Origin of the sequence: uncultured Cedecea sp., assembly GCF_947498825.1 — a bacterium.
In the GTDB taxonomy this organism is placed as follows: Bacteria; Pseudomonadota; Gammaproteobacteria; order Enterobacterales; family Enterobacteriaceae; genus JGM124.
Window position 1 is genome coordinate 1 of record NZ_CANMLV010000028.1, and the last position, 55,680, is coordinate 55,680.

49 protein-coding genes and 1 pseudogene are annotated in these 55,680 nt (G+C 48.0%); 35 read left to right on the forward strand and 15 right to left on the reverse strand.

Going from position 1 to position 55,680, the window contains the following annotated elements:
- Window positions 1–769 precede the first annotated feature (769 nt).
- From hemY to hemC, 4 genes are read right to left on the reverse strand one after another with little or no spacing between them, the layout of a single operon-like run.
- Window positions 770–1,969, reverse strand: coding sequence for a protoheme IX biogenesis protein HemY (gene hemY / locus Q1A40_RS20455; RefSeq protein ID WP_300004660.1), 1,200 nt, complete (start codon window positions 1,967–1,969; stop codon window positions 770–772).
- A gap of 2 nt (window positions 1,970–1,971) precedes the next feature.
- Complete coding sequence (gene hemX, locus Q1A40_RS20460; protein ID WP_300004662.1) at window positions 1,972–3,210, reverse strand: uroporphyrinogen-III C-methyltransferase; 1,239 nt, start codon at window positions 3,208–3,210, stop codon at window positions 1,972–1,974.
- A gap of 17 nt (window positions 3,211–3,227) precedes the next feature.
- The gene (gene hemD / locus Q1A40_RS20465) at window positions 3,228–3,974 is read right to left on the reverse strand and encodes a uroporphyrinogen-III synthase (RefSeq protein WP_300004665.1); all 747 of its coding nucleotides are present in this window, start codon (window positions 3,972–3,974) and stop codon (window positions 3,228–3,230) included.
- Entirely contained in the window at window positions 3,971–4,912 is a 942-nt protein-coding gene (gene hemC, locus Q1A40_RS20470; RefSeq protein WP_300004668.1) for a hydroxymethylbilane synthase, read from the reverse strand. Before hemC ends, hemD begins: the two co-directional genes overlap by 4 nt.
- 286 nt (window positions 4,913–5,198) lie before the next feature.
- Here hemC and cyaA point away from each other — a divergent pair, with 286 nt between their 5' ends.
- Window positions 5,199–7,760 (forward strand): class I adenylate cyclase, encoded by a 2,562-nt coding sequence (gene cyaA, locus Q1A40_RS20475; protein WP_300004671.1) that lies wholly within the window; start codon window positions 5,199–5,201, stop codon window positions 7,758–7,760.
- On the opposite strand, the gene cyaY is transcribed toward cyaA, so the two are convergent.
- Window positions 7,757–8,080 (reverse strand): iron donor protein CyaY, encoded by a 324-nt coding sequence (gene cyaY / locus Q1A40_RS20480; RefSeq protein WP_300004674.1) that lies wholly within the window; start codon window positions 8,078–8,080, stop codon window positions 7,757–7,759. The two genes, cyaA and cyaY, sit on opposite strands and share 4 nt — an antisense overlap.
- Window positions 8,081–8,337: 257 nt before the next feature.
- Here cyaY and Q1A40_RS20485 point away from each other — a divergent pair, with 257 nt between their 5' ends.
- From Q1A40_RS20485 to Q1A40_RS20520, 9 genes and pseudogenes are all read left to right on the forward strand, one after another.
- Window positions 8,338–8,544, forward strand: coding sequence for a lipoprotein (locus Q1A40_RS20485; protein ID WP_300004677.1), 207 nt, complete (start codon window positions 8,338–8,340; stop codon window positions 8,542–8,544).
- A gap of 144 nt (window positions 8,545–8,688) precedes the next feature.
- A complete protein-coding gene (gene dapF / locus Q1A40_RS20490; RefSeq protein WP_300004680.1) occupies window positions 8,689–9,513 on the forward strand; it encodes a diaminopimelate epimerase in 825 nt (274 codons plus the stop codon).
- Window positions 9,510–10,205, forward strand: a complete 696-nt coding sequence (locus Q1A40_RS20495) for a DUF484 domain-containing protein (RefSeq protein ID WP_300004683.1) — start codon at window positions 9,510–9,512, stop codon at window positions 10,203–10,205. Before dapF ends, Q1A40_RS20495 begins: the two co-directional genes overlap by 4 nt.
- A complete protein-coding gene (gene xerC, locus Q1A40_RS20500) occupies window positions 10,202–11,110 on the forward strand; it encodes a tyrosine recombinase XerC (RefSeq protein WP_300004686.1) in 909 nt (302 codons plus the stop codon). Before Q1A40_RS20495 ends, xerC begins: the two co-directional genes overlap by 4 nt.
- Window positions 11,110–11,826, forward strand: a complete 717-nt coding sequence (yigB, locus tag Q1A40_RS20505; protein ID WP_300004690.1) for a 5-amino-6-(5-phospho-D-ribitylamino)uracil phosphatase YigB — start codon at window positions 11,110–11,112, stop codon at window positions 11,824–11,826. The genes xerC and yigB overlap by 1 nt, the downstream gene beginning before the upstream one ends.
- A gap of 126 nt (window positions 11,827–11,952) precedes the next feature.
- Window positions 11,953–14,115: a DNA helicase II gene (gene uvrD / locus Q1A40_RS20510; RefSeq protein ID WP_300004692.1), complete on the forward strand. Its 2,163-nt coding sequence runs from the start codon at window positions 11,953–11,955 to the stop codon at window positions 14,113–14,115.
- 148 nt (window positions 14,116–14,263) lie between these two features.
- Window positions 14,264–14,320, forward strand: a complete 57-nt coding sequence (ysgD, locus tag Q1A40_RS23230) for a YsgD/CorL family protein (RefSeq protein ID WP_367275773.1) — start codon at window positions 14,264–14,266, stop codon at window positions 14,318–14,320.
- Window positions 14,321–14,469: 149 nt separating this feature from the next.
- Window positions 14,470–15,420, forward strand: a complete 951-nt coding sequence (gene corA, locus Q1A40_RS20515; RefSeq protein WP_300004695.1) for a magnesium/cobalt transporter CorA — start codon at window positions 14,470–14,472, stop codon at window positions 15,418–15,420.
- A gap of 91 nt (window positions 15,421–15,511) precedes the next feature.
- Window positions 15,512–15,616, forward strand: a pseudogene (locus Q1A40_RS20520) (Rpn family recombination-promoting nuclease/putative transposase); the annotation flags it as partial.
- Between the two features lie 65 nt (window positions 15,617–15,681).
- Here Q1A40_RS20520 and rarD read toward each other — a convergent pair.
- Both rarD and yigI read right to left on the reverse strand, forming a co-directional pair.
- Window positions 15,682–16,593 carry an EamA family transporter RarD gene (gene rarD / locus Q1A40_RS20525; RefSeq protein ID WP_300004697.1) on the reverse strand — a complete coding sequence of 304 codons (912 nt, stop codon included), beginning with the start codon at window positions 16,591–16,593 and terminating at the stop codon, window positions 15,682–15,684.
- 91 nt (window positions 16,594–16,684) lie between these two features.
- Window positions 16,685–17,155 carry an acyl-CoA thioesterase YigI gene (yigI, locus tag Q1A40_RS20530; RefSeq protein ID WP_300004699.1) on the reverse strand — a complete coding sequence of 157 codons (471 nt, stop codon included), beginning with the start codon at window positions 17,153–17,155 and terminating at the stop codon, window positions 16,685–16,687.
- 288 nt (window positions 17,156–17,443) lie between these two features.
- On the opposite strand from yigI, the gene recQ reads away from it, so the two are divergent.
- On the forward strand, window positions 17,444–19,273 hold the full coding sequence (gene recQ / locus Q1A40_RS20535) for an ATP-dependent DNA helicase RecQ (protein WP_300004701.1): 1,830 nt from the start codon (window positions 17,444–17,446) through the stop codon (window positions 19,271–19,273).
- A 57-nt stretch (window positions 19,274–19,330) separates the two neighbouring features.
- Here recQ and rhtB read toward each other — a convergent pair whose 3' ends face one another.
- The gene (gene rhtB / locus Q1A40_RS20540; protein WP_300004704.1) at window positions 19,331–19,951 is read right to left on the reverse strand and encodes a homoserine/homoserine lactone efflux protein; all 621 of its coding nucleotides are present in this window, start codon (window positions 19,949–19,951) and stop codon (window positions 19,331–19,333) included.
- 99 nt (window positions 19,952–20,050) lie between these two features.
- Between rhtB and pldB the strand changes: the two genes are divergently transcribed.
- The 3 genes from pldB (at window position 20,051) to Q1A40_RS20555 (ending at window position 22,879) form a co-directional block, all read left to right on the forward strand.
- Window positions 20,051–21,043 carry a lysophospholipase L2 gene (pldB, locus tag Q1A40_RS20545; RefSeq protein WP_300004706.1) on the forward strand — a complete coding sequence of 331 codons (993 nt, stop codon included), beginning with the start codon at window positions 20,051–20,053 and terminating at the stop codon, window positions 21,041–21,043.
- Window positions 21,044–21,075: 32 nt separating this feature from the next.
- Window positions 21,076–21,885, forward strand: coding sequence for a sugar/pyridoxal phosphate phosphatase YigL (gene yigL / locus Q1A40_RS20550; RefSeq protein ID WP_300004709.1), 810 nt, complete (start codon window positions 21,076–21,078; stop codon window positions 21,883–21,885).
- Between the two features lie 94 nt (window positions 21,886–21,979).
- The gene (locus Q1A40_RS20555) at window positions 21,980–22,879 is read left to right on the forward strand and encodes a carboxylate/amino acid/amine transporter (RefSeq protein WP_300004712.1); all 900 of its coding nucleotides are present in this window, start codon (window positions 21,980–21,982) and stop codon (window positions 22,877–22,879) included.
- Here the strand turns inward: Q1A40_RS20555 and metR are convergent.
- A complete protein-coding gene (metR, locus tag Q1A40_RS20560; RefSeq protein WP_300004717.1) occupies window positions 22,767–23,720 on the reverse strand; it encodes an HTH-type transcriptional regulator MetR in 954 nt (317 codons plus the stop codon). The two genes, Q1A40_RS20555 and metR, sit on opposite strands and share 113 nt — an antisense overlap.
- 227 nt (window positions 23,721–23,947) lie before the next feature.
- On the opposite strand from metR, the gene metE reads away from it, so the two are divergent.
- The 5 genes from metE to Q1A40_RS20585 all read left to right on the forward strand — a co-directional run bounded on the left by metE (window position 23,948) and on the right by Q1A40_RS20585 (window position 33,438).
- Window positions 23,948–26,212 (forward strand): 5-methyltetrahydropteroyltriglutamate--homocysteine S-methyltransferase, encoded by a 2,265-nt coding sequence (gene metE, locus Q1A40_RS20565; RefSeq protein ID WP_300004720.1) that lies wholly within the window; start codon window positions 23,948–23,950, stop codon window positions 26,210–26,212.
- Window positions 26,213–26,659: 447 nt separating this feature from the next.
- Complete coding sequence (locus tag Q1A40_RS20570) at window positions 26,660–27,295, forward strand: response regulator transcription factor (protein WP_300004723.1); 636 nt, start codon at window positions 26,660–26,662, stop codon at window positions 27,293–27,295.
- Window positions 27,282–30,731: a transporter substrate-binding domain-containing protein gene (locus Q1A40_RS20575; RefSeq protein WP_300004726.1), complete on the forward strand. Its 3,450-nt coding sequence runs from the start codon at window positions 27,282–27,284 to the stop codon at window positions 30,729–30,731. The genes Q1A40_RS20570 and Q1A40_RS20575 overlap by 14 nt, the downstream gene beginning before the upstream one ends.
- Window positions 30,732–30,821: 90 nt before the next feature.
- On the forward strand, window positions 30,822–31,253 hold the full coding sequence (locus tag Q1A40_RS20580; RefSeq protein WP_300004729.1) for a DUF1090 domain-containing protein: 432 nt from the start codon (window positions 30,822–30,824) through the stop codon (window positions 31,251–31,253).
- A gap of 64 nt (window positions 31,254–31,317) precedes the next feature.
- Complete coding sequence (locus Q1A40_RS20585) at window positions 31,318–33,438, forward strand: fimbria/pilus outer membrane usher protein (RefSeq protein ID WP_300004732.1); 2,121 nt, start codon at window positions 31,318–31,320, stop codon at window positions 33,436–33,438.
- Between the two features lie 109 nt (window positions 33,439–33,547).
- Here Q1A40_RS20585 and Q1A40_RS20590 read toward each other — a convergent pair whose 3' ends face one another.
- On the reverse strand, window positions 33,548–34,375 hold the full coding sequence (locus tag Q1A40_RS20590; protein WP_300004734.1) for a dienelactone hydrolase family protein: 828 nt from the start codon (window positions 34,373–34,375) through the stop codon (window positions 33,548–33,550).
- A 251-nt stretch (window positions 34,376–34,626) separates the two neighbouring features.
- Between Q1A40_RS20590 and udp the strand changes: the two genes are divergently transcribed.
- On the forward strand, window positions 34,627–35,388 hold the full coding sequence (gene udp / locus Q1A40_RS20595) for a uridine phosphorylase (RefSeq protein WP_300004737.1): 762 nt from the start codon (window positions 34,627–34,629) through the stop codon (window positions 35,386–35,388).
- A 47-nt stretch (window positions 35,389–35,435) separates the two neighbouring features.
- Here the strand turns inward: udp and Q1A40_RS20600 are convergent, their stop codons facing one another.
- Window positions 35,436–35,960, reverse strand: coding sequence for a GNAT family N-acetyltransferase (locus Q1A40_RS20600; protein ID WP_300004740.1), 525 nt, complete (start codon window positions 35,958–35,960; stop codon window positions 35,436–35,438).
- An 11-nt stretch (window positions 35,961–35,971) separates the two neighbouring features.
- Window positions 35,972–36,520: a helix-turn-helix domain-containing protein gene (locus Q1A40_RS20605; protein WP_300004743.1), complete on the reverse strand. Its 549-nt coding sequence runs from the start codon at window positions 36,518–36,520 to the stop codon at window positions 35,972–35,974.
- 116 nt (window positions 36,521–36,636) lie between these two features.
- Between Q1A40_RS20605 and rmuC the strand changes: the two genes are divergently transcribed.
- The 9 genes from rmuC to hemB all read left to right on the forward strand — a co-directional run bounded on the left by rmuC (window position 36,637) and on the right by hemB (window position 44,810).
- Window positions 36,637–38,028, forward strand: a complete 1,392-nt coding sequence (gene rmuC / locus Q1A40_RS20610) for a DNA recombination protein RmuC (RefSeq protein ID WP_367275772.1) — start codon at window positions 36,637–36,639, stop codon at window positions 38,026–38,028.
- 132 nt (window positions 38,029–38,160) lie between these two features.
- Window positions 38,161–38,916: a bifunctional demethylmenaquinone methyltransferase/2-methoxy-6-polyprenyl-1,4-benzoquinol methylase UbiE gene (gene ubiE / locus Q1A40_RS20615; protein WP_300004746.1), complete on the forward strand. Its 756-nt coding sequence runs from the start codon at window positions 38,161–38,163 to the stop codon at window positions 38,914–38,916.
- A gap of 14 nt (window positions 38,917–38,930) precedes the next feature.
- The gene (locus tag Q1A40_RS20620; RefSeq protein WP_300004749.1) at window positions 38,931–39,536 is read left to right on the forward strand and encodes an SCP2 domain-containing protein; all 606 of its coding nucleotides are present in this window, start codon (window positions 38,931–38,933) and stop codon (window positions 39,534–39,536) included.
- A complete protein-coding gene (gene ubiB, locus Q1A40_RS20625) occupies window positions 39,533–41,173 on the forward strand; it encodes a ubiquinone biosynthesis regulatory protein kinase UbiB (RefSeq protein WP_300004752.1) in 1,641 nt (546 codons plus the stop codon). The genes Q1A40_RS20620 and ubiB overlap by 4 nt, the downstream gene beginning before the upstream one ends.
- Window positions 41,174–41,253: 80 nt before the next feature.
- Entirely contained in the window at window positions 41,254–41,517 is a 264-nt protein-coding gene (gene tatA, locus Q1A40_RS20630; protein WP_300004756.1) for a Sec-independent protein translocase subunit TatA, read from the forward strand.
- 3 nt (window positions 41,518–41,520) lie between these two features.
- Window positions 41,521–42,063, forward strand: coding sequence for a Sec-independent protein translocase protein TatB (gene tatB / locus Q1A40_RS20635; protein WP_300004759.1), 543 nt, complete (start codon window positions 41,521–41,523; stop codon window positions 42,061–42,063).
- 2 nt (window positions 42,064–42,065) lie between these two features.
- On the forward strand, window positions 42,066–42,839 hold the full coding sequence (tatC, locus tag Q1A40_RS20640) for a Sec-independent protein translocase subunit TatC (RefSeq protein WP_300004762.1): 774 nt from the start codon (window positions 42,066–42,068) through the stop codon (window positions 42,837–42,839).
- A gap of 152 nt (window positions 42,840–42,991) precedes the next feature.
- A complete protein-coding gene (gene tatD, locus Q1A40_RS20645) occupies window positions 42,992–43,774 on the forward strand; it encodes a 3'-5' ssDNA/RNA exonuclease TatD (protein ID WP_300004765.1) in 783 nt (260 codons plus the stop codon).
- A gap of 13 nt (window positions 43,775–43,787) precedes the next feature.
- Window positions 43,788–44,810, forward strand: coding sequence for a porphobilinogen synthase (gene hemB, locus Q1A40_RS20650; protein WP_300004767.1), 1,023 nt, complete (start codon window positions 43,788–43,790; stop codon window positions 44,808–44,810).
- Window positions 44,811–44,933: 123 nt separating this feature from the next.
- On the opposite strand, the gene rfaH is transcribed toward hemB, so the two are convergent.
- Window positions 44,934–45,422 (reverse strand): transcription/translation regulatory transformer protein RfaH, encoded by a 489-nt coding sequence (gene rfaH / locus Q1A40_RS20655; RefSeq protein ID WP_300004790.1) that lies wholly within the window; start codon window positions 45,420–45,422, stop codon window positions 44,934–44,936.
- A 275-nt stretch (window positions 45,423–45,697) separates the two neighbouring features.
- On the opposite strand from rfaH, the gene ubiD reads away from it, so the two are divergent.
- A complete protein-coding gene (gene ubiD, locus Q1A40_RS20660; protein WP_300004792.1) occupies window positions 45,698–47,191 on the forward strand; it encodes a 4-hydroxy-3-polyprenylbenzoate decarboxylase in 1,494 nt (497 codons plus the stop codon).
- 45 nt (window positions 47,192–47,236) lie between these two features.
- Window positions 47,237–47,938 carry an NAD(P)H-flavin reductase gene (gene fre, locus Q1A40_RS20665; protein ID WP_300004770.1) on the forward strand — a complete coding sequence of 234 codons (702 nt, stop codon included), beginning with the start codon at window positions 47,237–47,239 and terminating at the stop codon, window positions 47,936–47,938.
- Between the two features lie 64 nt (window positions 47,939–48,002).
- Here fre and fadA read toward each other — a convergent pair whose 3' ends face one another.
- The gene (gene fadA / locus Q1A40_RS20670) at window positions 48,003–49,166 is read right to left on the reverse strand and encodes an acetyl-CoA C-acyltransferase FadA (protein WP_300004773.1); all 1,164 of its coding nucleotides are present in this window, start codon (window positions 49,164–49,166) and stop codon (window positions 48,003–48,005) included.
- 2 nt (window positions 49,167–49,168) lie between these two features.
- Window positions 49,169–51,364, reverse strand: coding sequence for a fatty acid oxidation complex subunit alpha FadB (gene fadB / locus Q1A40_RS20675; protein ID WP_300004776.1), 2,196 nt, complete (start codon window positions 51,362–51,364; stop codon window positions 49,169–49,171).
- Window positions 51,365–51,576: 212 nt separating this feature from the next.
- Between fadB and pepQ the strand changes: the two genes are divergently transcribed.
- Genes pepQ through hemG form a run of 4 tightly spaced genes read left to right on the forward strand, consistent with a single transcriptional unit; the run spans window position 51,577 to window position 55,571 of the window.
- Window positions 51,577–52,908, forward strand: a complete 1,332-nt coding sequence (gene pepQ, locus Q1A40_RS20680) for a Xaa-Pro dipeptidase (protein WP_300004779.1) — start codon at window positions 51,577–51,579, stop codon at window positions 52,906–52,908.
- The gene (locus Q1A40_RS20685; RefSeq protein WP_300004782.1) at window positions 52,908–53,513 is read left to right on the forward strand and encodes an IMPACT family protein; all 606 of its coding nucleotides are present in this window, start codon (window positions 52,908–52,910) and stop codon (window positions 53,511–53,513) included. Before pepQ ends, Q1A40_RS20685 begins: the two co-directional genes overlap by 1 nt.
- A 52-nt stretch (window positions 53,514–53,565) precedes the next feature.
- The gene (trkH, locus tag Q1A40_RS20690) at window positions 53,566–55,017 is read left to right on the forward strand and encodes a Trk system potassium transporter TrkH (RefSeq protein ID WP_300004785.1); all 1,452 of its coding nucleotides are present in this window, start codon (window positions 53,566–53,568) and stop codon (window positions 55,015–55,017) included.
- 11 nt (window positions 55,018–55,028) lie between these two features.
- On the forward strand, window positions 55,029–55,571 hold the full coding sequence (hemG, locus tag Q1A40_RS20695; RefSeq protein WP_300004788.1) for a menaquinone-dependent protoporphyrinogen IX dehydrogenase: 543 nt from the start codon (window positions 55,029–55,031) through the stop codon (window positions 55,569–55,571).
- The last annotated feature ends 109 nt before the right edge of the window (window positions 55,572–55,680 follow it).

Below are 55,680 nucleotides of genomic sequence, written 5' to 3' on the forward strand. Positions count from 1 at the left end.
CGAGTAGCGCAGCTTGGTAGCGCAACTGGTTTGGGACCAGTGGGTCGGAGGTTCGAATCCTCTCTCGCCGACCACATCCTGGAAAACCCCGCTTTGGCGGGGTTTTTGCTTTTTATTTCCCCTGAAAAATCTTCCTGCCATTATCTGCCTGACTGACCTGTATTTCTCGGACGTATTCATTATCAGCCGCTGACTCAGATCCCGCTGATATTCAAGGTTTATTGTATCTGTATCCAGAATGCGACAAGCAGCAGTGCAGGGTGTCTCTATATGGAGACTTTTAATCTACTGATAAATATTGATTTTTAATATTTATCATTTTTTTGTCTCTACTGAGCGACAGTTTTTGATTATTCAAAAGGGAAAGGAGTGAAAGAGAGGCGTTTAAAATCTCATTTAACATCTTGATCAGTGTTTGGTTATCAATAAATACAAGCAAAGAGAAATTCTGGCATGTATTGTGCAATACTATCTGTGTAGATGCTCATTCCACTTGTTATGTTCGCTTCGGCCTCATAAACCCAGGAATGACGCAGAGCCAAAATTATGATGCTTATTGTCCACCGGTAGATGTCGCCCTCAGGGTCTCATCCAACATCATGGGCACAACGTTGAGTGAAGCATCAATCAGTTGTCAAATCGACCTGTTTTAGCACCTGCCCTTTTGGGCAGGTGTTTTTTTTTATACCGAGCAGGGTGAGGTCGAATTCTGAAAGCCAGCAGACAGAAAAAAGGCGACATAGTAGTCGCCTTTTAGAGAGTTCCGGAATCAGATACCGGGATTATTTTTCAGTGTCAGCAATAATCCTTCACGTCGCATCAATGCGGCCTCTTCAGGCTGGTGCAACCTGTCGAGTGAGTCGGCAAGCCAGGCATAATCGAAAGCATCAGGGCGTTGCTTCAGCGCTTCACGGAAGGCATCAGATGCCTGTTGCCATTCACCCCGTTGCATCAGTAGCTGACCCAGAGTGCTATGAATAAGGGGTCTGTTGCCGTTTGCTTTCAACAGTTGGCGTAATGTTTTTTCCAGCTTTTCAGGTTCGCCTGATTTGAGGCGAGGCATCAGTATCACCAAACTATCGTCATACTGACGTTTAAGCCCTTCAAGAACGATATCCTGGGCGGCATCACTGTCATCACATTCAATCAAATGTTCAGCCATAGCGACTTGCAGTACCGTTTGCTGGCGAGTTTTACGGCTCTGGCTACGCCACCACGCTTTTAAACCATCATTACCCTGGTCTGCCATCGCCTGATCCATCAGACCTATCCAGGCCTGCTGCTGGAGTGCAGTGATATGGGCCTCGTCAGCAATTCTGACTTTCTCCATCGCGGGCAGAATATCCAGTAAAGAGCCCCAGGCGTTGGTACGCAGGTAGGCCTGTTCTGCCAGGCGCAATACTTCAGGATGGCGTGGCGCTATCTCAAGCAGTTTGTCGATGCCATGGCGTGCAGCATGATTTTCGTTACGTGCAAGTTGTAAACGAACACGAGTGATTTCAACGGGTAACTGATCATCGCTTTCCGCGAGTTCTGCAGCTCGCTCCAGATGCTGGTTAGCGCGAATTTCGTCTCCGCGTTGTTGTGCGGCTTCGGCTGCTATCAGGTAATTAACCATCGGCTGTTCAGCATGATCTGCATGGCGGCTCATCAGTTTTTCAACCTGACCGTGATCGCCTTCAGCCAGTTTTAGCAGTGCAGCTTTGGTCTGTTTGCTGGCGCGGCGACGCTTGCGCCCCATAAACCAACCGCGAGTGTGGGCTCCGGTACGAAAGATACGTCGCAGTAATGATGCAACCACAAACAACGCGATGACTGACAAAATATAGATAATCGCCAATCCGGTTACACTGGTGTTGATATCGTAGTTGTCTGTGCGGATCAGTACATAACCTTGATGACCAGCCAGCATAGGGCCAAGGATAATTCCGGCAATCAGTACCAGGAATAATAACAAGACTTTAATCATTATTATTCTCCCTTACTCGGCTCTGGAGTAGATTCAGGTTTTGCCTCTACTACGGTTTCAGGTTTGTCTTCGGGCTCTGCGGTTGTCGCTGTTGTGTTCGACTGAGGTGCTTCATCTGTTGGTGCTGTCGTGGATTGGGCAAACAGGCTACGTACCCGAGTTTGGACCAATTTTTCTAACAGGGCCTGACTTTGCAGAGCTTCAGGAACATCCATATTGATATTCTGGTCAATTAAGTTATCCAGCTCATCCAGGAAGGTTTTGGTTGAAGCATCATCGGTATCGTAATAAGCACGAACCCAAGTTGAAACGGTTTCCAGCGACTGTTTATAGATCTCTTGCTGGTGACGAGGCACTGCCTGAGCGGCAACCAGTAACTGGGAACGTATATTTTCCCGTAAGTAGATATCCTGATTAGGTGCGAGTAGCGGAATAGCCGTTTCATCCCGACGGCGTATGGTAATGAAACTATCCATAAAGCTGTTCCAGCTCTTGAGTAGATTCTGTCGCCATTCAGCGAGGCTGCCAGAGAGTTCAGTCCCGTCTGAATCCATCGGAGAACCATCACTATAGTTATCTGACAGTCTCAAGTTATCGATATTATTAGATAGCTGGTTCAGCTTGAGAATAATACCGTCGTAATCAACCTGAGAGATTTTTGCAAGTGTAGTAATATCATCAGTCAGGGCACGACGAACCGGGATGATACTCGGATCGTTCATATCGCTCAGGCTGGCATCCGCGGTTTTCAGTAATGCAGCAGCGGTAGTGACATCCTGATCGCTCCAAAGCTTACGACCAGCAAGTTTGACCAGAAAATCGGCTTGAGAAAGCAGCCAGGCTTTAGCATCGTTCCCTGAAAAACTGGCGACTTTCTCCTGAACTGTCTCGAGCTGCTGAGTCAAAATAGCCTGTTGTTTTAATGAATCTTGCAAGGCAGCGGTTTGCTGCGCTAACTGAGCACTAAATTCGCGTTGTTGTGCAGTTTGTTGCTCTTGCAATAACTGCAGTTGATTGGTCAGCGCTGTATTAGCAGCAGTTTGTGAAGAAAGCTGAGAACCGCTGTAGTGATAAACCCCGCCTGCTACCGCTAAGGCAATAACAATAGCGATAGCCCCGAGAGCAATTCCTACACTACCTGTGCGGCTATTTTTTGCCGTGGATTCAGACGATTGCGTGGTCTCTACCGCTGATTTAATTTCTTCGGCAGCAGTGTCGGAGTTGTTCTGTTGTTCCGTCATTGTGGCGTCCCGTATTTTTAGGTTAATTGTAGCGCGCGTAATAGCGCGTCATTATCCGCGTTATCAGCGACCAGAATATTATGCCAACCCAGATGTCTGGCAAGGCTTGCCAGTCGTTCACTTACCACCAGTAACTGGCATTGAAGTAGCCAATTTTCACGATACCAGACTGGGATCAGTGTATAGAGTTGTTGCAGCATTTCACCGCTGGTGACAACAATGATTGATATCTGGCGTTCATACCACCGCCAGGCCTCTTCCAATGGGTTATAATTTATTTCATTGCGTTGATAACATTCACAAAAAGTGACTTTTGCACCGCGTTCTTGCAGTGTCTCCCCTAATAACTCCCGACCACCATTACCACGCAAAATGAGCGCTTGTTTACCCTCAATCTGCTGTAACTCTGGCAATTGTAGCAGTACCTCACTGGTTTCCTTGCCTTGAGGATAGTGAATCGTTAAATGACTGACTGCATGTAAAGTCAGTGCGGTTGTGCGCCCAATAGCAAACCAAGAGTGTTCTTTTGGCCAGTTAATACCGTTTTGGCGTAACAGCGGGTTAGCAAAATGTACAACGTTCTGCGACAGGACAAAAACCAGAGAGTCTGCCGGTAATGCCGCTAACTGGCCTGGCAACTGCGCTAATTGTCGGCCTGGCGTAAACTCGATTAACGGAAAACTGTACGCCATTTTCCCCAGTGCGAGCAGACGGGCGACTAACTCTTCCCCTGTAGGGGAAGGGCGAGTGACGAGAATAGTCACGCAGGTGCTTCTCCATTGTACACTTCAGCAAGGATCTCCCGCGCTCCCTTTGCCAGTAACTCTTCGGCCAGAGATACTCCGATAGATATCGCATCTTCTGGTTTGCCGCGACGTTCACCGCGAATCATCATCAGACCATCAGGTGTGCCGACCAGCGCGCGTAACCAGAGTTCGCCATTATTTAATTCAGAATAGCTACCGATCGGAACTTGGCATCCGCCTTCCAGGCGAATATTCATCGCGCGTTCAGCACTGACTCTGATCGCCGTTTCAGTGTGATTCAGGGGGGCAAGTAGGGCCTGAGTATGGGTATCATCCAGTCGACATTCGATACCTACCGCACCCTGACCTACTGCAGGTAATGATACCTCTGGCGGCAATGCATAACGAATACGTGCTTGCATCTCAAGGCGATTCAATCCTGCAACAGCAAGAATAATGGCATCGTATTCGCCGTTATCCAGTTTGCCCAGTCGCGTGCCCAGGTTGCCTCGGAGTGAACGAATAATCAGATCAGGACGCCGTTCAGCTAGCTGACACTGTCTGCGTAAACTGGAGGTGCCGACGATACTCCCTGCTGGCAGTGCCTCCAGATTGTCATAGTGGTTGGATACAAAAGCATCTCTGGGATCATCACGCTCACAGATAGTCACCAGACCAAGGCCTTCAGGAAAAGCAACCGGTACATCCTTCAGGGAGTGCACTGCGATATCGGCACGCCCATCAAGGAGAGCAAGTTCCAGTTCTTTGACAAATAAGCCTTTTCCACCCACTTTTGCCAACGGGGTATCCAGCAGAATATCACCGCGAGTAACCATAGGGACTAACTCCACAGTGAGCTGTGGATGAAAGTGTTCCAGTTGTTTCTTAACAAAATGTGCTTGCCAGAGTGCAAGAGGGCTTTGGCGAGTCGCAATTCTTAGTATATTGTCTAGCATGCTTGTTACCGTATTTATCATCTACTGACCATCCTACCACTGTTAACGGAAGGCTGTCAGTGTTGGTGGTTTGGTGACCAGGGAAGGCTGATACCTGAAATCAGGAAAAATAAAGCAGATGTGTGGGGATATCATTCCTCTAATATCGTATCTGGCTTTACGGTCAACGGGCAAGGTGTTAAATTGATCACGTTTCCAGCAATTTTTTTCAGGCAACTTATAGCGCAGAAAAAAATTACCGGAAATCGGATTTTTTCGTGATACTGAAACTATCAGGCGATGCGTCTTGTACCTCTATATTGAGACTCTAAAGCAGAGACTGGATGCCATAAACCAATTGCGCGTAGATCGCGCACTTGCTGCTATGGGCCCTGCTTTCCAGCAGGTATACAGTTTACTGCCAATATTGTTACATTATAACCACCCACTGATGCCGGGTTACCTTGAAGGTAATGTTCCCCGCGGCGTTTGCCTGTACACGCCTGATGAAACCCAGAGCCACTATCTTAGCGGTCTTGAACTGCAGTACGGTTTACAGTTACCGGAGACGCCATCAGGTGAACTGCCACTGACCGGGCTGTACTCTATGGGGAGTACTTCTTCTGTTGGACAGAGCTGCTCTTCTGATCTCGATATCTGGGTCTGTCATCAGTCATGGCTGGATAACGAAGAGCGCCAGTTACTACAAAGAAAATGTCATTTACTGGAAACCTGGGCCGCTTCACTTGGGGTTGAGGTCAGTTTCTTCCTGATCGATGAAAACCGTTTTCGTCATAACACCAGCGGTAGTCTGGGTGGCGAAGACTGTGGCTCGACCCAGCATATTTTACTGTTGGATGAATTCTATCGCACTGCAGTACGCATGGCAGGGAAACGTATTCTTTGGAGTATGGTGCCTTGTAATGAAGAAGAGCATTACGATGAATATGTCATGACGCTCTATGCTCAGGGTGTACTGACACCAAACGAATGGCTGGACTTAGGGGGGCTGAGCTCTCTGTCGGCAGAAGAGTACTTTGGTGCCAGTTTGTGGCAGTTATACAAGAGTATCGATTCTCCTTATAAAGCAGTGATGAAAACCCTGCTGTTAGAAGCCTATTCCTGGGAATATCCGAATACCAGACTATTAGCCAAAGACATTAAGCAGCGGCTACACGATGGCGAGATCGTTTCTTTCGGGCTCGATCCCTATTGCATGATGCTGGATCGGGTTACGGAATATCTTACGCAGCTTAATGATATGACGCGTCTTGACTTAGTTCGTCGCTGTTTTTATCTGAAAGTGTGTGAAAAATTATCGCGTGAACGGGCCTGTGTTGGCTGGCGTCGTGAAATCCTTGGCCAGCTGGTGAAAAGCTGGGGTTGGGATAATGAACGTCTGGCGATGCTGGACAACCGGGCCAACTGGAAAATCGATCAAGTACGCGAAGCACACAATGAGCTACTTGATGCCATGATGCAGAGTTACCGCAATTTGATTCGTTTCGCGCGTCGTAATAATCTGAGCGTCTCTGCCAGTCCTCAAGATATCGGCGTTCTGACACGTAAACTCTATGCTGCATTTGAAGCACTGCCGGGTAAAGTCACCCTGGTGAACCCGCAAATCTCACCAGACTTGAGTGAACCGAATCTGACGTTTATCTACGTTCCACCCGGCCGTACTAATCGTTCTGGCTGGTATCTTTACAATCGGGCGCCGAATATGGACTCCATTGTGAGCCATCAACCGCTGGAATATAACCGTTATCTTAATAAATTGATTGCATGGGCCTATTTTAACGGCTTGCTGACTTCACGCACCCAATTGTTTATTAAGGGAAATAAAATAAGTGATTTACCGAAGCTGCAGGAAATGGTTTCTGACGTATCCAATAGCTTCCCACTGAGATTACCAGCTCCGACACCAAAAGCGCTCTACAGCCCATGTGAAATCCGTCATCTGGCGATTATCGTTAACCTGGAATATGACCCGACGGCGGCGTTCCGCGACCAAGTGGTACATATTGATTTTCGTAAGCTGGATGTTTTCAGCTTTGGTGAAGAGCAGCAGTGCCTGATAGGTAGTATTGATCTACTGTACCGTAACTCATGGAATGAAGTCAGAACGCTGCATTTCAATGGTGAGCAGGCCATGATCGAAGCTCTGAAGACGATTCTTGGGAAAATGCATCAGGATGCTTCTCCTCCAGACTGCGTTGAGGTGTTCTGTTACAGCCAGCATTTGCGTGGACTGATTCGTACCCGGGTTCAGCAACTGGTCTCAGAGTGTATTGAATTCCGTCTTTCCAGCACCAGACTGGAACCGGGCCGTTTTAAAGCCCTGCGTGTTGCTGGTCAGACATGGGGACTGTTCTTTGAGCGTGTAAACGTGTCAGTACAGAAACTCGAAAATGCGGTTGAGTTTTACGGTGCTATTTCGCATAACAAACTGCATGGCTTATCGATGCAGGTCGAAACGAATCAAGTGACATTGCCATCCGTGGTTGATGGTTATGCCAGCGAAGGGATTATTCAATTTTTCTTTGAAGATACCCAAGAAGAGCAGGGCTTTAATATCTACATTCTTGATGAAAGTAACCGGGCTGAGGTTTATCACCATTGTGAGGGCAGTAAAGAAGAACTCATTCGTGATGTCAGTCGCTTTTACTCTTCTTCTCACGATCGTTTTACCTACGGTTCGAGTTTTATCAATTTCAACTTACCGCAGTTCTATCAGATTGTGAAAGTCGACGGACGTGTTCAGGTGATGCCCTTTCGTCCGCAGGCGATGACTTCACTCTCTGCTGCGCCGAACTCTCAAAATGGCAATACAGCGCAGCCTCAGCTTCAACAGCAGTATGAGTCTTAATTAGCGAAGCTGACAGTTTCCCCTGCTTGTTCTGAGCTGGCTTGTTCCAGCAGCTGCCAGAACTCACCGCCGCTGCGATCGCAAATCCAAGAGTCACCTTTTAAATCAAAGTGATATCCACCACTTTTTGTCGCCAGCCATACCTGATGGAATGGCTCCTGGCGATTAATGATGATCTTGCTGCCGTTTTCAAAACTGAGTGTCAATACACCGCCGTTTATTTCACAGTCAATATCACTATCGCCGTCCCAGTTATCAAGGCGTTCTTCTATAGTCAGCCAAAGGCCGTCAGCCAGTTGATGAAATTCACTGTCGTTCATGTCTGCTTCCTGTTTGAGTTTTAAGGCAGTATATACTCGTCATACTCCCTGTTGCTTGATTGTTGCTGCTACGACGAATTATTTTGCCTCTATAAAGTACAGTATCCGCTATTTTCCGCTGATTTGAAGAGAGAACATTTTCATTTTTCAGATAAAGGTGGAGCACTTTTGACAACAACGGATAATCAATAGTATTGCTTTTCAGACTTCACCTGCGATGATAGACACAAGATTTGTGAATCACAGGCAACGTCATAATGAAGAAAATTTTCTGCACGCTGGTTGTCGTAACGACGCTGGCCGCTCTAACAGGCTGCGGCCTGAAAGGGCCCCTGTATTTTCCACCCGCGGACAAAGAACAAACACCAACGACACAGAGCGTACCAAAAGAAGATCCGGTTGAAGCGACACCTTCACGTAATGATCGTGGGACGGGGGACGGACCTACACAGGTTGTTTACTAATATAGCTGTCTTATTTCAAAATACAGGTGCGTTGCGCTTACTTACCCGAACCACTTACTTGAATAAGCCTGTCGGGACGGACCACCTGTAACCCGGATAGTTTTGGATGTATCGTGCTTTGTAACTGCGATAATGGAGCAAAAAATGCAGTTCTCTAAAATGCATGGCCTTGGTAACGATTTTATGGTCGTTGATGCGGTAACGCAGAATATCTATTTCTCACCAGAATTGATCCGACGTTTAGCGGATCGTCATTTGGGGGTCGGTTTCGATCAGTTACTGGTTGTTGAACCGCCTTACGATCCGGATCTTGATTTTCATTATCGGATCTTTAATGCTGATGGCAGCGAAGTGTCTCAATGCGGGAACGGTGCCCGCTGTTTTGCCCGCTTTGTTCGTCTTAAAGGACTGACAAATAAAAGAGAAATCAATGTCAGCACTGCAAACGGACGTATGGTTCTGAGCGTCACAGAAGACGAGCTGGTACGCGTGAATATGGGGGAGCCAAATTTTGAGCCTTCCCAGGTTCCTTTCCGGGCGGTAAAAGCTGAAAAGACCTATATCATGCGTGCGGCAGAACAAACCGTAATGTGTGGTGTCGTTTCTATGGGTAACCCACATTGTGTGATTCAGGTTGATAACACGGAAACTGCTGAAGTTGAAACCCTCGGGCCCGTGATGGAAAGTCATGAGCGTTTCCCGGAACGTGCCAACATTGGTTTTATGCAAGTCGTCACTCGGGAGCATATTCGCTTACGCGTTTATGAACGCGGTGCAGGGGAAACTCAGGCTTGCGGTAGTGGCGCATGTGGCGCAGTGGCTGTGGGGGTTCTCCAGGGTATTTTGGCTGATCAGGTCCGCGTGGAATTACCCGGCGGGCGTCTTGATATTGCCTGGAAAGGGCCGGGGTCACCGCTGTTTATGACTGGCCCTGCAACACATGTTTATGACGGATTTATACATCTATGAAAGAGGTTGGGGAAAAGCAAAGCGTACTGCCAGAATTAGACGATAGAACTATCGTTGACTATCTACAGCGTAACCCCGATTTCTTTATGCGTAATGCTCAGCAAGTTGAAATGTTGCAAGTCCCGCACCCGATTCGGGGCACTGTTTCACTGGTGGAGTGGCACCTGGCACGCCAGCGTAACCACATCAAAAGCCTTGAGGAGAATATTGGCCAGCTATTGAGCCAGGCTGAAGCCAATGAAGCCCTTTTTTGTCGCTTGCTACAACTCCAGGGGAATTTGGCATCTGCCTCGAGCCTGCAAGAAATGCTGGACAGGTTACAGCGTTGGGCCCGAAAAATTGGCCTCGCAGGTGCCAGTATTCGCCTGTTTACTGATAGCTGGCGTATTGGTGCTCCCTCTGGTTTTATTCACTTAGGACTCAGCCGTCAGTCATTTGAACATTTACGTATTCAGAGATTAGGGGAACAGCAGCACTACCTTGGGCCGCTAAATGGTCCTGAATTATTGCTGCTTTTACCTGAGGCTAAAGCTGTGGGTTCCGTGGCGCTGTCACTGATGGGAGATGCGGGGGTTATCATTTTTAGTAGCCGTGACCCCAGGCACTATTATCAAGGGCAGGGAACCCGCTTGCTGGATGAACTGGCACTGATGCTACCAGAGTTACTTGAGCGTTGGGTTGAGCGGTTATGACTGACGTTTCTCCACTGCTACAGAGTGTCGAAGACTTTCTGCGTTATCTGAAGGTGGAGCGGCAACTGAGCCCATTGACCCGTCTCAATTATCAGCGGCAGTTAGCGGCAATTGTACAACTGGCCGACGAGATGAAACTCAGAAGCTGGGAACAGTGTGACGCTGCGATGGTGCGTTCTATTGCGGTACGGAGCCGAAAGGCAGGTTTACAGGCGTCAAGTCTGGCATTGCGTTTATCCGCTTTGCGTAGTTTCTTCGACTGGCAGATAGGCCAGGGCCTGTTGCTGGCAAACCCGGCAAAAGGGATCTCTACCCCGAAGACCAGCAGATTACTGCCGAAGAATATTGATGTTGATGATGTTAATCAGTTACTGAATATTGATATTAACGACCCGCTGGCGGTGCGCGATCGTGCGATGCTCGAAATAATGTATGGTGCCGGGCTGCGTCTGTCAGAGCTGGTGAATATGGATTGCCGTCATTTGGATCTTGCAACGGGTGATGCCTGGGTCACAGGTAAGGGTAGTAAAGAACGCCGTATACCCGTTGGCCGTAGTGCGGTGAGCTGGGTTGAGCACTGGTTATTGCTGCGTGAACTTTTTGGGCCCGATGATGACGCTTTATTCCTGGCAAAAACTGGTAAGCGAATATCTACTCGTAATGTCCAAAAACGTTTTGCAGAATGGGGAATTAAACAGGGGCTTAATAGCCATGTTCATCCCCATAAACTACGTCACTCTTTTGCGACTCATATGCTTGAATCTAGCGGTGATCTGCGTGCAGTTCAGGAGCTACTTGGTCATGCCAATCTCTCGACCACACAAATCTATACTCACCTCGACTTTCAACATTTGGCATCCATTTATGATTCCGCACATCCACGTGCGAAACGGGGTAAATCATAATGCATTTTTACCGCCCACTGGAGCAGATATCTGCCCTGACTTTTGATCTGGACGATACTCTTTATGATAACCGTCCAGTCATCAAACGGACGACCAAAGAACTGATGGCATTTGTGCAGGGTTATCACCGTCGGCTGAATAATTTTACCGAATCTGATTTTGAACGTTATCGCCAGGCATTGTTGCAAGATGACCCTGAAATTTATCACGATGTGACGGAATGGCGGCGGCGCTCAATTGAGCTGGCAATGCTGGATATCGGACTCACGGCATCACAAGCCAGTGAGGGTGCCACCGGGGCGATGGCAAACTTTGCGCAATGGCGTAGCCGGATAGATATACCGCAGGAAACGCATGATACCCTGGCAAAACTTGCGGAAAAATGGCCCCTGGCTGCGATCACCAATGGTAATGCTGAGCCGCATCTGTTCGGGCTCGATCAATATTTTACCTTTATTTTGCGCGCCGGTCCTGACGGACGCTCTAAACCTTTCGCTGATATGTACCAATTGGCTGCAGAAAAGTTAAATCTCCCGCTGGAGCAGATTCTGCATGTAGGCGACGACCTGACGACGGATGTCGGTGGGGCGATAGCCAGCGGTATGCAGGCATGCTGGATTAATCTTCGTGGTGGGGACTTAATGCAGATAAAGGATAGCCGTTTATTACCTCATCTCGAAATTTCACGGTTGGCATCCTTGAGTGCGCTGATATAATCACCGTAACTCTGTATAAAATACCAGGGGTTGAGACTCGACAGCAATAAGCTGATAAGTATCTGTTGTCGACACTTACCGGCCGGACTTGGCTAAATTTTTACAATCCCTTTAATGGCGGTGCCCATGGACGTTTCTTACTTGCTTGATGGCCTTAATGATAAACAGCGTGATGCAGTTGCCGCAACACGCAGCAATATGCTGGTCCTGGCCGGGGCTGGCAGTGGTAAGACTCGGGTTCTGGTGCATCGTATCGCCTGGTTGATTACCGTGGAACAGTGCTCGCCTTATTCGATTATGGCGGTGACTTTTACCAATAAAGCGGCGGCGGAGATGCGTCACCGTATTGGCCAGTTGATGGGCACCAGCCAAGGTGGAATGTGGGTCGGAACCTTCCATGGTCTGGCGCATCGACTGCTACGTGCCCACCATATGGATGCCCGATTACCGCAGGACTTCCAGATCCTCGATAGCGAAGATCAGCTTCGTTTGCTTAAGCGGCTTATCAAGGCGATGAATCTTGATGAAAAGCAATGGCCGGCACGTCAGGCAATGTGGTACATCAACGGCAAAAAAGATGAGGGCTTACGTCCCCAGCATATCGAAAGTTATGGTAATCCGGTTGAGCAAACCTGGCTAAAAATCTACCAGGGCTATCAGGAAGCTTGTGACAGAGCCGGGCTGGTGGATTTCGCCGAACTGTTACTTCGCGCCCATGAACTCTGGCTCAATAAACCACATATCCTTAATCATTATCGCGAACGCTTTACCAATATCCTGGTGGATGAATTCCAGGATACCAACAATATTCAGTATGCGTGGATCCGCTTGCTGGCAGGTGAAAGCGGTAAGGTGATGATCGTCGGCGATGACGACCAGTCGATTTATGGCTGGCGCGGTGCGCAGGTTGAAAATATTCAGCGCTTCCTGAATGATTTTCCTGGTGCCCAGACTATCCGGCTGGAGCAAAACTACCGTTCTACCAATACCATCTTAAGTGCAGCTAACGCTCTGATTGCTAATAATGCCGGTCGTTTGGGTAAAGAACTCTGGACCGAAGGTGGTGAAGGTGAGCCGATTTCGCTGTACTGCGCGTTCAATGAACTGGACGAAGCGCGTTTTGTGGTTAACCGCATTAAAACCTGGCAAGAGCAAGGGGGAGCACTGGAGAAATGCGCCATTCTCTATCGCAGTAATGCCCAGTCTCGCGTGCTGGAAGAGGCGTTACTCCAGGCGGCTATGCCCTACCGTATTTACGGTGGAATGCGCTTCTTTGAGCGTCAGGAAATTAAAGATGCGCTCTCTTACCTGCGTTTAATGGCGAATCGCAACGATGATGCAGGATTTGAGCGTGTCGTGAATACGCCTCCTCGTGGCATTGGCGATCGCACGCTTGATGTGGTGCGGCAAACGGCCAGAGACCGACAGCTTACGATGTGGCAAGCCTCAAGAGCGTTGCTTCAGGAGAAGGCTCTCGCAGGGCGTGCTGCTTCAGCACTCCAGCGTTTTATTGAACTGATTGATGCTTTAGCCCACGAAACGGCTGAGATGCCTTTGCATGTTCAAACTGACAAAGTGATTAAAGATTCCGGCCTGTTTATGATGTATGAGCAGGAAAAAGGTGAAAAAGGTCAGACCCGAGTTGAAAACCTCGAGGAGCTGGTCACCGCAACCCGGCAATTTAGCTATCAGGATGAAGATCAAGATCTGATGCCATTACAGGCGTTTCTTTCCCATGCGGCGCTAGAAGCCGGGGAAGGTCAGGCTGATACCTGGCAGGATGCGGTTCAACTGATGACCCTGCATTCAGCAAAAGGGCTTGAGTTCCCACAAGTGTTTATCGTTGGTATAGAAGAGGGCATGTTCCCGAGCCAAATGTCATTGGATGAAGGTGGCAGGCTGGAAGAAGAGCGCCGCCTGGCTTACGTAGGTGTGACCAGGGCAATGCAAAAACTGACCCTTACCTATGCCGAAACGCGGCGCTTATACGGTAAAGAAGTCTATCATCGACCTTCACGATTTATCGGTGAGTTGCCAGAACATTGCGTTGAAGAAGTGCGGTTACGGGCGAGTGTCAGCCGTCCGGTTAGCCATCAACGTATGGGTACCCCTATTTCCAGTAATGATTCAGGTTTTAGCCTTGGCCAGCGTGTGCGTCATCCTAAGTTTGGTGAGGGGACAGTGGTTAATCTTGAAGGGAGCGGTGAACATAGCCGAGTTCAAATTGCTTTTCCAGGGCAGGGGATCAAGTGGCTGGTAGCGGCTTATGCCAGACTGGAAACTGTCTAACCATCAGATAAATAATATCATTATTATTGATATCATATCTTGATGACAGCAGTATGATAGTGCTCTTGAGCGGTATCATACTGTCTGTTGACGCTTTATTTTTGCTCGCGTAACATGCGGGCATTATTACGCTAACGGGATACTCACCTTGGACACACCCAGTAGATACTGGCTCAATGACCTGCCATCAAGGTTCAACTTCTAAGGCTATCCTCTGATACTGATAACCTTTGTGGTTGTCAGTGATATCTTTTCCATTTGAGTCAGATTGTTGAATGGTCTGAACCCTCTGTGGTTTCTAAATGTGTGCCAAGTGAACTGTCCCTGATATTTTTTGTATTGGGAGTCACGGTCATGCTAAGCGCATTTCAACTGGAAGAGAATCGCCTGTGTCGTATTGAACTGGATGAAAATGAGAACCTGTCCGATTCACTCTGGGTTGATTTGGTTGAACCGGAAGAGAGCGAGCGAGATCGCGTTCAGCTAGAGCTTGGCCAGAGCCTGGCGACTCGACCAGAGCTTGAAGATATCGAATCCTCAGCCCGTTTCTTTGAAGATGAAGATGGTCTGCACATTCACTCCTTTTTCTTTTTTGAAGACGCTGAAGACCATGCGGGTAACAGCACCGTCGCTTTTACTATTCGTGAAGGTCGGCTATATACCTTACGTGAACGTGAGCTGCCCGCTTTTCGTCTCTATCGTATGCGTGCCCGTAAACAGTCAATGGTGGATGGAAATCCTTTTGAACTGTTACTTGATCTGTTTGAAACCAAAATTGAACAACTGGCTGATGAAATAGAAAATATCTATAGCGACCTGGAGAAGCTAAGCCGTGTCATCATGGAAGGCCGCCAAGGCGCTGAGTATGATGCGGCGCTTTCAACTTTGGCCGAACAAGAAGATATCGGCTGGAAAGTCCGCCTGTGTTTGATGGATACCCAGCGAGCGCTGAACTTTCTGTTACGCAAAGCGCGCTTACCAGTTAGCCAGCTGGAACAGGCTCGAGAAATTTTACGAGATATCGAGTCTCTGCTCCCCCATAACGAATCTCTGTTCCAAAAGGTGAACTTCCTGATGCAGGCAGCAATGGGATTTATCAGTATTGAGCAAAACCGCATCATTAAGATCTTTTCCGTGGTGTCGGTTGTCTTCCTGCCACCGACGCTGGTGGCATCCAGCTATGGTATGAACTTTGAATTTATGCCGGAACTGACCTGGAGCTTTGGTTATCCCTCAGCGATTATCCTGATGATGTTGGCGGGACTGGCGCCTTATCTTTACTTTAAACGGCGTAACTGGTTATAAAAATAATGACAAAGTTCTGGCTTATCGGTCAGAACTTTAAGTTAATGATGAAATAATTGAAATTTATTATTAACTATTCAGAGGTCATTCTCCCCTGGTTGATATTACGGTCATACCTGACGAAGAGGTCATGGAGCACCGACGTATGGCCGCCCTGACGCTGCTGCAGAAACATATTTATCACAGAGAACTGTCAGTCCGCTGGATAATCCGACGCCCCTGTTGCTGACAGAGGCATGCCAGGATTGCTATCCAGACCCGCTAACTCAGTTGAGCTTTAAGCGCTTTCCGCGCCCGACGCTGAGTATAGATAGCATCGGTAATAAACAGTATCAGCGCAACCCAGATAAACCCAAATGTTACCAGTTTATCTTGGGTAACCACTTCGCCATATAGCAGGGTAGCCAGCAAAAATATCAGAATCGGACCACTGTAGAGAAAGAAACCGAGCGTTGAGAGACGCAGGCGATTTGCTGCTGCGGTGAAACAGAGCAACGGTACAGTGGTAATCACCCCTGCAAATATCAGTAACAGGTTCAGTAACCAGCTATTTGCGGTCATATCGCTGGTAGGGCTATCAGCGATAGCAAACAGATAAATAGAGGCGACAGGAAGCAGCCATAGGGTTTCTATCAGCATCCCAGCCTGAGCATCGACACCAATTTTTTTACGCAGCAAACTGTAAAAAGAGAAACTAAATGCAAGGCCCAGAGCAATAATCGGCAGTGAACCAAAAGTCCAGAGCTGAACCAGAACACCCGTCATAGCTAGCAATAGTGCAGCCCACTGCATCACCCTGAAACGTTCACCGAGAAAAATGATCCCCAGTAGTACACTGACCAGTGGATTAATAAAATATCCCAGACTGGCTTCAAGTAAGTGATTGTTATTGACCGCCCAGATATAAAGCAACCAGTTAGAACCGATTAAAGAGGCCGTTAGCGCGAGAGCAAGAATTTTTTTGGGATGCCGACAAACCTGTTTCACTGCCGGCCATAAACGGTAAAGGCTCAGGAGAATGACCATAAAAAAGAATGACCAGACGACACGATGAGTCAGGATCTCAAGGGCCGGAACCTGCTGAATAAATTTGAAGTAAACCGGAGCCAGCCCCCAGATAAGACAAGCAAAAAGCGCCAGCAATACACCCTTGCGGGTCTCTGTAGAATTCATGGAAACTCGTTAACGAACTATAAATAGGCTGGTAATAGTAACATGCTTTATCTCTGTAAAACCTATTAACAAATTACTCATCTCTGGTCTGTTAACCTACCATATAGGTTGCGGTGGCACTGGCGATATAAACCTGGTCCTGGTTATGAAGCTCAACCCGGGCAACCGCAACTTTATTGCCGGCGCGTAACAATTTGCTGGTGGCGGTAAAGCGCTCCCCACGGCCCGGACGTAAGTAATCGACGCGTAAATCAATGGTCCCCATTTTAGAAAGTCGCTGGCGTAGCGCCTCTTCAGTAATGGTTTCATGGCGGGTGAGAGTACTGCCGACGCAAACTAACCCGGCGGCAACATCGAGGGCAGAAGCAATAACCCCGCCGTGTAAAATACTTTGTGCCCAGTTTCCGACCATCATGGGTTGATTATTAAAACTTAACTGAGCAAAATCTTTTTCGTAGCATTCGAGTTCAAGACCCAAAGCACGGTTAAATGGCATCTGGTAAACAAAAATATCACCCACCAACTTAAGGACATCCTCGTTGGTCAAGATTATCTGCGACATGGTTTATTCCTTTAACAAAAACCATTGTTAAATAATTGTTTGTTTTTGGTTTGTCAATTATTGCTGGCATTTTTGTCGCGGTAAGCACTATTGATGATAAGAAAATCAACCAATCCGTTGTGCTGCAGCAGGCAGATAACAGTGAGTAATTTGCGATGAATTACCTGCCAATGAAAATTTTAACCAGACACTGATTCCTGTAGGCGTTATGCTTACCCCCTTTTGAGGCATTGCCGTTTTATCAGCACCGCTGAAAACCGTGCCAGCTTTTTTGTACACGAGGATATTGTGACACAGGCGGATGTAATCGATCAGGCGTCGCTGGCGAAGCAGGTTTTGCAGGAAACCTTTGGCTACCAGCAATTCCGACCGGGCCAAGAAACCATTATTAATACGGTGCTGGAAGGACGCGATTGCTTAGTGGTCATGCCTACTGGTGGTGGTAAATCGCTGTGTTATCAAATACCGGCGCTGGTTTTAGATGGCTTAACCGTTGTGGTCTCGCCGTTGATATCGTTGATGAAAGATCAAGTCGATCAGCTATTGGCGAATGGTGTGTCTGCGGCTTGCCTGAACTCGACCCAAACACGTGAGCAACAGATTGAGGTGATGACCGGCTGCCGTACCGGCAATATTCGCTTACTGTATATCGCTCCTGAACGTCTGATGATGGATAACTTTATTGACCATCTCAGCCGCTGGCAACTCGCGATGGTGGCAGTTGACGAAGCACATTGTATTTCTCAGTGGGGGCACGACTTCCGTCCGGAATATGCCGCGCTGGGGCAGTTACGCCAGCATCTTCCGGATGTCCCTTTTATTGCTTTAACCGCAACGGCAGATGAGACAACTCGGCTTGATATTGTTCGTCTGCTGGGTCTACAAAACCCATTAATTCAAATCAGCAGTTTTGACAGGCCTAATATTCGTTACATGCTGATGGAGAAGTTTAAACCTCTCGATCAGCTGATGCGTTATATCCAGCAGCAAAGCGGTAAGCCGGGTATTATCTACTGTAATAGCCGGGCTAAAGTAGAAGACATTGCTGCGCGTTTGCAAAGTAAAGGTATTAGCGCAGGTGCCTATCATGCGGGGCTGGAGCACCAATTACGTAGTGAAGTGCAGGAAAAATTTCAGCGTGACGACCTGCAAGTTGTCGTGGCAACCGTAGCATTTGGTATGGGCATTAATAAGCCTAACGTTCGTTTTGTCACCCATTTCGATATTCCGCGTAATATCGAGTCTTATTATCAGGAAACAGGGCGAGCAGGTCGTGACGGCCTGCCTGCAGAAGCAATGCTGTTTTACGATCCGGCAGATATGGCCTGGCTGAGAAAGTGTCTGGATGAGAAACCTGTAGGTCAGTTGCAGGATATTGAGCGTCATAAACTGAATGCTATGGGTGCCTTTGCCGAAGCCCAAACCTGTCGCCGTCTGGTGTTACTGAACTACTTCGGTGAAGGGCGACAACAAGCCTGTGGAAACTGTGATATCTGCCTGGATCCACCGAGGCGCTATGATGGTCTGGTAGAGGCTCAAAAAGCCCTGTCCTGTATTTATCGCGTTGGTCAGCGTTTTGGTATGGGATATATCGTTGAAGTGCTGCGTGGCGCTAATAATCAGCGTATCCGTGACTTCGGCCATGACAAACTGAAAATCTATGGTGAAGGACGTAACCAAACCACCGAACACTGGGTGAGTGTGATCCGTCAGTTGATTCATCTGGGTGTCGTGACACAAAATATTGCCCAGCATTCAGCACTACAACTGACCGAAGCTGCCAGACCCTATTTACGTGGTGAAATACCCTTGATGCTGGCTGTTCCTCGTATCGTGGTTTTGAAAGCTCGCTCCAGTCAGAAAACCTTAGGTGGCAATTATGATCGTAAGCTGTTTGCCAAGTTGCGTAAGCTACGTAAGTCGATTGCGGATGAGGAAAACATTCCACCTTATGTCGTCTTCAACGATGCCACTCTGGTTGAAATGTCAGAGCAGATGCCGATTTCAGCCTCTTCAATGTTAGGAATTAATGGCATAGGAAGCCGAAAGCTAGAACGTTTCGGACAACCCTTTATGGCGCTGATTCGCCGGCATCTTGATGGTATTGAAGAGGACTAAGAGAAGGGTAAGAGATAAACACTCAAATCTTACCCTCGTCTCCAGACATTCCTGCCATTAAGCATGACGTGCACTGGCAAGCAGCGCTGCAACCAGCACAAACAGCGAACCAAATACCCGATTCAGCGCCTTCACTTGATGCGGTTCTTTTATCCAGATGGCAATACGTGTTGCCAGCGTAGCGTAACCGATCATCACAATGATATCGACCACTACGGTAGTGACACCAAGTAGCAGATACTGCATCACCTGAGGCTGTGTCGGATTGATAAACTGTGGAAACAATGCGGCAAGAAAGACAATACTTTTAGGATTCGTCAGATTTACCAGTACCGCGCGCTTAAATAATTTGCTGCCAGGCTGGCTTTTACCCTGTGTTTTAAGATCAATTGAACCAGCAGCACGCCATTGCTGAATACCTAACCAAATTAAGTAGGCCGCCCCCGCCCACTTAAGAATTTCGAAGGCCAGTACTGAGCGAGAGAACAGGGTTCCCAGCCCGACACCGACCAGAATGATATGAATAGCCAGACCTGCCTGCAGACCGGCAATAGACGAGAAAGTCTTACGATATCCGTGGCTAATCGCGGTGGTCATGGTATTAATCGCGCCAGAACCGGGTGAAAGGCTTAATATTATTGTGGTTATAAGATAGGTTAACCACCACTCAAAGGTCATACCGATGTTCCCTGAAAACGGACTTTTATGTCACAATACGCTATTGTAGAAACGGACGCTATCTACTTCAAAAACAGCTGCCAGGCGGTGTGAGTTCTTATGTCTTCGCAGAAAAATGAATGGTTACAACGTGAACAAGCATTTACCTCTTTCGCGGCCGGTCCACTGACCGCATTTTGGCGAAAGCGTGAGGAGTGCGAGTTTACCGGAGTTGATCAGGTTCGAGTACGTTATGTCCGTTTTTGTTCGCCAGAGCATCAGCGAGTGGTGGTGGTTTGCCCCGGCAGAATAGAAAGTTATGTCAAATATGCAGAACTGGCTTATGACTTATTCCATAGTGGCTATGATGTTTTAATCATCGATCACCGTGGCCAGGGACGTTCAGGACGTTTACTTTCTGATTCACACCGTGGTCATGTTGTTAACTTTACCGATTATGTTGAAGATTTTAATCTGTTCTATCAGCATGAGCTGGTGCCTGGGAAGTGGCAGAAACGCTATTTACTGGCCCATTCAATGGGCGGTGCTATTGCTGCTCTTTGGCTTGAGAATAACTCTGATGCTTTTAATGCAGTCGCTCTGTGTGCTCCTATGTTTGGCATTATTGTACGATGGCCTGAATGGATCGTTCGGCATATCCTTGACTGGGCTGAAGAGTATCCCCGGGTACGGGAAAAATATGCGTTAGGGACGGGACGCTGGCGAGCACTGCCTTTTCAGATGAATGTGCTGACCCACAGTGAAGCACGCTATCGCAGAAATCTACGCTTCTATGCTGACGAGCCAGCATTGCAGATGGGAGGACCCACTTTTCATTGGGTGCGTGAAGGGATAATCGCGGGAGAGAAGGTGCTGGCAGGAGCAACTGCCATCACGACGCCGACTTTTTTATTACAGGCAGAAGAAGAACGTGTGGTGGATAATCGGGCGCATCTTCGTTTCTGCCAGTTGAGGGCTGCGGCGGGCTACCCTTGTGAGGGGGAAATACCTTACGTCATTGAGGGTGCGTATCATGAGATCCTGTTTGAAAAGGACGATATGCGCGCCAAGGCATTACATGCCATTCTTGCTTTTTTCGAGCGACATCACTAATTCCTGTTTACAGACTGAGGTTCACCCATTCTATGTATCATGTAGTTGCTTCTGATTTAGACGGCACGTTGCTGTCACCTGACCATTTTCTTTCTGCATACGCAAAAGAGACCTTAAAACTGCTCACTGCTGAAGATATCCATTTCGTTTTTGCCACTGGGCGTCACTATATCGATGTCGGGCAGATCCGTGACAATCTTGGGATTAAGTCGTACATGATAACCTCTAACGGAGCACGGGTTCACGATCCTGATAATAACCTGATTATCTCCCATAATCTGGCCCCCGATATCGCCCGTAGTTTGTTTAAGATAGTTGCCGATCGTCCGACGATTGTAACGAACGTCTATTGCGATGATGACTGGTTTACCAACCGCCACCGCCCTGAAGATCTTGAATATTTTAAAGAAGCTAAATTTGTTTACACCCTGTTTAACGATCCCGCCACGTTGCCTGATGACAATGTCAGCAAAGTGTACTTTACGGGGGCAAGCCACGAAGAACTACTGGTGCTGGAACAGGAAATCAATGAAATTTGGGGCGACAGAGTGAACGTCAGTTTTTCTACCCTGACATGCCTTGAAGTTATGCAGGGTGGCGTTTCAAAAGGACACGCCCTTGAGGAAGTCGCCAAAGCCATGGGCTATCAGCTGTCAGACTGCATTGCGTTTGGCGATGGGATGAATGATGCCGAAATGCTCAGTATGGCCGGGAAAGGCTGTATTATGATGAATGCGCATCAACGTCTGAAAGATAAGCTCCCACACCTGGAAGTGATTGGTAGCAATGCTGATAATGCTGTTCCACATTACTTACGCAAACTGTACCTGCAGGCAGATTAATTCAATAGTACAGTCATTGGTAAACAAAATAATAAAACCCAGGGCTTTCATTCTGGTTACAATGGCACAGCCCTTTCTTTACGGATAACTGACTGTGCCATTGCTCATTATTGCGACCCTGCTCTGGGCTTTTTCGTTTAGTCTTATCGGTGAATACCTTGCCGGACAAGTTGACAGTTACTTCTCAGTACTGATTCGTGTCGGACTTGCTGCCTTGGTATTTTTGCCTTTCCTGCGTTTCAAAGGCTATAGCCCGAAAGTGCTCCTGCTGTATATGGTGCTGGGTGCACTTCAGCTCGGCGTGATGTATCTGCTTAGCTTCCGGGCCTATCTCTATCTGACTGTGCCTGAATTCTTACTGTTTACTGTGATGACGCCGTTATATATCACGCTGACTTATGACCTGCTACGCGGAACCAGGCTGCGCTGGGGTTATGCCTTTAGTACCCTGCTGGCGGTCATCGGCGCGGCGATTATCCGCTACTCTCAAGTCAGCGACAATTTCTGGACCGGGTTACTATTAATACAGGGGGCGAATATCTGTTTCGCTGTCGGTATGGTGGGCTATAAGCGGTTGATGGAACTCCACCCGATGCCACAACACAGCGCTTTCTCTTGGTTCTACCTTGGAGCGTTTATCATTGTCGCTATCGCATGGTTTATGCTGGGAAATCCTGCGAAATTACCCACTACAACACTGCAGTGGAGTATTCTCGTCTGGCTGGGAGTCGGCGCTTCCGGGCTGGGGTATTTTCTCTGGAATTACGGTGCTACCCAAGTGGATGCGGGTACTTTGGGGATTATGAACAATGCCCTGATCCCCGCGGGATTGTTGGTTAATCTGGCTATCTGGCAGACACAGCCGCACTGGCCGAGTTTTATTATTGGTGGCTCAGTGATACTGGTCTCGCTGTGGGTAAATCAGCGCTGGGTCGCTCCGCGCTGCGAACAAAAGGCAGACGATCGCAAGCGTGCTGACGCGTTGAACGAATAAATGCCTCTGTTACCGGCTGACGTTGTTCTCCATCGCGGACTGCAGCGTACAGCCGGCTCCATAATCCGTCACCCAGTGGTTTCGTTACCAGCAATCCCTGACGTTCAAAACTTTCCACCACCCAGTGTGGCAGGGCTGCAATGCCCATATTAGCCGACACCATCTGAATCAATAGCAAAGTATTATCGACACTTTTGAATACCGGACTGATACCTGCGGGTTGCAAAAAGTTACGCCATATATCAAGGCGCTGACGCTGAACAGGATAGATCAGTACCGTTTCATCGCTTAAATCTTCTGGCTCGATCCGTGCTTTACCTGCCAGAAGATGCTGAGGAGCCAGTACCAGGCGCACTTCAAAATCAAACATCGGCGAATAGTGCAGTTCGCTGCGCGGTAAAATTTCAGATGTCAGAACAATATCCAGTTCACCTTGCTGCAGCCCGGGCTGCGGATCGAAGGTGACACCCGATTTAAAATCCATCTCTACTTGAGGCCAGTCCTGACGAAAACTTTCCAGCGCGGGTGTCAGCCATTGAATACAGCTATGACATTCAATAGCGATACGCAGTCTGCTCTGATGCGGCTCATTACAGGTTTGTAGAGCATGAGCGATTTGTGGCAGCACCTGCTGAGCTAATTGCAGCAAAATTTCACCTTGTGGTGTGAAGCGCAATGGCTGGCTTTTCCGGACAAACAAGCGAAACCCAAGTCGCTGCTCTAAGTCACTGAACTGATGAGAGAGCGCTGATTGAGTTTGATGCAATGCTGCAGCCGCAGCGGCAAGAGAACCGTGACTGCGCAAGGCCTGCAGGGTTCGCAGATGTTTTATTTCTATCATGAAAATCCTTCATTTCGCCATGAACAAATTGCGCTTGAGGAATACACAGTACCTGCGGATTATAGATGTGTAAACATCTGGACGTCTAAATGTTTTTGAAAAGAGAAAACGACAGGCTGTATTTACCGACTGATTATTCATTTGAGTCAGTTCAAGGGAAACAAGTGGCCATGCCCTTGCCCGAAGTAGAGATTCAGCCGGATACCTAATTTAAATGAGGCAATAGCATGACTATCCATAATCATACTCTCGGGTTTCCACGTGTCGGCCTTCGCCGCGAACTGAAAAAAGCACAGGAAAGCTACTGGGCGGGTAACCTTTCTCGTGAGGCTCTTTTGGCTACGGGGCGCGAACTGCGTTCCCGTCACTGGGAACAGCAAAAACAAGCGGGGATAGAATTAGTGCCTGTGGGCGATTTCGCCTGGTATGACCATGTTCTGACCACCAGCCTGTTACTCGGCAATATCCCTCAGCGTCATCAGAACCTGGACGGCAACGTAGATATCGATACTCTGTTCCGCATCGGTCGTGGTCGTGCACCTACGGGGGAACCTGCCGCCGCTGCGGAAATGACGAAATGGTTTAATACCAACTACCACTATATGGTGCCGGAATTCAGTCTGGGGCAGAAATTTAAACTGACCTGGACTCAATTGCTGGATGAGGTAGACGAGGCGTTGGCGTTGGGCCATAACGTGAAACCGGTCCTACTGGGCCCGGTGACTTATCTGTGGTTGGGTAAGGTGAAAGGTGAGCAATTTGACCGTCTCAGCCTGCTGAAAGATATTCTGCCTGTATATCAGCAAGTGTTAGCTGCGTTGAGTGAACGTGGCATTGAATGGGTACAGATTGATGAACCCGCCTTGGTTCTTGAATTGCCAGCAGAATGGCTGGCCGCTTATCAGCCTGCCTATGATGCCTTGAGCGGCCAGGTTAAAGTACTGCTAACCACCTACTTTGAAGGTGTGACGCCTAATATCAATACTATCAAAGCACTGCCGGTACAGGGCCTGCACGTTGATTTCGTACAGGGGAGTGATGATATCAACCATATTCATCAGCAGTTGCCTGCTGACTGGGTGCTCTCCGCCGGGGTTATCAATGGTCGTAATGTATGGCGAACTGACCTGAGTGAAAAATATCAGCAGTTAAAAGAAATAGTAGGTAAGCGTTCGTTATGGGTCGCCTCCTCCTGTTCGTTACTACACAGCCCAATTGACCTCAGTGTGGAAACACGGCTGGATAGCGAGGTGAAAAGTTGGTTTGCTTTTGCATTGCAAAAATGTACCGAACTGGCACTGCTAACCCAAGCGCTGAACAGTAATGAGACAACCATAATTGCTGAATGGAGTGCACCGATCCAAGCTCGGCGTCACTCTACTCGTGTGCATAATGCTGAGGTTGCACAGCGACTGGCAAACATTACCGCTAAAGATAGCCAGCGCGATAATACCTATATCCTCCGTGCCGCAGCCCAGCGGCAGCGTTTTAATCTACCTGCATGGCCAACGACCACTATTGGCTCCTTCCCACAAACCACCGAGATTCGCGGTCTGCGTCTGGACTTTAAGAGAGGCAATCTGGACAGTAATCATTACCGCACTGGTATCGCTGAACATATTAAGCAAGCTATTGCTGAACAGGAACGGCTTGGTTTAGATGTTTTCGTTCACGGAGAAGCCGAACGTAACGATATGGTGGAATATTTCGGCGAACATCTGGATGGTTTTGTGTTTACTCAGAATGGTTGGGTACAGAGCTACGGTTCGCGTTGTGTTAAGCCCCCGATTGTGATTGGTGATATCAGTCGGCCCAAACCTATCACGGTTGAGTGGGCTCAATATGCGCAATCTCTGACCGATAAACCGGTAAAAGGCATGCTGACTGGCCCGGTCACTATCCTGTGTTGGTCCTTCCCGCGTGAAGATATCTCCCGCGAGACGATTGCCAAACAAATTGCCCTGGCATTACGAGATGAAGTGGCGGATTTAGAAGCAGCAGGTATTGGTATCATTCAGATTGATGAGCCCGCTCTGCGGGAAGGATTACCGTTGCGTCAGTCAGACTGGCAGGCCTATCTTAACTGGGCCGTAGAAGCTTTCCGGTTGAATGCCGCGGTCGTTCGGGATGACACGCAGATCCATACCCATATGTGTTACTGCGAGTTTAACGACATTATGCCGTCGATTGCTGCACTGGATGCCGATGTGATTACCATTGAAACCTCTCGCTCGGATATGGAGCTGCTTGAGTCGTTTGAGGCATTCGAATATCCCAATGAAATCGGACCGGGTGTTTATGATATTCACTCACCTAATGTGCCAGATGTTGGGTGGATTGAGACGCTACTGCAAAAAGCCGCAGCACGTGTTCCATCTGAACGTTTATGGGTTAATCCTGACTGTGGTTTGAAAACACGTGGTTGGGTGGAAACCCGGCAAGCACTTGAAAACATGGTTACAGCAGCACGTAATTTACGTAATGCATCGTAGCACCGTAAAAGTGCAGTACAACTGCTCGCATAAAATTCGCCCTAAGTATTGCTGGCAACAGGTGATATAAGGGGCAATGAGTACGGATTTATCCTGACAGAAACGCCCATCAGACTAAAATAGTACTTTTGGCGTTTCTATTGATTAGATAACATCATACAGAATACCTCTCTATGCTGTCGCTTATCATATAGCTCTAATCCTCAGTATTCTGACTTTGCTGATGGTGTTGATATCTGTGGATATTCGGGAAATACATTCCCCTTATGGCACTAATTATTCAGTGAGATAGACATATCCTATTGCTACAATCCCGCATAAATGAAATGGTTATGAAATAAGAGTATGCTTATCAATTTATGATGCAACTCGGTTCAGATGAGAGTTCTTAATTGGGCTTCCATGAGTAACCGCAGATAGTTTATTTCATAACATACAGGGAAGATTATGGTATCTATTCTTATTGTGGACGATCATCCGGCCATTTGTTTCGCCCTTAAAGTCCTCCTGGAAAAGGAGAAAGCCTTTCAAGTTAATATTTCAAATGGCGAGAATGTTCTTAAGGAAATATATCAGTACAGCCCGAAACTTCTTATTCTTGATCTCGAATTAACGCATGGTAGTGGTCTCGATTTGTTGCCTAAAATAAAGCGGCACTTTCCTGCACTCAATATTTTAATTTTTACCAGTCAGCCAGCCAGTTTATATGCTTTGCGCACGCTGCAAGCGGGGGCCAGTGGGTATATTAATAAAAACACATCACTGGAATACGTAGAGCCTCTCTGCCAGTTAATTATAAAAGGCTATCAATGCTTCCCTGAAGGGGTCATCTATCGAGAGAATATTTTGCAGGGAGAACGAAGCGTTAGTGATACCCCATTGGCTCTACTTTCCGATCGTGAAATCACGGTGTTGAACTTTTTAAAGCAGGGTAAAAGTAATATGGAGATTGCCGGACTTCTGTCATTAAGTAATAAAACAATCAGTACTTATAAAGTACGCATATTGCAAAAATGTGGTTGTGATGACCTTAACCAGCTTTTTGAAATGGTTGCTGAGGAGAAATGTAGTGAGGAGCATTAGCTGGCTACTTCTTCTGATATTTACGTTTCAAATCGGTGCTGTCCAGGCGCAAGAACCTCTTAAACTGATTGCCCGGAGTCAGGAATTGTTACCTGATCCTGGATTATTGCAAGAGGAATGGCGCTGGCTACGCGCGCACCGTAAGTTTCGACTTGCGGTCTGGCTGCCCATGTCTCCGCCCTACGATATTACTACCGGTCTGAATGACTACGGTGGTATCAACGCCGATTTTCTGGGGCTTATAGAGCGTAGCTTGGGTATAGAAATTGATGTCATTCGTTTTCCCGACTATGCGGCAGCACGCGATGCTCTGCAGAAAGGGAATGCTGACTTTATCGCCCAGGCTGGAGATAACCAGCTTAAAGACGGCATGCTACTGAGTACTCCTTACAGTATCAACGAAGCGGTTGAAGTTATTAATACTGACTCTGAGGAAACTGAATTACCCAAGAGAATCGCCGTTGAGGACTCTTATAGTGATACTCAGGTACTGGCTCATTACCCGAACGCACAGCGGGTCAAGTTCTATTCTTCCCGTCACGCAATGGAGGCGCTGGCCTTCCGACAGATAGATCTTTTTTATTGTGATGAGATTACTGCCCGCTATTTATTGAGTCAGTCTAACTTTGGCAACCTTCGTATTCGTCCTTCCTCCCATCCGCTTACAGGTTCAGGATTCTCTTTTGCCGTTATGCCAGAACATAAAATCTGGGTTGATATTCTCAATAAAGTGCTCAAGGTTGTTCCTGATAGTGTCAGAGTGGAAATTCATCGACGCTGGAACGGCGGTATTCCGCTTTCACTCAGCGAGCAGCAACCGGTATTTACCTCTCTTGAGCATAAGTGGATCCGAGAGAATGAACACATACGTGTTGCCGTAGCAGAAGATAACGCGCCAGTAGCTTGGTTCAATGCATCCGGACAGTTACGAGGAATTATTGCAGATATTCTTACAGCGTTGAAATTACGCACGGGCCTGACTTTTGATATACAGCGCTATCCTGGTCAGCAGGCGGCATTGATGGCTGTAAAAGAGGGCAAAGCCGATCTTGTTGCTGGCGGCATTCAGGATGACATCTGGCGTGTTGATTTGATAACTACCAGAACGTGGCTCTACAACTCATGGGTGATGGTAGGGCATCGTACACGCGACGAGGCTGCAATTGATTCGACGATTTTCAGCCTTGACGGGCAGTCACCAGACGCTTGGCTACGTGAACAGACGCTGGGAAAAGATACTAAGGTAACCTCCTGGCGACAGGGGCTTGATCGTGTACTCCGAAAAACAAGCGATATGATGGCTATGCCGCTGATTGTCGCGAATGCCTTTCTTAGCGAAAAAACTTACTCATCGCTGCATATTCTGGCGGGTATCGATATCGATCCAATGCGCTATTCGTTTGGCGCGTCTGAGCAATCCTGGCCGCTGATCACTATCCTCAACAAGACGATGATTAATATTCCCCCCGAGGATCTACACGCCTTGACTCGTGGAGCGAGTGTTGGAAACGGCCTTGCCGTTATACCACGCCCAACAAATTTGAGCTGGCCGTTTCTGGCGGGTTACGGCTTTGCCGGATTACTGTTAACTCTCGCTATTTGGTATGGCTATCGCTATCTGCGAAGTCGTCTCAGCTTGCAAATGGAGAAGATACCTTTCCCACTCTTTATTTGTGATCCGCGTGGCGTGGTGAAGCGCGTTAATCGGGCGTTTTGTGATGGTCTCTCCGTCAGTCGTTACAGCGTGGAAGGGCGGCCGCTGACTGAGATTTTAGGCGTTGATTCGCTTACAGAACATAGCGAACAACGGCTTCATTATCAGGATCGTCTGCTGAGAATATGGCGCGTGCCGTTAGGTACAAGAAGAGGTTATGCCGGTGGCTGGATAGATGAGACGCGTCAGTTAACCTTTATTAAAAAGCTGCGCAGGAGCAAGCGATATGCCGATGAGGCCAGCAGGGCTAAAAGTGATTTTCTGATAACGATGAGTCATGAGATTCGCACCCCTGTAAGCGCCATCATCAGCATGTTGGAACTGATGAGAAAACGTGCAGACGATGTGCAGCAGAACACACGATCGATACAGGTTGTATGGGATGCAGCTCAGTCCCTGCTATTGCTCATTGGTAATATACTGGATGTCTCGCGTATCGAGGCGGGTCGTCTGGTGTTACGTCCAGAGCGCGTTGTGCTACGGGAACTGATCGAAGATGCTGCTTTGCTCTTTGAAGAGTTAGCGAATCAAAAGGCGCTAACATTCAGGCTGGAAATCGACACGGAAATACAGGGCGACGTACTGGCGGATCGCAGCCGCCTGAGGCAGATCCTCGTTAATTTAGTCGGTAATGCGATTAAGTATACCGATCGAGGTAGTGTTGTTTTACGGTTTGATAAGATAGAAAAAGAGAGTGGCTATCTGCTACTGGGTATACATGTAGAAGATACCGGTTCAGGAATTGATAAGAGAACACTGAGTCATATTTTTCAGCCCTTTGTACAGGGTGAGAATAGTCGGAAGGTGCAGGGCAGTGGCCTTGGATTATATATTTGCCGCAGTCTGGCAGAGATGATGGGAGGAAGCATTGACTTACAAAGCGAGCCCGGTCAAGGAACGCTAGTGACGGTAATGCTTAAATTTCTGGTAATGCCACCTCAAACTGCACCTGCGCCACTGCGACAGAAGGAAAAACCAAAAGGCCCACTTAACATTCTGGTGGTTGACGACAATCCTGCCGGAAGAATGCTGTTGATTGAGCAGTTACGCTGGCTGGGTCATCATGCTGTCGACGCAGAAACACTGAAACAGGTGCTAACAAGCGTAGAAAACAATCAGCCAGATGTCATTTTTACCGATTGCAATATGCCCGGAGGGGATGGTTTCACCCTTGCTGGCATTATTTTAGCTCGTTGGCCTGACACGATTATCTACGGTATTACCGCAGATGCCCGTGAAGTCATTCGCGAAAAGGCGCGGGCGTCAGGTATGTCAGACTGCTTTTTTAAGCCGATGTCGCTCAGTGTATTGACCGAACTTTTAGGTGATATTTCGACGGTTCCCTCCGTGACCGTTGCTTCTGAGGGAGAAGAGACATCGGATTTACCCGCTACCCTGTTGGAGGGAGAAAACCTGGATATTTTTCTCTCCCTGCAAATCTCCGTCATTGATGAAGCTCTGCATCAGTTGGCTCGCTGGCATCAGGATAAGCAAACACCTCTGGGCGAGACGCTTCATAAATTACGTGGCGGCATTCTCCTGTTAGGTATCGCCGATCCTACTGCTTGTTGTGAGCTGCGGGGACAACAAACAGACAGTAAAGAGATCCGCCGTCTTGAAACCGAAATTAACCAGCTACGGGATGCGCTAATTCGATGGCAAGAAACGGGACTACAACCGAATAGGACCGTCCTACAGGACAACACGAAAGCGTCTGTATAGTGATGGTATAGCACACTCGATTATTCTTTTTGGACCAGGAAGCAGCAGTGGTATCGAGCCATGCTGTTGACATACTCAAGGAGAATATCAATGAAAAAGTTAACGTCTATTTTAGCTGTTGTTGCCACTGTCGGTATGTTCGCGTCATCTTCTGCTTTTGCAATTGAGACCTGTGCTCAGAAAGAAGCTGCGTTACAAAAAGAGATCCGTATTGCCCAGCAGTACAACAATACTTATAAAGTTGCATCGCTGAAAAAAGCGTTGTCGCAGGTTAAAGCGCATTGTACCGACGCAAGCGTTATGGCTGATGCACAAAAGAAAGTTGCTAAGTATGAGAAGAAAGTTGCTGAAAAACGCGATGATATCGCTGAAATCCAAGCTGACCTGCGAAAAGCACAGGCGAAAGGGAAAACCGATAAAATTGCCAAGTATCAGAAAAAATTAGCTAAAAAGCAGGCTGAATTGCGTGACGTTCAGCAAGACTTAAACAAGGCGCGTGCTGGCCTTGCTTCCCTGAAATAATTTATTAGCTAAGGCCTCTGCGCACAAGATGCATTGCATCTTGTGCGCATTGCTGTATTTGCAAATGCCTCTACGCATATTAATACTGCTACTGTCCTTTTTAATAAAGACAGCGATATCGAGTGAAAAAACCTGGGTCATATTCAACAATCAATATAAAGGTGCTATCGCGCTTGATATTCAGGATGGGGTTCCTTGCCTGACGCGTCCTCTGCTTCAAGAGTGGGGAGTGCGCGATGTTGTGCTCGATAAACTTCAGTGGGATGCCAGCGCCTGCCTTACCTCGGGTGCCGCTGAAGCGTTTTTCTTTCAATACTGGTACCGTCCCCACGCACATTTGCTGACCTTACTCTTTCCTGAAGATGCTATCAGCCCACAACAAAATGGCATCAGCACTAGCCGCTGGGATGACGGTATCAATGCACTGTTTAGTAACTACCGCTTGGATATTAACAAAGAGAATGCCCGTTATTCTGGTGATGATAGCGGTACAGAAATGCAACTGGATCTCGATAATGGTGTCAACGTTGGACCCTGGCGACTACGCTATCAAAACACCTTCTGGCGAGAAAAAGACGGTAATCGTGGCTCTTACAGTGGCACTGTATCACTGTGGCGTAATTTCACATCCCTGCGTTCAAAGCTCACCATCGGCGATGGCTATACCAACGGTACTCTGTTTGACAGCATTCCCATGCGCGGTATATCTCTGGCCAGTAATGAGGCGATGTATCCTGATAGCTGGCGGCCTTATGCGCCCGTTATTAACGGTTATGCACGTAGTGAGGCTGAGGTGACTATCCATCAGAATGGTGAGCGTGTTTATCGGATCCATGTTCCGCCAGGCCCCTTCATTTTGCGCAATTTCTATCCTCCTGATGCCGAGGGGAATCTTGAGCTGACTATCCAGGAGAGTGACGGTACAGAGCGTACCCGGCAGTTACCCTATTCAATTATGCCTAACATGGTTGGGCATGGCTATTCCCGCTACGAGTTAACTGCCGGCCACTACAAAGCTGCCCGTTTTGATGAAAAAGAACGTCCACGCTTTTGGCAAGGCACGATTGCCAGCGGTATTTTATCGAACACCACACTCTTCGGCGGCGTGCAACTAGCCGATAACTATCATAGTGGGGTGATAGGACTGGGCAGAAATATGGGGAAATGGGGAGCTGTGTCACTGGATATGAGTCGGGCCAGTTACACACAGCAAAATGACAGATATCGCGGCAGTGTCTGGCGGTTACGTTATGCCAAGGCCTTCTTTCGTACCGAAACAAGCTTGAATGCTCAGCTTCAGTGGTATCGGCGTGGTAGTCGATATCGTTCACTTGAGGAAAAACTGGAACAGTCACAGTGGCAGGCATTCGGTCTTGAGGATGATACAACTGACCGGAGCATGAGAGGTCGGGTTGAGCTGACCCAGAATTTTGGCTCCGACTCCAGTCTGAGTCTGTCATGGAACTGGCTTAAATCACGCAGAGCCGCACACAATCGAAACAGTGTATCACTCAGCATGAACACTGGCTGGAATGAGCTAGACCTGTCGCTTTATGCTGAATACGAGCGCGGTGGTGGCTGGCCAAAAGAGAGCACTCTGGGGATCAATGTCAGCATTCCTTTCAGTATTGCAGGTTACAACAGTAATATTGCCCTGAACTCCGATCTGGCTAATCGAGATAACAATGATCATGAGGTCAATATTTATGGTTCGGCGCTCGATGATCTTCGCCTGCGCTATGATGCCAGACTGGGGCATGTTGAACACGGGGATGACAATTTTTCCGCCAGCCTTGGGTATCAATATAACGCGGGTGAGGTGAATGTGGGCATGAACCAGAGCGGTAAGTGGCACAACTACCATGCGGATATGAGTGGTAGCATCGTGCTACATGATGAAGGTTTTGCTCTCGGACAAATGCTCGGCAGCACCTCCGCATTGGTTCAGGTGCCGGATACGCCTGGCGTCGCTTTTTACAATCAGTTTGGCTCCACAACAGATAGCAGTGGTAATCTGTTGGTGAGTTATATGACGCCATGGCGTGTTAATGATGTTACTACCGACAGCTTCAGTTTGCCTGAGGACGTATGTCTGGACGTGGAAGAGATAGAAACAGTCCCGACTGAAGGCGCGATCGTTAGCTTACGTTTTCCCGTCAATCGCACGACCAAATGTGCTCCCTGATATTCTGGGATCCCCCTCGGCTTCGTTAACGAGGAGGATCTTCCGGGAAGCCATATTTTTACCCGTGCAGAGGCTGTGGCACGAATTGACTCACTCTGGACATGTAGTGCTAAGTTTCGCTTCTGTTACTCGTCCCAAAACGGGCAAACCATTCCAGCATGCGCTGCCAGCCATCCTGCGCCGACTCTGCGTGATAACTTGGGCGGTAATCGGCATTAAAGGCATGGCCCGCATCAGGATAAACAATGATTTCTGCTGTCGCATTCGCGGCACGCAATGCCTGACGCATCATCTCAATACTGTCCATAGGAATACTGGCGTCTTGCTCACCGTAAAGCCCTAACACCGGAGCATTAAGATGGGTGGCAATATCAACAGGATGGTGTGGAGAATTCAGCGTTTTTCTGGCAATCAATTTCCCATACCATGCCGCCGCGGCTTTTAGCTGTGGATTATGCGCGGCATAGAGCCAGGCAATCCTTCCACCCCAGCAAAAACCGGTGACCATAAGGCGATGGGCATCTCCCCCATGGCGCGATGCCCAGCTGGCAACATGATCAAGGTCGGCCAGCACCTCAGCGTCAGGCACTTTAGCCACGACCTCATTCAGTAATGTTTCTATATCAGAATAGCTTTGCGGGTCGCCGTGGCGGAAATAGAGCTCCGGCGCGATAGCCAGATATCCCTGTCCAGCAAGGCGGTGACAGAGCTCACGGATATGCTCATTTACGCCAAATATTTCCTGAATGACTATCACAATCGGTAGCGCGCTTGACGCATTTTTGGGTCTTGCATAATAAGCAGGCATATTGTCACCCTGCGTCTGGATCGTTTTTTCACCTGATAAGATGACATCTTCCTTGGTATGTACCACAGTTGAAGACAGGGAAAGTGGATTTGCTGCTAATATTTCCGGTGTCACTTGTTTTTGTGCCATGGTGTCTCCCAAAGCTTGGACGCAGTTTGAAAACCCGAATCAGGATTAGTAGCAAATTTGACGAGGAAAAGGCGCTATCGATGTTTAATTATTAAGCCGAATAACCTTGAGTTGTGATTTGTGTCTCATTTTTAGGTATATGTAATGCAATATGTTTCATTCAAAGTGATTTTCATCACGTAATTATCTGCAGGGGTCAGGTAAAGTAATACTTTGCTTCTCCTGAAGCTTACTCTACAGAGGAGTTTGTTATGTCTAAGTCTGATGTTTTCCATCTCGGTCTGATTAAAAGTGATCTTCAGGGCGCGACCCTTGCCATTGTCCCGGGAGATCCGGAGCGCGTGGAGAGAATTGCATCGCTGATGGATAATCCAGTCAAACTGGCCTCTCACCGTGAATTTACAACCTGGCGTGCGGAACTGGATGGCAAAGCCGTTATCGTTTGTTCCACCGGGATCGGCGGTCCTTCTACCTCGATTGCTGTTGAAGAGCTGGCACAATTAGGCATTCGAACCTTCTTGCGTATAGGCACTACCGGTGCAATTCAACCGCATATTAATGTTGGTGATGTGCTGGTCACCACGGGTTCTGTTCGTCTGGACGGTGCCAGTCTGCACTTTGCGCCAATGGAATATCCGGCAGTTGCTGACTTCGCCTGCACCACCGCTCTGGTAGAAGCGGCGAAAGAAATGGGTGCTACCACCCATATTGGTGTTACCGCTTCTTCTGATACCTTCTATCCGGGCCAGGAGCGTTATGACACTTTCTCCGGGCGCGTTGTGAGCCGCTTTAAAAATTCAATGGAAGAATGGCAGCAACTGGGCGTGATGAACTATGAAATGGAATCAGCAACGCTGCTGACCATGTGTGCAAGTCAAGGCTTACGTGCCGGGATGGTTGCCGGGGTGATTGTTAACCGTACCCAGCAAGAGATCCCGAATGCTGAAACGATGAAGAAAACCGAAAGCCATGCAGTAAAAATCGTTGTTGAAGCTGCTCGTCGCCTGATGTAACGAACAGATATCAGAGGGAAAAACGTGATTTTTCCCTCATGATGTTTTTAGAGTCTTTGATACATATAAGTGGTCGAGTGTTTTGCCTGGCCATTTGAGTCCCAGGCATAATCCGGGATGATTCCTGCAACCTCAAATCCCAAAGAAGCATAAAGTGGTTCAGCCACATCACCTGTTTTAGTATCCAGGGTGACAAGTGTTTTACCCAGCAAGCGTGCTTGTTCAAGCGCATGATTCATCAGCGAACGGCCAATCCCTAGCCTGCGTGCTCGTGGATGTACAATCATTTTCGCCACTTCACAGCGGTGGGGTTGATTAGGCGGCATATCCGTGATCAACTGAACAGTTCCCAGTAACTCGTCACCACGTAAGGCCCCAAACAGGAGCCTGTTCCCGGCCATGACTTCCGGAAGAACACTTTTCGACCAGAACAGACTCGCCTCATCGTAAGAAAACGGTAGCATAAAACTGATGGATGCCCCATCGGCGACACTGTCAGCCAAAATCTGTGACAGTGCCTTCTGTTGCTGTTCTGACACGCAGGCATCAAGTTTAATAATACGTATTTCCATGCTGTTATGCCTCAGGTCATTGCAATGATGTAGTGTGCGGGCAGCGAGCCAGTTTCAAATGATGATGCACCGCGTAGCCGATAGCGCAGACAGTCGCCTGCGTTCAGAGCATACTTAATGCCGTCAACTGTGATGGCGAGCGCTCCTGACAAAAGGGTTAGATGGTGTTCATGGTTCGGGAGTGCCGGATTATCGTAGGCAATATGCTGATGAGGCTCGATAGTGCATTCGATCATTTCAAGCTTAAGCCTTCCACTGGGAGGCGAAAGTGACCGCCGGGTGAACCCATGGCTGGTATCCGTCCAGATACTCTGATCATCCCGACAAAGCAGCGGAGGAAAGTCAGGATCGAGCGGTGCCAGTAATTGTGAAAGCGGCAACGCCAGCGAGGATGCCAAATGGCCGAGCGTTTCTGCTGTCGGGCTGACATCCCCATTTTCAATGCGTGAAAGTGTCGCCCGGCTGATGCCGCAGCTATCGGCGAGTTCCTGTAATTTCAGTCCACGATCCGTGCGTAACTTGCGTAGATGATCGGCAAGCGCCTGGTTTTGATTTATCATTTTGTTTCTCATATAGGGGACTATTTCTCATATTTGAGATATTATCCCATATATGAGAAATATCAATGAATTTTGACCTGTGGTTGTGAGTCAGAGATGAGATAACAGGAGCTTACATGGAATTATGGGTGTTATCGGGTGTGGGTATTGCTCTGCTGGCAGCGTTAATGGGTTGGCTGGTTGCTAGCTTGCGTGCCACACAACGTCAGGCTTTGCTGCAAGAAGAACAACGCGAACTTTATGGTGAGCTGGCGGCGGCGAGACAAGAGTTACAGCTAAACCAGCACTGGCGCGATGAGTGTGAGCAACTGAATCGTGAACTGCGTACCCAGCTTGAAATCAACAGTGGCCAGGAAGCGGATATTCGTGAACTGACCACTCTGCTGGAACAAACTCGCCTGAATGCTGATGATAAACAACGGCAGATGCTCAACAGCGAGCAGCGTCTGAGTGAGCAGTTTGAAAATCTGGCTAACCGCATTTTTGAGCAGAGCGGGCGCAAAGTCGAAGAGCAGAACCGCCAAAGTCTTAATGTTCTGTTATCCCCCCTGCGTGAGCAACTGGATGGTTTTCGTCGCCAGGTGCAGGAGAGCTTTGGTCAGGAAGCTCGTGAACGTCATACGCTGACACATGAAATACGTAATCTTCAGCAGCTTAACGCACAAATGGCACAGGAAGCATTGAACCTGACTAAGGCTTTGAAAGGCGATAATAAAACCCAGGGAAATTGGGGAGAGGTGATCCTCACGCGTGTGCTTGAAGCCTCCGGTTTACGTGAAGGACATGAATACCAAACCCAGGTCAATATTCAGCTGGAAAACAATAGCCGCATGCAACCAGATGTCATTATTCGCCTGCCGCAGGGCAAGGATGTGGTGATCGATGCCAAAATGACTCTGGTGGCCTATGAGCGCTACTTCAATGCTGAGGATGATGCAATCCGTGAGGTCGCGCTAAATGAACATATTATCGCTATTCGTAACCATATTCGTCTGTTGAGTCGCAAAGATTATCAACAGCTACCCGGCCTGCGCTCCCTGGATTATGTGCTGATGTTTATTCCGGTTGAACCGGCCTTTTTATTAGCTATCGACAGACAACCAGAATTAATCAGTGAAGCACTAAAAAGCAATATTATGTTAGTCAGCCCGACTACCTTACTGGTAGCTTTGCGTACCATCGCCAATTTGTGGCGCTATGAGCATCAAAGCCGAAATGCCCAGCATATTGCTGAGCGTGCCGGACGGTTATATGACAAAGTCAGATTATTTGTTGATGAGATGTCTGCGTTAGGTTTGAGCCTGGATAAAGCCCAGGATAACTATCGACAAGCCATGAAAAAACTGGCTTCAGGACGGGGAAATGTATTGGTGCAAGCCGAATCACTGCGTAATTTAGGTGTCGAAGTTAAACGTGAAATTAACCCCGAGTTGATGGAGCAGGCTCAATCAGAGTCTTTAGAAAATGACCTGTTAAGCCAGTCTGAAAACGAAGATATGATAAAGTAACTCCAGTAAGTCTTTCTTTCCTACAGGTAACAGAATGTTCAATAACAGCCAGCCATGCTGTTTTGAAAAATAGGGCATTAGCATCGATTCTGTTACACTTTACCGACATTTTTTGATTAAACAGGCACTGAGATGGTTGATAAATCCAGAGATACAACGCATTTTGGCTACAGCACGGTAGATAAAGATCAAAAAGCCGATATGGTTGCCGGTGTATTCCACTCGGTTGCGGCAAAATATGATGTGATGAATGATGTCATGTCGTTAGGTATCCATCGGTTATGGAAACGCTTTACCATCAACTGTAGCGGCGTACGTCGTGGGCAGCGAGTCCTTGATTTAGCAGGCGGAACCGGTGATTTAACGGCTAAGTTCTCACGTCTGGTCGGTGACTCCGGTGAAGTAGTGCTGGCGGATATTAATGACTCCATGTTGAAAATGGGGCGTGAAAAGCTGCGCAATATTGGCATTATCGGTAACGTCAGCTATGTCCAGGCGAATGCTGAAGCACTGCCGTTCCCGGATAACAGCTTTGACTGTATTACCATTGCTTTTGGTTTACGTAATGTCACCGAGAAAGATAAAGCCCTGCGCTCTATGTACCGCGTGCTTAAGCCTGGTGGACGTCTGCTGGTGCTGGAGTTCTCTAAACCGATACTCGAACCACTGAATAAAGTCTACGATGCCTACTCCTTCCACGTTCTGCCACGTATGGGGCAAATGATTGCGGGCGATGCAGAAAGCTACCGTTATCTGGCGGAGTCTATCCGTATGCATCCGGACCAGGAAACGCTGAAAGCGATGATGGAAGATGCCGGTTTTGAAAATACTACCTATTACAATCTGACGGGGGGTATTGTTGCACTCCATCGTGGTTATAAATTCTAACCCGGGAAGTGACCATGCCATTTATATCGCTTATTAATGCCAGTCTTGAAGGGGCGCTTAACACTGTGCTCTGGCAGGATAACGCTTTGAAGTCTGCGCGTCAGCGGTTGTACGGAAAAGTATTACGTATTGAGATAAAAGAGTTTTCCACTCCCCTGGTGTTAGTTTTTAGCGAACAGCAAATAGATGTCTTAAGCCAGTGGGAAGGTGAGGCTGATTGTTGCGTTATTACGCGTCTCGGTGTGATACCTGAACTGCGCGACCGCCAACAGTTGATGGCATTGATACGTAAAGGTGAACTGGAAGTTCAGGGCGATCTGCAACTGGTACAAAATCTGGTAGCGCTAACGGCTTTGGCTGAATTTTCTTTTGCTGATTTTCTGGCTCCTTATGTCGGGGATCTGGTCGCTGAAAGTCTGAATAAGGCGGTACAAAGCACGGTTCAAGTGTTAAAAAAGACCGTTGACAGAAACCAGCGTTACCTTTCTGAGACAGTCGTCGAGGAGTGGCGGCTGGCCCCTGGTTCTCTGGAGGCTGCTTGGTTTTCCGAAGAAACGACAGCATTAGCTCGTGCGACAGCAGCACTTGATGCAAGACTGGATAAACTGGAGAAAAAATGACGCCAGGAGAATTTCGTCGACTTTATTTTATTATTCGCATCTTCCTGAACTATGGTCTTGAAGAATTAATCCCTAAAATTCGCCTGACATTACCATTACGTCTGTGGTTGCGCTGCCTGTTTTGGATCCCGAATCGTCATCGTGATAAACCCTTGGGTGAACGTTTACGTCTGGCTTTACAGGAACTGGGACCGGTCTGGATAAAATTTGGCCAGATGCTTTCTACTCGTCGTGACTTATTCCCCCCTATGATTGCCGATCAGCTGGCTATGCTGCAGGACAGAGTTGCGCCGTTTGACGGCGAACTTGCGAAAAAACAGATAGAACATTCGATGGGCGATATTCCTGTTGAAACCTGGTTTGATGATTTTGATATTGAGCCTTTAGCCTCAGCCTCTATTGCTCAGGTTCATACTGCACGTCTGAAGAAAAATGGCAAAGAGGTGGTGATTAAGGTTATCCGCCCGGATATTCTGCCGGTGATTAAAGCAGATATGAAGCTGATTTACCGCTTGGCTCGCTGGGTGCCACGTCTGCTGCCTGATGGCCGTCGTTTACGGCCGATAGAAGTGGTTCGCGAGTATGAAAAAACGCTGATAGATGAACTGAATCTGCTGCGTGAAGCAGCAAATGCGATTCAGTTGCGCCGTAATTTTGAAAACAGTCCGTTGCTATATATCCCTGAAGTTTATTCTGACTATTGCAGTGAGAATATGATGGTGTTGGAGCGTATTTATGGTATTCCGGTATCTGATACCGAGGCACTGAATGCTCAGGGTACCAATATGAAACTGCTGGCAGAGCGTGGTGTTCAGGTCTTCTTTACCCAAGTTTTCAGGGACAGCTTTTTCCATGCGGATATGCATCCAGGCAATATTTTTGTTAGCTACGACCATCCTGAAGATCCGCAGTATATCGGTATCGACTGTGGCATCGTGGGTTCATTAAACCGGGAAGATAAACGCTATCTGGCAGAAAATTTTATCGCCTTTTTTAATCGTGACTACCGTAAAGTGGCTGAACTGCACGTTGACTCTGGTTGGGTACCACCGGATACCAATGTCGAAGAGTTTGAATTTGCTATTCGTACAGTGTGTGAGCCCATTTTTGAAAAACCGCTGGCAGAAATTTCTTTCGGTCATGTGTTATTGAACTTGTTTAATACCGCTCGCCGTTTCAATATGGAAGTTCAGCCTCAGTTAGTGCTGCTGCAAAAGACCCTGTTGTATGTTGAAGGTGTCGGCAGACAGTTATACCCACAGCTAGATTTGTGGAAAACGGCGAAACCTTTTCTGGAAAATTGGATCAAAGATCAGGTGGGCATTCCTTCTCTGGTTCGTGCTTTTAAAGAAAAAGCACCTTTCTGGATAGAAAAAATGCCTGAATTACCGGAGCTGGTTTATAACAGCTTGAGTCAGAGCAAACATTTAAAGCACAGTATTGATAAAATTCAACAGGATCTACAGCGCCACCATATTCGGCAGGGGCAGTCACGTTATCTCTTAGGGGTGGGCGCAACATTGATTCTCAGTGGAACATTATTGCTTATCAATAAACCCGAATGGAATATGATACCAGCTTGGTTAATGGTTGCCGGGCTCGGTGTATGGTTTCTGGGCTGGAAGCGCTCAGTCTGAATTTTAAGCATGTTGGCGCAGTCTTATCGTATAGTACTTGCGTCAACTCTCTCCTAACACATCAATTTTGAGGCAACACTATGGGTGGTATCAGTATTTGGCAGTTACTTATCATTGCCGTTATTGTAATTCTGTTATTTGGTACCAAAAGACTGGGGTCTATTGGTTCTGATTTAGGTGCATCGATCAAAGGCTTTAAAAAAGCGATGAGCGAAGATGATGCAAAAAAAGATGAAGCGAAAGATAAGTCTGAGGCTGATGCTGATTTTGCTGCGAAATCAATCTCTGACAAACCAAGCGACGTAAAAAAAGACGACGCGAAGAACAGTAAAGAACAGGTATAAGTTGTGTTCGATATTAGTTTTGGCGAACTCTTAGTTGTTTTTGTGCTGGGCCTGATCGTATTGGGACCGCAACGGCTTCCCGTTGCTGTGAAAACCGTCGCAGGCTGGATCCGTGCTCTACGTTCCTTGGCGAGTAGTGTACAGAGCGAGCTGGCCCATGAACTGAAGCTTCAGGAGCTACAAGACAGTCTGAAAAAGGTTGAGAAGGCCAGTCTGAACAACCTGACGCCGGAATTAAAAGAATCAATGGATCAATTACGTGAAGCAACTGAGTCAATGAAGCGTAGTTATTCACCGCACGATCCTGAAAAGGAAAGCGATGAAGCCCATACTATTCATGATCCCGCGAAGGTGGAAAAGGCGTCCGAGGATGTCGCTCCATCGGCAGCCGCTCCTGAAAGTGCTGCGCAGCCGGTTGCTCAAGAATCCATAAAGTCTTCGGTCAGTGATACTTCGTCGATACTGAAAAAAGGCCCTCAGGAACCTTCAGAGTCAGAGACAACAAAGAGCCCTGAACCAACGCAACCACCGAGTGAAAAACCCTAACCATGGCCGTCGAAGATACTCAGCCGCTTATCAGCCATCTGATAGAGCTACGCAAACGTCTGTTAAACAGTATTATTGCCGTTCTGGTTATATTTTTGGCGCTTGCCTATTTTGCCAATGATATCTATCAGTTAGTGGCAGCACCGCTGATTGAGCAAATGCCATTGGGTTCAACGATGATAGCCACCGACGTGGCTTCACCGTTCTTTACGCCAATCAAGCTTACTATCTATGTGTCAGTTTTTCTGGCAGCACCGGTTATCTTGTATCAGGTCTGGGCCTTTGTAGCCCCAGCGCTGTACCGGCATGAGCGTAAGCTATTAATGCCATTGCTTTTCTCAAGCACAATGCTGTTCTACATCGGTATAGCATTTGCCTATTTTGTTGTTTTTCCGCTGGCATTCGGGTTTCTGACCAAGACTGCACCTATGGGAGTCGTGGTTTCTACCGATATTGCCAAATATCTCGATTTCGTTATGACGCTATTTATGGCGTTTGGCGTAGCATTCGAGGTACCGATAGCGATTATTTTATTATGCTGGATGGGTGTGACAACACCGGAGTCCCTGAAACGAAAACGCCCTTATATTCTGGTCGGCGCATTCGTTATCGGTATGCTGCTTACACCACCTGATGTGTTTTCTCAGACATTACTGGCTATACCTATGTACTGTTTGTTTGAGGTCGGTGTGCTGTTCTCTCGATTCTATGTCGGTAAAGGACGAATTAAAACTGAGGAAGAAACAGCAGAAAGTCAGGAAGAAAACGCAAAATAACCCTGTTTAAAATAGCTTCAGGGCTTGGTTTTATTACCCGGCTCTGTAGCTGTTAATCCGCTTTACTCGTGTTGGAAGGGACCCTGTATCCTTCAGCACAATGTCAACAGACCGAAGCCGTCCTACGGGGGGGTTGTCGTTTGGAGAACGCCATGTTTGATATTGGTATCAATCTTACCCACTCTCAGTTTGAGAAAGACAGTTCACAAGTCATCGCGCGCGCACAGCAGGCGGGTGTCAACGGTATGATATTAACGGGAACCAGCCTGCAAGACAGTGCTCAGGCGTTAGCATTAGCGCAGCAGCACTCGAACTGTTGGTCTACCGCAGGTATTCATCCTCATGAAGCCAGTAGCTGGAACGAAAGTACTGCTGAGGCTATTCGCAATATGGCGAATGCGCCCCAAGTGGTAGCCGTGGGTGAGTGTGGCCTTGATTTTAACCGTAATTTCTCAACACCTGCTGAGCAAGAACATGCTTTTACCGAACAACTGGCGCTGGCTACTGATTTAATGATGCCAGTTTTTTTGCACTGCCGTGATGCCCATGACCGGTTTTTGGCTCTGCTGGATCCATGGCTGGAGTGGTTGCCTGGTGTGGTAGTGCATTGCTTTACCGGTACTGAATCTGAGTTACATGATTACCTGCGTCGTGGTTTATTGATAGGTATTACTGGCTGGGTGTGTGATGAGCGTCGTGGCTTAGAATTACGCGAAATGTTGCCACAAATTCCCGCTCAGCAGTTGCTACTGGAAACCGACGCCCCCTTCTTGTTGCCTCGGGATCTTGACCCTAAACCGGCATCCCACCGCAACGAACCCTGCTATTTGCCCCATATTGTGAATAAAGTCGCACAGTGGCGTGGTGAAGACCCCGCCTGGCTTGGGCAAGTAACAGAAGAGAACGCCCGTCGTTTATTCCGACTGGGCTTTTAACCAGGAGAATTACATGAGTTATGCATTTCCCGGGACTTTCCCCGGCCGCCGTATGCGCCGGGTACGCCGCCATGATTTTAGCCGTCGTCTTGTTGCTGAGAATCAGCTGACGGTTAACGATCTTATTTATCCGGTGTTCGTCATGGAAGGACATAATCGGCAGCAGGAGATAGCGTCGATGCCGGGGGTTTATCGCTTAACCCTGGATTTGTTAATTAAAGAAGCAGAGACGGTGGCTAAACTAGGGGTGCCAGTGCTCTCACTGTTTCCTGTTATTGAAAGTACAGGTAAGTCGTTACATGCGGAAGAAGCTTATAACCCGAATGGTTTGGTCCAACGCGCCGTTCGTGCGTTAAAAGATGCAGTACCAGAACTGGGTCTGTTAACGGATGTGGCACTCGACCCATACACTACACATGGTCAGGATGGCATCATTGATGATGCCGGTTATGTCATCAATGATGTGACCCGGGACATTCTGGTTCGTCAGGCGCTCTCGCATGCTGAGGCTGGAGCAGAGATTGTTGCTCCGAGCGATATGATGGATGGACGTATTGGCGCTATCCGCCAGCAGTTAGAAGCCGAAGGTTTGGTGAATACACAGATCATGTCTTATGCTGCGAAATATGCCTCCTGTTATTACGGTCCGTTCCGTGATGCGATTGGTTCAGCTGGCAATCTGAAAGGCGGCAATAAAAAGACCTATCAAATGGACCCGGCGAACAGTAACGAGGCACTGCAAGAAGTGGCGCAGGATCTTCAGGAAGGTGCGGATATGGTGATGGTTAAACCTGGCATGCCTTACCTGGATGTGGTTCGTCAGGTGAAAGATACCTTTGGTGTTCCGACCTTTGCCTATCAGGTTTCCGGTGAATACGCGATGCACATGGCGGCCATTCAAAATGGCTGGCTGGCAGAGAAACCGGCAGTAATGGAGTCATTACTGTGCTTTAAACGTGCTGGCGCTGATGGTGTACTGACCTACTTTTCGAAACGTGTAGCCCAGTGGTTACATGATGAACAAATGCAGCGCTAGTCACTTATCTGAAATTGATATATACCCAGAATAATTCGAGTTGTTCCCAGACACAAAGCTTCGGCAGGCGGGACTTGAAGGTATGGGGGGATAGAGCCTGAGAGCGATCTCAGGCTTTTTTGACTATAGCTTTTGGAAATTAGCGTTTTTAACGCTCTGGCGTATTTGTTTGTTCAGCAAGTTAAGCAGTAACATCGAGCGTGTTTCACCGTCTGTTTCAGCAAAAATAGCCTGCATTCCTTCAAATGCTCCTTCCGTAATCAATACTGTATCTCCTGGGTAGGGCGTCTCAGGGTCGATATGAGTATCGTTTTCTGTGAGTCGTAATTCATCGATTACACTTTCTGGCACAATCGCCGGTAACGAACCAAAACGGACGAAGTGACTGACACCCCGGGTCGCGCTTATCGTCGTCGTATGAATCGATTCAGGATCGAATGCGACAAACATATAATTAGGAAAGAGTGGTTCACTCACCAGAGCTCTTTTACCTTGCACCATTTTTTCAATAGAGATAAAGGGCGTAAGGCATTTTACCGTTTGCCGTTCAAGATGTTCCTTCGCGCGTAATAGCTGACCGCGTTTGCAGTACAGAAGATACCAGGATTCCATAAATTCTTTTTCCGATCCATTGCCAACAAACGAATAATTCATTCAATCAACGGTATGCGTTCTTTGCAAGATGAGTATTTATACCCGTCATATTTCAAGTTACTTGGCTGTTGCAGGCGTTCAGGCAGCCGAATCACACAGTTTATCTATGCTTATCGCCTGTCGAAGCTGTGCGCCTACAAGCAACGCGAATTATTTAGGGTATATACAAATTTAACAAAAATACAGCAGGGTGACAGCGAAGTCCGTATAATAGCAGCAACATCCACCTGTTAATAAATGACATGAAATACGATGATCTGCGCGACTTCCTGGAGTTGCTTGAGCAACAAGGCGAACTGAAACGAATCAAATTGCCTGTCGATCCAAACCTGGAAATGACTGAAATTGCCGATCGTACTTTACGTGCCGGTGGGCCTGCGCTGCTGTTTGAAAACCCTAAAGGTTTTGATATGCCTGTTCTGTGTAACCTGTTTGGTACACCAAAGCGGGTAGCCATGGGTATGGGGCAGGAAGACGTTTCGGCATTACGCGAAGTAGGTAAACTTCTGGCATTTTTAAAAGAGCCCGAGCCACCTAAAGGCTTTCGCGATCTGTTCGATAAATTACCTCAGTTTAAGCAAGTGCTCAATATGCCGACTAAGCGTCTGCGTGATGCTCCTTGTCAGGAAATCATACGGGAAGGGAATGAAGTTGACTTAACTCGCCTGCCGATTATGACGTGCTGGCCTGATGATGCTGCTCCTCTCATCACTTGGGGTCTGACAGTAACACGCGGCCCCCATAAAGAAAGACAGAATTTAGGCATTTATCGCCAGCAACTGATTGGTAAAAATAAGCTGATTATGCGCTGGTTATCCCATCGCGGCGGTGCTCTGGATTTCCAGGAATGGTGTGCCGCCCATCCGGGTGAACGCTTCCCCGTCTCGGTTGCTCTGGGGGCCGATCCTGCAACTATTCTCGGTGCAGTGACTCCGGTTCCGGACACGCTCTCAGAATATGCGTTTGCCGGCCTTCTCCGTGGTACCAAAACTGAAGTGGTTAAATGTATTACCAATGATTTAGAAGTTCCGGCCAGCGCTGAAATTATTCTTGAAGGTTATATTGAACCAGGGGAGTTGGCGCCAGAAGGTCCTTATGGCGATCACACCGGTTATTATAATGAAATCGATAATTTCCCAGTGTTTACCGTAACGCATATCACCCAGCGACATGATGCCATTTATCACTCCACCTATACCGGACGTCCACCTGATGAACCGGCGGTACTGGGGGTAGCACTTAATGAAGTGCTGGTACCTATTTTGCAGAAACAATTTCCAGAAATTATCGATTTTTATCTTCCGCCGGAAGGTTGTTCTTACCGTCTGGCTGTTGTTACTATCAAAAAACAATACGCTGGTCATGCAAAACGCGTCATGATGGGCGTCTGGTCGTTCCTGCGGCAGTTCATGTACACTAAATTTGTTATTGTCTGTGATGACGATATCAATGCCCGGGACTGGAACGATGTTATCTGGGCGATAACCACACGTATGGACCCATCGCGAGATACCGTATTGATTGATAATACGCCAATTGATTACTTGGATTTTGCCTCACCGGTTTCCGGTTTGGGTTCAAAAATGGGAATGGATGCCACCAATAAATGGCCTGGTGAGACCCAACGAGAATGGGGTCGTCCTATTCAAAAAGACCCTCAAGTTTGTGCGCATATAGATGCAATTTGGGACGAACTGGCTATCTTCGATAACCGTAAAGGCAGCTGAGATACCCTTTACGCTTTAGTATTATTGACCCGATAGAGGGGACGCATGACAACCTTAAGCTGTAAAGTAACCTCAGTAGAAGCGATAACGGATACGGTTTACCGTGTTCGTTTACTGCCAGAATCGGCCTTTTCATTTCAAGCCGGGCAGTATTTGATGGTAGTGATGGATGAACGAGATAAGCGTCCGTTTTCGATAGCATCCATCCCGAGTGAAAAAGAGTTTATTGAACTGCACATTGGCGCTTCTGAAATTAATCTCTATGCCATGGCGGTTATGGAACGTATCCTGGCCACAAAAGAAGTGGTTATTGATGTTCCCCATGGTGATGCCTGGTTGCGTGACGATGAAGACAGACCATTGATACTGATTGCTGGGGGAACTGGATTCTCTTATGCCCGTTCTATTCTGTTGTCTGCGCTGGAACGTAACCCTGAGCGTGAAATCGCGATTTACTGGGGGGGGCGTGAAGATAAGCACCTCTACGATATGCCAGAACTTGAAGCGCTTGCTTTAAAACACAAGAATCTGCGCGTTGAAGCTGTAGTTGAACAGCCAGAGGCTGACTGGAATGGTCGTACTGGTACGGTGTTAACGGCGGTGATGCAGGACTATGAGTCCCTGTCAGGACATGATATTTACATCGCTGGTCGCTTTGAAATGGCAAAAATTGCCCGCGACCTGTTCTGTAATGAACGTTCAGCCCAAGCTGACCGCATGTTCAGCGATGCTTTTGCCTTTATTTAAAGGCAGGGGTTTACCGGAGTGTTAAACGCCATGTTTACACTCCGGAAGCCTTGATTCTTTAGTATCAGGCTCGTTCCAGCACGGTAGCAATCCCCTGACCTAAACCAATGCACATGGTCGCGAGGCCAAACTGTGCATCACGGCGTTCCATCAGATTTAATAAGGTGGTACTGATACGTGTCCCAGAACAGCCTAATGGATGCCCCAAGGCTATTGCGCCGCCGTTAAGGTTAATCCGCTCATCTATCTGATCCATCAGCCCGAGGTCTTTGATGCAAGGCAGAATTTGTGCGCTGAAGGCTTCATTCATTTCAAATAGTCCGATGTCTTCTATCGCAAGACCTGCTTTTTTCAGTGCCAATTGCGTTGCCGGTACCGGTCCATAGCCCATTACTGACGGGCTACAGCCAACCACAGCCATGGAACGGACATAGGCCCTAACAGGTACACCCAAGGATCTCGCTCTGCTCTCACTCATCACTAGCATCGCTGATGCACCATCAGACAGAGCGGAAGAACTCCCAGCAGTGACGGTTCCATGTTGCGGATCGAAGGCTGGCTTTAATGCGGCTAATCCTTCAACGGTGGTATCCGGGCGAATCACTTCGTCAAAGCTGACCGCTGTCAGAGCGCCACTGGCATCATGGCCTTGGGTGGGGACTATTTCACTCTTGAAATGGTCTGCCTCAGTAGCAGCCCAGGCTCGTTGATGGGAGCGCGCCGCGAACTGGTCTTGCATCTCACGGCTAATATTATGCATGCGAGCCAGCATTTCCGCCGTTAACCCCATCATACCTGCCGCTTTTGCCATTTCACGGCTCAGGCCTGGGTGAAAATCAACCCCATGATTCATCGGCACGTGGCCCATATGTTCCACGCCTCCGACCAGACAAGCATGGGCTTCACCGGTTTGGATCATACGGGCGGCATCATGTAACGCTTGCATTGAGGAACCACACAGTCGGTTCACTGTGACGGCTGGCACAGTATGCGGAATATCCGCCAACAGCGCCGCATTACGAGCAATATTAAAACCTTGCTCCAGAGTCTGCTGGACACAGCCCCAGTAAATATCATCCAGTTCAGCGGCAGAAAGTGCCGGATTACGTGCCAGGATCGTACGCATTAAATGGGCTGACAGATCTTCAGCCCGAACATGACGGAACGCCCCGCCTTTGGAACGCCCCATTGGGGTACGAATGGCATCAACAATAACCACCTTTTCCATAATCATTCCTCAGAGGCTTTCAAGTCATGAGCCAGATGAATTGGCTTGACCGGGGGATAGTAAGGTTCGTTGTGCAATGCTTTAGCTTGCAGACCAGCAGGGACCTGATAGAGCGGACCAAGATGTTGATATTGCTCTGCCATCTTGACGTAAGACTCACTCCCTTGGGTATCGAGCCAGCGGAAGACCCCGCCATGGAAAGGGGGGAAGCCCAGTCCATAGACTAAGGCAATATCCGCCTCTGCCGGACTGGCAATAATACTTTCTTCCAGACAGCGCACGACCTCGTTAACCATCGGGATCATCATGCGAGCGATAATCTCATGTTGTTCAAAATGTCGCGGTGGTTGCGTGACGGCTTGTAGAAGTTCCACGGTTTGGCTGTCTGACAATTTTTTCGGTTTCCCTTTACTGTCAGGCTGATAACGATAAAAACCCTGCTGTGTTTTTTGACCAAAACGACCAGCATCAAACAATACGTCTATCGCATCGCGATAATTTTTAGCCATACGTTCCGGGAAGCCTGTAGCCATCACGGCCTGTGCATGATGAGCGGTATCAATCCCGACGACATCAAGCAGATAAGCCGGGCCCATTGGCCAGCCGAACTGTTTTTCCATCACATTATCGACTTGCTGAAAGTCTGCACCATCGCGTAATAACTGACTGAAGCCGGCGAGATAGGGGAACAGTACCCGGTTAACAAAAAATCCCGGACAATCGTTAACCACAATAGGCGTTTTGCCCATTTTATTTGCCCAGGCGACGACGGTTGCGAGTGTGGTATCGCTGGTTTTTTTGCCCCGGATCACTTCAACCAGAGGCATTCGGTGGACAGGGTTAAAAAAGTGCATTCCACAGAAGTTTTCTGGTCGTTGTAAGGCATCAGCCAATTCACTAATAGGAATGGTTGAGGTGTTTGACGCCAAAATAGTCTCTGCTGATACCTGCTGTTCCGTTTCTGCCAGAACGGCTTTTTTCACCTGTGGATTTTCAACGACCGCTTCGACCACGATATCGACGTGAGAGAAACCGCGGTATTCCAGTGTTGGCTGAATAGTGGATATGACCTGTGCTAGTTTGCTACCGTCAATTTTTCCGCGTTCTAACTGCTTATTCAGCAATTTACTGGCTTCGCTAATGCCGAGAGCCAATGATTTTTCATTAATATCTTTCATTAATACCGGGACACCTTTCCAGGCTGACTGGTAGGCGATACCCCCACCCATGATCCCGGCTCCAAGGATGGCGGCTTGTTTTGGTGTCTCAATATGCTGTGTCAGCTTTCTTGCTTTACTCTTAACATATTGTTCATTAAGAAAGATGCCGACTAACGCCCGAGCTTCATTGGATTGAGCTAGCGGAACAAAGTTCTGTGTTTCAAGTTGCAACGCGGCGTCACGGCCCAGACCTGCCGCTGCCTCAATAGTTTTTACTGCAACCACAGGTGCGGGATAATGTTTGCCGGCTATCCTGGAGACCATCGCTTTGGCGATACTAAAACTCATTGTCGCTTCAATTTTATTGAGTTTTAGCGGGCTTAATTTGGGGGCCCGACGAGCTCGCCAGTCGAGGTCACCCTGGATAGCCTGACGCAGCATCGAGAGTGCCCCATCATGCAATTTTTCGTGACTGACGATACCATCCACCAGGCCCAGTTTCAGGGCCTCTTCAGCACTGACATCTTTACCGGCAGTGATGATTTCCAGCGCGCTATCCGCGCCGAGCAGACGGGGCAGGCGAACGGAACCACCGAAACCAGGCATAATACCGAGTTTGGTCTCAGGCAAACCTATGCGGGTATCTGGTGTGGCAAGACGAAAGTCTGTCGCCAATACGCACTCACAGCCACCGCCCAATGTATAACCTTTTATTGCTGCCAGAGTTGGAACAGGTAAATCTTCGAGACGATTAAAAATATGATTAGCGGAACGTAGCCATGCGCTGAGTTGTGGTGCGGGCACCAGAAATAAGGATAAGAATTCAGTGATATCGGCACCGACAATAAAGGCAGACTTACTTGAACTCAGTAGCAATCCTTTTAGTGCAGGTAAATTTTCAACAACAGTGAGTGCTTCGCTAAGGCTGGCTAGGGTCGCGGTATTCAATGTGTTAACTGAAGCAGGGGCATCAAATACCAGTTCAGCAATACCCTCTTCCAGCCAGTCGAGATGTAAGGTTTCACCTTGATAGAGCATGTCAGTCTCCTGATTCCGGCAGTGGATCTGGTCATACCAGATGAAAAGGAGTGTGGAATTTATGTTAATAAAATGCAAATTTATATTTAAATATTTGCAGGTCCGGTCACATGCAGTGGAAATAACTCGAGGTCGAGCGTGGTGTGTTAAGATGCGACTCGCAAGCTTCAATCAGTGCCTACAGGCAACTCGAACTCTTTAGGGTATAAATTATGGAATCACTGGCTACGCTGTATCATCGTCACATTGAAACCTTACAACAACGCACCCGTGATGCACTTGCGCGTTCGAATCTGGATGCTCTGCTGATCCACTCAGGAGAACTGTTCAACGTATTTCTCGATGATCATCCTTATCCGTTTAAAGTGAACCCACAATTTAAAGCGTGGGTACCTGTCACTGAGGTGCCAAACTGCTGGCTGCTGGTGGACGGGGTAAATAAACCTAAGCTCTGGTTCTATCTGCCAGTTGATTACTGGCATTGTGTTGAACCCCTGCCAACAGCTTTCTGGACGGATGAAGTTGATGTCATTGCCTTACCCAAGGCTGACGGGATTGGTAGCCTGTTGCCGGCAGCCCGTGGCAACCTTGGCTATATTGGCCCGGCTCCAGAACGTGCATTACAGCTTGGTATTAATGCGGTGAATATCAATCCGCAAGCGACTATCGACTTCTTACACTATTATCGCGCTTATAAAACTGACTATGAGTTAGCCTGTATGCGCGCAGCGCAAAAGACGGCTGTCATTGGGCATCGTGCAGCGCATGAAGCTTTCCTGTCCGGGATGAGCGAATTTGATATTAATCTGGCCTATCTGACGGCAACAGGACATCGTGATACTGATGTCCCCTATGGCAATATTGTGGCGTTGAATGAACATGCTTCAGTGTTGCATTACACGCGTCTGGATAATCAGCCGCCAGCACAAACACATAGTTTCTTGCTGGATGCCGGGGCGGAATATCAGGGCTACGCCGCTGATTTGACCCGTACTTGGGCCGCTAAGGAAGAGAGTGATTTTGCTGAGCTAATTAAGGATATGAATACTGAGCAACTGGCGCTGATAGCGACCATGAAAGCCGGTGTGCGTTATACCGAGTACCACCTACAGTTCCATCAGCGAATTGCTAAGTTGCTTAAACGTCATCAGCTAGTGACTGGGATGAGTGAAGAGGCGATGGTAGAAACAGGGATAACGGGGCCGTTTATGCCGCATGGTATTGGTCATATGCTGGGTCTGCAAGTACATGATGTGGGCGGTTTTATGCAAGATGATAGCGGTACGCATCTGGCGGCGCCTGAGCTACATCCTTATCTACGTTGTACCCGTATACTTGAGCCCAGCATGGTGCTGACTATTGAGCCAGGTCTCTATTTTATTGAGTCACTGCTCGCACCATGGCGTGAAGGACAATACCGCCAGCATTTTGACTGGCAGCGCATTGAGGCGATGAAACAGTTTGGCGGGATCCGTATTGAAGATAATGTGGTTATTCATGAGAACGGAATCGAAAATATGACCCGTGACCTGAAACTGGCGTAATGGAGAGCTGGCTGATACCTGCTGAACCGGTAGCGGTGAGTGAGGAAATCAAGAAAAGTCGTTTTATTACGCTGCTTGCTCATACTGATGGCGTGGCAGCGTGCAAAGCCTTTCTTGAGCAAACCCGAATCGATTATCCTGATGCCCGGCATTATTGCTGGGCCTGGATCGCGGGTGCCCCGGATAACTCACAGTTACTGGGATTCTCTGACGATGGTGAACCGGCTGGTACAGCAGGGAAACCTATTCTGGCCCAGCTACAGGGAAGCCAGGTCGGAGAGATAACGGCTGTCGTAATACGTTACTATGGCGGTATCAAACTGGGAACCGGCGGTTTAGTGAAAGCTTACGGTGGCGGAGTGCAGCAGGCGCTGACTCAGTTACCTAAGGTGCGCAAAGTCGCACTTACAGAATATACTTTGCAGTGTGATTACTCGCAACTGGCGGGTATCGAAGCCTTGCTTAAACAAGTGGGTGGTCTTATTGTCGACACTGATTTCCAGGCATTTATTATTCTGAAGATTGCGTTACCGCAGACCCAACTGGCAATATTTAATGCCAGACTTGGCGATCTGAGTCGTGGTGCATTGCATTTACTACCGTGATAATCATCATTTCTCTTCTTATATTTATTGATACTTAAGGAAGCGGCTGAAAATGCATTTTCGTGCCATAACCCGAATTGTCGGCCTGCTCATTATCCTCTTTTCCGGCACTATGATTTTACCCGGTTTAGTGGCGCTGATTTATCGCGATGGTGCTGGTCGTGCTTTTACTCAGACCTTTCTGGTCGCTATCGTTATTGGAACTTTTCTTTGGTGGCCTAACCGGAAAGATAAAAGTGAGCTCAAACCACGTGAAGGCTTTCTGATAGTCGTTCTGTTCTGGACGGTACTGGGGAGTGTCGGTGCTTTGCCATTTATCTTTGCTGAAAAACCAAATCTGACAGTCACTGATGCCTTTTTTGAGTCTTTCTCGGGTTTGACGACGACAGGGGCGACAACTCTGGTGGGGCTTGACTCTTTACCCCACGCCATTTTGTTCTATCGTCAGATGTTACAGTGGTTTGGCGGAATGGGGATCATTGTGCTGGCTGTGGCTATCCTGCCGATTCTTGGTGTCGGGGGCATGCAGCTATACCGGGCTGAAATGCCAGGTCCGTTGAAAGATAATAAAATGCGCCCGCGTATAGCCGAAACGGCGAAAACACTCTGGTTTATCTATGTTCTGCTGACCATCGCTTGCGCTGTCGCATTATGGTTTGCAGGAATGTCTGTGTTTGATGCTATCGGGCATAGTTTTGCGACCATTTCGATTGGTGGTTTTTCTACACATGATGCCAGCGTAGGCTATTTTGACAGCCCGACGATTAATACCATTATCGCTATCTTTCTGCTGATCTCCGGCTGTAACTTCGGCTTGCACTTCTCTTTATTAAGTGGCCGTAGTCTGAAGGTGTACTGGCGTGATCCTGAATTTCGTATGTTTATTAGCGTCCAACTGACGTTAGTCGCGGTCTGTACGTTGGTATTGTGGTTCCACAGTACGTATCAGTCAGCAGTACAAACCGTGAATCAGGCATTTTTCCAGGTTGTATCGATGGCGACGACGGCGGGTTTTACCACTGACAGTTTTTCACGATGGCCGTTATTTCTACCGATGCTGTTGCTGTGTTCTGCCTTCATCGGGGGATGTGCAGGTTCAACCGGTGGTGGATTAAAAGTCATTCGAATCCTGTTACTGTTCAAACAGGGGAATCGCGAACTAAAGAGGCTGGTTCACCCCAATGCGGTGTACAGCATTAAGTTGGGTAACCGTGCGCTGCCGGAGCGTATTATTGAAGCTGTCTGGGGATTCTTTTCCGCTTATGCTCTGGTCTTTATCATTAGTATGCTGGCGATTATTGCTACGGGCGTCGATAACTTCTCTGCTTTTGCTTCCGTGGTCGCGACCTTGAATAACCTTGGACCGGGTCTTGGTGTAGTCGCTGATAATTTTGCCAGCATGAATCCGACGGCAAAGTGGGTCCTTATCGTCAACATGTTATTCGGACGCCTCGAAGTCTTTACTTTATTAGTACTGTTCACGCCAACTTTTTGGCGGGAATAAATGGAGTATCTGTGAAAACCTTAATTCTGTATTCAACCCGTGACGGACAAACACGCGAAATAGCAACACGTCTTGGCGCTGAACTGAAAGTGTCAGGTCTGGAGAGTGATATTCTGAATCTGCATGATAATGCCAGTATTCATTGGGCAGACTATGATCGTGTCGTACTCGGGGCTTCTATTCGTTATGGACACTTTCATCGCTCAGTCAGTGCATTTATACAAAAACATTTGCAACAACTGAATAATCTTCCGAGCGCCTTCTTTTCAGTGAACCTGGTTGCACGTAAGCCTGAGAAGAACACGCCAGAAACAAACTCCTATACGCGGAAGTTTTTGCTGAATTCTCCCTGGCATCCCGATTGCTGCGCTGTTTTCGCCGGGGCATTGCGTTATCCGCGTTATGGCTGGTTGGACAAGTTTATGATCCGTCTAATAATGAAGATGACGGATGGAGAAACGGATACCAGTAAAGAAGTGGTCTATACCGACTGGCAACAGGTTTCGTTTTTTGCCGTCGAAATTGCACAATTAGGCAGCAAGCAGCAGGCTTAATAATCATATCGTTGAAAAATAACGCACTCAGAAAATTATTTGAAATTAGGGGTTGTCAGCCGCGAGGAAATCCCTATAATGCGCATCCACTGAGACGGAACAACGGTTG

Coding starts and splice junctions, on each gene's coding strand:
- tatC (WP_300004762.1), top strand. CDS start 42,066: ATGGCCGTCGAAGATACTCAGCCGCTTATCAGCCATCTGATAGAGCTA.
- Q1A40_RS20620 (WP_300004749.1), top strand. CDS start 38,931: ATGCCATTTATATCGCTTATTAATGCCAGTCTTGAAGGGGCGCTTAAC.
- fre (WP_300004770.1), top strand. CDS start 47,237: ATGACAACCTTAAGCTGTAAAGTAACCTCAGTAGAAGCGATAACGGAT.
- rfaH (WP_300004790.1), bottom strand. CDS start 45,422: ATGGAATCCTGGTATCTTCTGTACTGCAAACGCGGTCAGCTATTACGC.
- fadA (WP_300004773.1), bottom strand. CDS start 49,166: ATGGAAAAGGTGGTTATTGTTGATGCCATTCGTACCCCAATGGGGCGT.
- pldB (WP_300004706.1), top strand. CDS start 20,051: ATGTCTTCGCAGAAAAATGAATGGTTACAACGTGAACAAGCATTTACC.
- Q1A40_RS20600 (WP_300004740.1), bottom strand. CDS start 35,960: ATGGAAATACGTATTATTAAACTTGATGCCTGCGTGTCAGAACAGCAA.
- Q1A40_RS20605 (WP_300004743.1), bottom strand. CDS start 36,520: ATGATAAATCAAAACCAGGCGCTTGCCGATCATCTACGCAAGTTACGC.
- trkH (WP_300004785.1), top strand. CDS start 53,566: ATGCATTTTCGTGCCATAACCCGAATTGTCGGCCTGCTCATTATCCTC.
- Q1A40_RS20685 (WP_300004782.1), top strand. CDS start 52,908: ATGGAGAGCTGGCTGATACCTGCTGAACCGGTAGCGGTGAGTGAGGAA.
- rarD (WP_300004697.1), bottom strand. CDS start 16,593: ATGAATTCTACAGAGACCCGCAAGGGTGTATTGCTGGCGCTTTTTGCT.
- rhtB (WP_300004704.1), bottom strand. CDS start 19,951: ATGACCTTTGAGTGGTGGTTAACCTATCTTATAACCACAATAATATTA.
- Q1A40_RS20590 (WP_300004734.1), bottom strand. CDS start 34,375: ATGGCACAAAAACAAGTGACACCGGAAATATTAGCAGCAAATCCACTT.
- cyaY (WP_300004674.1), bottom strand. CDS start 8,080: ATGAACGACAGTGAATTTCATCAACTGGCTGACGGCCTTTGGCTGACT.
- hemB (WP_300004767.1), top strand. CDS start 43,788: ATGAGTTATGCATTTCCCGGGACTTTCCCCGGCCGCCGTATGCGCCGG.
- fadB (WP_300004776.1), bottom strand. CDS start 51,364: ATGCTCTATCAAGGTGAAACCTTACATCTCGACTGGCTGGAAGAGGGT.
- Q1A40_RS20485 (WP_300004677.1), top strand. CDS start 8,338: ATGAAGAAAATTTTCTGCACGCTGGTTGTCGTAACGACGCTGGCCGCT.
- tatA (WP_300004756.1), top strand. CDS start 41,254: ATGGGTGGTATCAGTATTTGGCAGTTACTTATCATTGCCGTTATTGTA.
- Q1A40_RS20580 (WP_300004729.1), top strand. CDS start 30,822: ATGAAAAAGTTAACGTCTATTTTAGCTGTTGTTGCCACTGTCGGTATG.
- hemY (WP_300004660.1), bottom strand. CDS start 1,969: ATGATTAAAGTCTTGTTATTATTCCTGGTACTGATTGCCGGAATTATC.
- ubiB (WP_300004752.1), top strand. CDS start 39,533: ATGACGCCAGGAGAATTTCGTCGACTTTATTTTATTATTCGCATCTTC.
- udp (WP_300004737.1), top strand. CDS start 34,627: ATGTCTAAGTCTGATGTTTTCCATCTCGGTCTGATTAAAAGTGATCTT.
- metE (WP_300004720.1), top strand. CDS start 23,948: ATGACTATCCATAATCATACTCTCGGGTTTCCACGTGTCGGCCTTCGC.
- Q1A40_RS20495 (WP_300004683.1), top strand. CDS start 9,510: ATGAAAGAGGTTGGGGAAAAGCAAAGCGTACTGCCAGAATTAGACGAT.
- yigB (WP_300004690.1), top strand. CDS start 11,110: ATGCATTTTTACCGCCCACTGGAGCAGATATCTGCCCTGACTTTTGAT.
- rmuC (WP_367275772.1), top strand. CDS start 36,637: ATGGAATTATGGGTGTTATCGGGTGTGGGTATTGCTCTGCTGGCAGCG.
- ubiE (WP_300004746.1), top strand. CDS start 38,161: ATGGTTGATAAATCCAGAGATACAACGCATTTTGGCTACAGCACGGTA.
- dapF (WP_300004680.1), top strand. CDS start 8,689: ATGCAGTTCTCTAAAATGCATGGCCTTGGTAACGATTTTATGGTCGTT.
- pepQ (WP_300004779.1), top strand. CDS start 51,577: ATGGAATCACTGGCTACGCTGTATCATCGTCACATTGAAACCTTACAA.
- corA (WP_300004695.1), top strand. CDS start 14,470: ATGCTAAGCGCATTTCAACTGGAAGAGAATCGCCTGTGTCGTATTGAA.
- metR (WP_300004717.1), bottom strand. CDS start 23,720: ATGATAGAAATAAAACATCTGCGAACCCTGCAGGCCTTGCGCAGTCAC.
- xerC (WP_300004686.1), top strand. CDS start 10,202: ATGACTGACGTTTCTCCACTGCTACAGAGTGTCGAAGACTTTCTGCGT.
- yigI (WP_300004699.1), bottom strand. CDS start 17,155: ATGTCGCAGATAATCTTGACCAACGAGGATGTCCTTAAGTTGGTGGGT.
- Q1A40_RS20585 (WP_300004732.1), top strand. CDS start 31,318: ATGCCTCTACGCATATTAATACTGCTACTGTCCTTTTTAATAAAGACA.
- tatD (WP_300004765.1), top strand. CDS start 42,992: ATGTTTGATATTGGTATCAATCTTACCCACTCTCAGTTTGAGAAAGAC.
- Q1A40_RS20570 (WP_300004723.1), top strand. CDS start 26,660: ATGGTATCTATTCTTATTGTGGACGATCATCCGGCCATTTGTTTCGCC.
- yigL (WP_300004709.1), top strand. CDS start 21,076: ATGTATCATGTAGTTGCTTCTGATTTAGACGGCACGTTGCTGTCACCT.
- hemC (WP_300004668.1), bottom strand. CDS start 4,912: ATGCTAGACAATATACTAAGAATTGCGACTCGCCAAAGCCCTCTTGCA.
- hemX (WP_300004662.1), bottom strand. CDS start 3,210: ATGACGGAACAACAGAACAACTCCGACACTGCTGCCGAAGAAATTAAA.
- uvrD (WP_300004692.1), top strand. CDS start 11,953: ATGGACGTTTCTTACTTGCTTGATGGCCTTAATGATAAACAGCGTGAT.